Here is a 55,288-nt window from a genome sequence, read left to right as displayed (position 1 = left end):
CCGCCTTGAAGGCGTCCAGCAGGGAGATGCCGCGACCCAGCACCTTCAGCAACTTGTCGTTGGGGATGGTGATCAGGGAGTCGACGTTCTTGGACAGCTCTTCGATACCGTGAGCGGCAAAGCCCATCCGTTTTTTCCCTTCGAAGGAGAACGGCTTGGTTACGACAGCAACTGTCAGGATACCCATCTCGCGGGCCACTTCGGCCACGATCGGGGCTGCACCGGTACCGGTACCACCGCCCATGCCGGCAGCGATGAACACCATGTCGGAGCCGGTCAGCAGCTCGCGCAGCGCTTCCCGATCTTCCATGGCCGCGTCACGACCCACTTCCGGGTTGGCCCCGGCCCCCAGACCCTTGGTGATGCCACCACCGATCTGCAGGGTTGTGTTGGCACTGGAGTTGCGCAGCGCCTGGGCGTCGGTGTTGACGGTAATGAACTCGACACCTTCGATGTTTTGACGAACCATGTGTTCGACCGCGTTGCCGCCGCCGCCACCCACACCAATCACTTTGATGACGGCTTCGTCAGTGTGGCTATCCATAAATTCAAACATGTTGTCTCTCCGCTTTATTTGCCTGACTCAGCAAAATCTTTTAGAACTCGCCACGCAACCAGTTGCTGACCCGTTTGACCAGCCCACCTACGCTTGCCTTGGCGGCATATTCCTTGCTACTGCCGGTGGATTGATGGGTGCGGCCATACTGCAGCAACCCGACCGCAGTCGAGTACACAGGCGCCTGCACGTAATCACTCAATCCCCGGATATTCATGGGCTCCCCTACCCGGACCTGGCTCTGGAAGATCTGCTCTGCGCACTCCACAATGCCTTCGATCTGGGCAGCGCCGCCGGTCAAGACCACACCGGCTGCAAGCTGATGCTTGACCCCCTGCGCTTTCAATTCGCTTTGTACCCGCACCAGCTCATCATTCACCATGGAGAGCAACTCGGTGTAACGGGGCTCGATCACTTCGGCCAGTGTCTGCCGCTGCAGGCTGCGCGCCGGACGACCGCCGACACTGGGTACTTCAATATTGTCTTCCTTGCTGACCAGCCGGCCCAGGGCGCAGCCGTAGCGCACCTTGATCGCCTCCGCATCCAGCGGCGGAGTGCCGAAGGCGTAGGCGATGTCGCTGGTCACCGTGCTGCCGGCGTACGGGATCACCTTGGTGTGACGCAGGGCGCCGCCGGTAAACAGCGACATGTCCATGGTGCCACCACCGATGTCCACCACGCAGACCCCCAGCTCTTTCTCGTCTTCGGTCAGCACGGCGTAGCTGGACGCCAGCGCGGAGAAGATCAGCTGATCCACCCGCAGACCCACCTTCTCAACGCACTTCTCGATGTTGCGAGCCATGTCGTTGTGGCAGGTGATCAGGTGCACCTTGGCGGCCATCCGCACGCCGGACAGACCGACCGGGTTCTTGATCCCTTCCTGGTAGTCGATAGCGAACTCCTGGGGCAGCACGTGCAGCACCCGCAGCTCATCGGACAACCGAACCGACTTGGCGGTGTGGATGACGTTGTCCACGTCTTCCTGGGTCACCTCTTCATCGGAGATGGGCACCATGCCGGTTTCGTTGCGGCAGTCGATGTGCTTGCCGGAAAGCCCCAGATAGACGGAGCTGATCTGGCAGTCGGCCATCATCTCGGCCTCTTCCACCGCACGGCGCAGGGACTTGACCACGGAATCGAGATCGTTGACCCCGCCCTTGTCCATGCCACGAGAGGCGTGACTGCCCATGCCGATGACATTGAGCTCACCGTCTGGCAGCACTTCGCCAACCAGAACCGCCACCTTGGTTGTGCCGATATCCAGTCCGACAATCAGATTTCTATCTGCGGTTTTGGTCATTCACTTTCTCTTCGTTCTTCTTCCAGCCAACTGCCATCCCGGTGTCGTATCGAAGATCCACGTAAGCAACCCGCTCACGGGGCTCGATGACCGGAAAGGCATCGATAAACCGCTGCAGTCGAAGCGCGATATCCGAGCGCCCCAAAAACAGCTGAATGTTGCCATCCAGGGTCAGTTCCCAGGCATGGCGAGGGGTCAGATTCACCCCCAGCAGCTTGTATCCTCTGGCCGCCAGTTGCGCCTCGTACTGACGGCTGGCCTCCAGCACCTTGACGGCCTGATCCTCAGGCCCGGACAGCTGCATCAGGGGGGTCTTCACCCTGTCCGGCGCACTGAACACCTCACCCTTGGTGTTGACGAAGCGGTTGCCGTTCCAGCGTGCCGCCACCGCCTGTTCGGTGAGGTAGACCTTGATCTTGTTGGGCCACTTCTTGCGTACCGAGACCTGGGCCACCCAAGGCAAGGCGTTCAACCGCGCCTGCAATTCGTTCACGTCCAACTCGAAGAAGTTGCGCAGTTCGGCGCCATCCAGCACGGCGCTGCGCAGTTCATCGGTTTGCAAATACTGGTGTTGCCCCTGCAGCAGCAGCTCGCTCATGGGCAACCGATTGGCATCCGTCAGCCAATCTTTAACATCCAGCGCGGTCTGGTAGAGGCCCCACATGACCAGGAGGAAAAATCCCACCCCGGCGATGAAGCCTCCCTTGGTGCGCCCTTGTGCCCTTGCCTCCACCCGATCGATCCCCGTTTAACGCGCCATGCCGGCCCTTTGCAGGCCGGTTCGCCATTATATAGGCCCCGGCTTGGCGGTCAAAATACTCATTGGGCCCTCAGGCGCCGGATTTCATGCTCTCGATGCTCAATTTCATCTCGCCGAGACGCCGTGCCAGCGCCCCGACGTTCCCTGCCCCCTGAGTCAGCACCAGATCGCCCTCGCCGACCAGCCCGGCCAGTACCGCCGGCACATCGTCCGGCGTCGCGACAAAGATGGGTTCCAGACTGCCGCGGGAGCGGATGGAGCGGCACAGGGCGCGGCCATCGGCGCCCGGAATAGGCTCTTCACCGGCGGCATAGACCTCCAGCATCACCAGCACGTCCACCTTGGAGAGCACGTCAGCGAAATCTTCATAGAGATCGCGGGTGCGGGTGTAGCGGTGCGGCTGGAACACCATCACCAGTCGCTTCTCGGGCCAGCCGGCGCGGGCGGCGTTGATGGTGACCTTGACCTCGCTCGGGTGGTGACCGTAGTCGTCCACCAGCATGGCCTTGCCGCGGCCGGTCTCGAACTCGCCATATTGCTGGAAGCGGCGACCCACCCCTTCAAACTTGGCCAGCGCCCGGATGATGGCATCATCGCCGATCCCGTCCTCGGTGGCGACCGCAATCGCCGCGGCGGCATTGAGGGCATTGTGGATGCCGGGCAGATTGAGGGTCACCTCCAGCTCGCCGGCATCCTTGCGACGGACCCGGAAACGGCTGCGGTTGCTGGTCTGCACGAAGTCCAGCACCTGTACGTCGGCATCATCACTCAGGCCATAGGTGATGGTGGGACGGGCGATCTCCGGCAGCATGCCGCGGATCACAGGGTCATCCACACACACCACGGCCAGCCCGTAGAACGGCAGATTGTGCAGGAAATCGATGAAGGTGGCCTTCAGCTTGGAGAAGTCGCCACCATAGGTATCCATGTGATCCGCTTCGATGTTGGTCACGATGGAGACCATCGGCTGCAGATGCAGGAAGGAGGCGTCGCTCTCGTCCGCTTCGGCGATCAGATAGCGGCTGCTGCCCAGACGGGCATTGGTGCCGGCGCTGTTGAGCAGGCCCCCGATGACGAAGGTCGGATCCCGGTCCGCTTCGGCATAGATGCTCGCCACCAGACTGGTGGTGGTGGTCTTGCCGTGGGTGCCGGCGATGGCGATGCCATGGCGGAAACGCATCAGCTCGGCCAGCATCTCGGCGCGGCGCACCACAGGAATGCGCAGCTCGCGGGCAGCCAGCAGCTCGGGGTTGTCCTGCTTGATGGCGGTAGAGACCACCACCACGCTCGCCTCGTTCACGTGCTCGGCACTGTGGCCCACGAAGATGTGGGCACCGAGGGACTCGAGCCGTTCGGTCACCGCATTGCGGGCCAGATCGGAGCCAGTCACCTGATAGCCTTCGTTGGCAAGGACTTCAGCGATACCGCCCATCCCGGCCCCACCGATGCCGATGAAGTGAATGCGACGCACGCGGCGCATTTCAGGGATAACGGTACGCAGTTTTGCCAGTTCAACCTTGGTCATAATCATCTCTCGCTCTGCCCGGTCGCCAGGCGTTTGCACTCATCGGCGACCCGCTCGGCGGCATCGATGATGGCGACGCGACGGGCGGCCTGGGCCATGTTCAATAGGGTTTCCCTGCGCCCGGCAAGCCAGGAGAGACGCGCGGCCAGCGAGGCCGTGGTCAGCTCGGATTGGGGCAGGAATTCAGCCGCACCGCCGTCGACCAGAGTCAGGGCATTGCGGGTCTGGTGATCATCCACCGCGTGGGGCAGCGGCACAAAGATGGCGGCAACCCCGGCGGCGGCGACTTCGGAGACGGTCAGCGCCCCGGCCCGGCACACCACCAGGTCTGCCCAGGCATAGGCACCGGCCATGTCCTTGATAAATTCACTCACCTCGGCCACCACGCCCTGCTTGGCGTAGGCCTCGGCCACTGCATCACGATTGCCCTTGCCGCACTGGTGACGCACCTCGATGGGTACCCCGGCCGCCGCCACTGCCGGCGGCACCTGCTCGTTGAGCACCCGGGCCCCCAGGCTGCCACCGACGATCAGCAGCCGCAGCGGCTCTGCACTGCTGCGCAGTTGCGGATCCGGCAGAGCCACCACCTCGGGACGCACCGGGTTGCCCACCACGGCGGTGCGACGACTCGGCGCAAAGGCGCCCGGGAAGGCCATCAGCACCCGCTTGGCGAGGCGAGCAAGCAGCTTGTTGGTCATGCCGGCCGCAGCATTCTGCTCATGGAGCAGCAACGGGATGCCGGACAGCCAGGCGGCCACGCCACCCGGACCGGAGGCAAAGCCGCCCATGCCGAGCACCACGTCGGGGCGAATGGTCTTGAGCACCCGGCGCGCCTGCAGCACGGATTTGACGATGCGATAGGGGGCCGCCAGCAGCCGCTTGATGCCATTGCCACGCACCCCCTGGATATCAATGAAGGAGATGGGATAACCATGGGCAGGCACCAGCTCCGCCTCCATCCGGTCGGCGGTGCCGAGCCAGTGAATGGTCCAGCCCTGGGCCTTGAGGCGATCGGCCACGGCCAGACCGGGGAACACGTGGCCTCCGGTACCGCCTGCCATCACCAACAGCGTCTTGCTCACTAAACCTCCCGCACGCGCGCCTGGGCACTGGCCTGACGCAACTCGAAATCGATACGAATCAACATGCTCACCGCCACCATCATGATGATGAGGCTCGAACCACCATAACTGACCAGCGGCAGGGTCAGACCCTTGGTCGGCATCATGCCACTGGCGGCGCCGACGTTGACGAAGGTCTGGAAGCTGAACCAGATGCCGATGCCGATGGCCAGATAGCCTTCATACAGCCGCTCCGCCACCAGTGCCTGGTGGCCCAGCTTGAGCGCCTTGACCGAGAGCGCGAAGATGAGGAAGAGCGCGCCCAGCACGCCCACATACCCCAGCTCTTCACCCAGGATCGCAAACACGAAGTCGGTGTGGGCTTCCGGCAGGTACTCCATCTTCTGGATGGAGTTGCCGAGCCCCTCGCCAAACCAGCTGCCACGACCGAACGCCATGAGCGACTGGGTCAGCTGGTAGCCGCTGCCGAACGGATCGGCCCAGGGGTCGAGGAAGGAGGTGACCCGCCGCATCCGGTAGGGCTCGGCGATGATCAGGGTCACTACCGCGCTCACCCCCACCAGGATGAGGCCGATGAACTGCACCAGGCGGGCGCCGGCCAGGAACAGCATGCCCAGCGACGTCACGAACATCACCACCACAGAACCCAGGTCAGGCTGTGCCAGCAGCAGGATGGCCACCACAAACAGCACCGCCATCGGCTTCATGAAGCCGATGAAGCGCTCGCGCACCTCGCTCTGGCGGCGTACCAGGTAGCCGGCCAGATAGACAAACAGTGCCAGCTTGCCAAACTCGGCAGGCTGCAGGTTGAAGGGGCCGAGCGGCAACCAGCGCACCGAGCCGTTGACGCTGCGCCCCACCAGCAGCACCAGCACCAGCATGACGATGGCCAGCAGCAGCATGGGGCCGTTGTAGTGCTGCCAGCGGGCCATGGGCACCTGCAGTACGAACCAGGAGACCCCGAGCGCCATCAGCAAGAACAGGCCATGGCGCTTCACGAACATGAAGGGATCGTTGTTGATGGCGATCCCCTCCGGGATGGAGGCGGACGCAACTATCACCAGACCCACCGCCATCAGCGCCAGCGCCAGCACCACCAGCTGCCGGTCATAGAGACCGGCAGGGCGCGCCGGCAACAGCCAGCGCTGCAGGAAACCCGCTACCGCACGAAGGGCGTTCATAACTTTTGTACCAGCTCGGTGAAACGATCACCGCGCGCTTCGAAAGACTTGAACTGGTCCAGGCTGGCGCAGGCGGGCGCCAGCAGCACCCAGTCGCCGGGCATGGCATCGGCAGCCGCCTTGACGACCGCGGCGTCGAGATCGGCAACCCGCTCGGTCTGCTCACCCAGTGCCAGCAGCACCTCGGCATCCTGGCCGAAGCAGTACATGTGATCGATCTGGCTGCCGAGCAGGGCTTGCACCGGGCCGAAATCCTGACCCTTGCCCTGGCCGCCGGCCAGCAGCAGCAGACGGCCTTTCACCGATTCACGCACCCCGGCCACGGCGGCCAGGGTCGCTCCCACGTTGGTGGCCTTGGAGTCGTTGATCCAGCGCACCCCGTTCACCTCGCGCACGAAGCGGGCGCGGTGCGGCAACCCCTCGAAGCGGCGCAGCACGGCGAGCTGGGGCTCACGCGGAATGCCCACCGCATCGCACAGAGCCATGGCGGCCAGGGCGTTGGCCTGGTTGTGGGCACCGACGATCTTCATCTCGTCCACCGCCAGCAACGGCTCGCCGTGCAGGGTCAGCCACTGACCCCCCTCCAGCTCGCAGCGGCCATAACCGTTGCAGTCGAGGCCGAAGCTCTGCCACACCTGACCCACATCGGGCAGGGTCTGGGCATCGTCACGATTGACCAGAATGTGCTGGGAGTGCTGATGGATCTCCATCTTGGCGGCGCGGTAGTCGGCCATGCCCTGATAGCGATCCATATGATCTTCACTGAGGTTCAATACCACGGAAGCGGCGGCGCGCAGGCTGTGGGTGGTCTCCAGCTGGAAGCTGGAGAGCTCCAGCACGCAGAGATCCATCGGCTGCTTGAGCAGCTCAAGCGCCGGCGTGCCTATGTTGCCACCCACCCCGACCTTGAGGCCGGCTTCGGCGATCATCTCGCCCACCAGGGTAGTGACAGTGCTCTTGCCGTTGGAGCCGGTGATGGCGATGACCGGCACTTCGGTGTCGCGCACGAACAGTTCGATGTCACCGACGATCTGCACCCCGCACTCGGCGGCGGCTTTCAGTTCGGGGGTGGCCAGCGCTATGCCCGGGCTCGCCACTATCATGTGTGCCTGCTTGAGCAGCTCGCCATCCAGCCCGTGAATGAGCTCCACCTCGGGTGGCAGCTGATCCTTGCCGGGCGGGTTGGCGCGGGTGTCCATCACCAGCGGCGTGACGCCACGGCCGAGGAAGTAGTCGACGCAGGAGAGTCCGGTTTTGCCGAGTCCGATGATGATGACCATGGCTTACCTCACCTTCAGGGTGGCAAGGCCGAGCAGCACCAGCATGAGGGTGATGATCCAGAAGCGCACGATGACGCGCGGCTCCGGCCAGCCCTTCTTCTCATAGTGGTGATGGATCGGCGCCATGCGGAAGATGCGCACGCCGCGCAGCTTGTAGGACCCCACCTGCAGGATCACCGAGACGGTCTCCATCACGAAGACCCCGCCCATGATCACCAGCAGGAACTCCTGACGTACCAGCACGGCGATGGTGCCGAGCGCGCCGCCCAGCGCCAGGGAGCCCACGTCCCCCATGAAGACCTGGGCCGGATAGGTGTTGAACCAGAGGAACCCCAGACCGGCGCCGACGATGGCGGTACAGACAATAACCAGCTCGGAGGTATAGGGCACGTAGGGAATGTGCAGGTAGCTGGCAAAATTGACGTTGCCGGTCGCCCAGGCGATGAAGGCGAAGCCCCCCGCCACCATCACGGTCGGCATGATGGCCAGACCGTCGAGGCCGTCGGTCAGGTTGACCGCGTTGGAGGTGCCGACGATGACGAAATAGGTCAGTACGATGAACATCAGGCCGAGCTGCGGCATCACGTCCTTGAGGAAGGGCACTACCAGCTGGGTCTGACCGTCGTGAGTGGCGGTGGCGTAGAGGAACACAGCCACCCCCAGCGCAACGGCGGATTGCCAGAAGTACTTCCAGCGGGCGATCAGGCCGTCGGTGTTCTTGCGCACCACCTTGAGGTAGTCATCGGCGAAGCCGATGGCACCGTAGGCACCCAGCACGAACAGCACCAGCCACACATACGGGTTGTCGAGACGGCACCAGAGCAGCACAGAGATGAAGATGGCGGCGATGATCATCAGGCCGCCCATGGTCGGGGTGCCTTTCTTGCTCAGGTGTGACTCGGGGCCGTCATTGCGGATCACCTGGCCGAATTTGAGGATCTGCAAGCGGCGGATGAGGCGCGGCCCCATCCAGAGCGCCACCACCAGGCCAGTGATGATCGACAGGATGGCGCGAAACGTCAGGTAGGAGAAGACGTTGAAGAAGGTGAAGTGCGGGGTGAGCAGTTCCGCCAGCCAGACTAGCATGTGGCCGACTCCTGACGGTCTTTGACCATCTCGACGATATCTTCCATGCGGGAGCCGCGGGCACCTTTGACCAGAATCGAAATTTCTTGATGTGTTTTTATCATTTGCGCAAGCACTTCAAACAACGACGCCTTGTTATCGAAATGTCGGCCAGCCGCGGCATCTGCGGTGTGGCGACTCTGTTCCCCTACCGTCAGCACGGCATCGAGGCCGCGCTCGCTGGCATGGCGTCCGACCCGGGCGTGCTGCTCGGCGGACTCCTCACCCAGCTCCTTCATGTCACCGAACACCAGCACCTTGTAGCCGCTCATGGCGGTCAGGGCATCGATGCCCGCCAGCACGGACTCCACGCTGGCGTTGTAGGTGTCGTCCACCAGGGTGAGGCCACCCCAGCGCTGGACGCAGAAGCGGCCCTTGACCGGCGCCATCTGCTCGAGCCCGGCCTTGACCGAGGCGAGCGAGGCGCCGAGCGCCAGCGTGCCGGCGGCGGCGGCCAGGGCGTTCGCCACATTGTGGCGGCCCGGAATGGCCAGGGTCAGGCTCACCTCACCCTGCGGGGTCACCATGACGAACTCAGCACAACCCTGCTGATTGATCACAACGTTTCTGGCGTGGAACGGCTGACGCTGATCCTCGATGGAGAAGGCGCAGTGGATCCCGCGCGCCTGCCACTTCGGCCAGAACTCGTTGTCGGCGTTGACGATGGCTGTGCCACCTTCACCCAGGCCCTCAAAAATCTCGCTCTTGGCGTGGAACACCCCTTCCAGCGAGCCGAAGCCCTCCAGATGGGCGGCCGCCACGTTGTTGATGATGGCGGCATCGGGTTTGGCCAGCGAGGTGGTCCAGGCGATCTCGCCCGGGTGGTTGGCCCCCAGCTCCATCACCGCGAACCGGTGTTGCGGCTCGAGGCGCAGCAGGGTGAGCGGTACCCCCACCTCGTTGTTGAAGTTGCCGGCTGTGGCCAGCACTTCCCCTTCCTGGCGCAGAATGGCAGTCGCCATCTCCTTCACCGTGGTCTTGCCGCAGCTGCCGGTGATGGCCAGTACTTTCGGGTTGATGCGCTCGCGCACCAGCCGACCGAGGCGACCCAGCCCCTTGAGGGTATCGGCCACCACCAGCTGGGGGATCGCCAGCGGCAGTTCACGCTCCACCAGCAGGGCGGAGGCGCCGGCGGCCACGGCCTGGTCGCAGAAATCGTGGGCATCGAAGCGCTCGCCGCGCAGCGCCACGAACAGCGCGCCGGTACCCAGGGTACGGGTGTCGGTGCTGACAGCCGTGATCGCTTCGTCTTCACCAATCAGACGGGCATCGAGTACCTGCGCCAGCTCGGCAAGCCTGAGGGTCATCATGCGAATGACTCCAATAATGTGTGCAAGGCGGCCGCGACGGTTTCCCGGTCGCTGTAGTGCCGCTTGTCGGTTCCAATGATCTGATAATCCTCGTGGCCTTTACCGGCCACCAGGATGATGTCCTGTTTGCTCGCCTGACTCAGTGCCAGATGGATCGCCTTGACCCTGTCGTGCTCGATCTGCACGGCGCCAGGATCGCGAAGACCCGCCACCATGTCGGCCATGATCCGGGCCGGCTCCTCGGTACGGGGGTTGTCGTCGGTCAGGATCACACGATCCGCATGCAGCTCGGCCATGGCGGCCATCATGGGGCGCTTGCCGCGATCCCTGTCGCCGCCACATCCCACCAGGCACCAGAGCCGTCCTTCACAGTGCACCCGCAGGGCCTGCAGCGCCTTCTCCAGCGCATCCGGCGTGTGGGCATAGTCGACCACGGCGAGCGGCGCCTTGCCGCCACCGAAACACTCCATGCGACCGGTCACCGGCTGCAGTTGCGGTGCGCTGGCCAGCAACTCGTCGAAGTCATAGCCGAGCACCAGCATGGCGCCCATCGCGGCCAGCACATTGCTGACGTTGAAGCGCCCGAGCAAGGGGGCGGATAATACACCATTCCCCCAACTGGAGTTAATCTGCGTGCGAAAACCTTGCTGGTGGAAATGGGGGTCTTGCGCCGTCAGCTGTCGCCCCGGGTGATTGGCCACCGGGCCGTGCACGCTGAATGCCACCGCGGCCGGATAAGCGGCCAGCCACTGGCGACCCAGGCGGTCATCGGCATTGAGCACGGCGCAAGGTTCTGCCACCAGTTTCAGCAGCTCTTCCTTGGCGGCGCCATAAGCCTCCATGGTGCCGTGATAGTCCAGGTGATCCCGGCTCAGGTTGGTGAACACGGCAGCGGCAAACGGCAGGGCAGCCACGCGATGCTGCACCAGACCGTGGCTGGAAACCTCCATCGCCACCAGATCCGCCCCCTGCGCCTGCAGGGCGGCCAGATTGGCTTGTACCTGCAGCGCGCTGCCGGTGGTGTTTTCAGCTTCGATGAGATCGCCGAACAGGCCGTTGCCGATCGTGCCCATCACCCCGGCCTTGCCCCCCAGCAGGGTGCGCCAGTTGGCGACCAGCAGTGCCGTGGTGCTCTTGCCATTGGTGCCAGTGATGCCCACCAGCGCCAGCTTGCTGGCCGGCTGGTCGTAGAAATAGCTGGCCAGCTCGGAGAGGCGGGCCGGCAGGTTGGGCACGCCGATGCAGGGCACGGCCAGCGTTGGTGCCACGAATTCCCCGTCCTCTTCAAACAGTACGGCGGTCGCTCCCTGAGCCACCGCCTGTTCGATAAACCGTCTGCCATCCACCTGATGCCCGCGAATCGCCACGAAGAGACAACCGGGCCCGACGCGCCGACTGTCCAGCTGGATGTCGGTGAGTGCGAGCGCCGGGGCAGTAATGCCAAAGGGGCGCATCAGCTGATCAAGTGCGCGGGACAACATTGGAAGCCTCCGTACGGGCAAGTTTGGTGGGTACCGCTGGCGGCACCGCGTCGGGACGAATATTGAAGAGTTGCAGCACCCCGCCCATGGCTTCGGCAAACGGCGGGGTCGCCACGGCGCCACCGTAGTAGGCATCGCCCTTGGGCTCGTTGATCACCACCACCATGACGAAGCGCGGGTTGCTGGCCGGGGCGAAGCCGGCGAACCAGGCCATGTAATCCTTGCCGTAGCCGCCGGCCACGGCGACCTTGGCGGTACCACTCTTGCCACCGACCCGGTAGCCCGGGATCTTGGCTTTCGGAATGGCATTGTCGACCACATACTCCAGCGCCTGCAGCATGGCGGTGGCGTTGTTGTGGTCGATGACCTGCTCACCCTTGGGCGGCTCGCTCACCTTGACGATGGAGATGGGCACCCGCTTGCCCTTGTTGGCCAGGGTGGCATAGGCGGAGGCCAGCTGCAGCGGGGTCACCCGCAGGCCATAGCCGAACGACAGAGTGGCCCGTTCGATATCGGACCAGCGCCGGCGCTGGGGCAGCATGCCGCTGCTCTCGCCCATCAGGCCGCTGCCGGTATCCATCCCGAAGCCCACCATGCTGAGGGTGTTGATCATCTCCTGGGCCGGCATCCGCAGTGCAATACGCGACATGCCGATGTTGGAGGAGTAGCGCAGGATGTCGTACAGGTTGGTCGCCTTGTGAATACTCACGTCGCGGATCTGCTTGGCCCCGATGAACAGGGGGCCGCCCTGGATGGTGTCCTTCCAGCTGGTGACGCCGGCCTGCAGGGCACTCAGCAGGATCAGGGGTTTGACGGTCGAACCCGGTTCATAGGTGTCGGTCACCACCCGGTTGCGCACCCGGAAACTCTGGTACTGACCGCGATTGTTGGGGTTGTAGGAGGGGGTGTTGACCATGGCGAGCACCTCGCCGGTCTTCACGTCCAGCATCACCATGGAGCCGGAGGTCGCCTTGTTCTCGTCGGTGGCCCGCTTGAGTGCCCGGTAGGCCAGCGCCTGTACCCGCTGATCGATGCTCAGCTGCAGATCGTTGGCGTTCTTGCCCTCTTTCACCAGCCCGAGCCGCTCGATGACCCGACCCTGCCGGTCCTTGCGCACCCGCATCTCGCCCGGGGTCGCGGTCAGCCATTCGTCATAGCTGCGCTCGATCCCCTCGATGCCATGCCCATCGATGTTGGTCACCCCTACCAGATGGGCGCTGATCTCGCCGGTCGGATAGAAACGGCGCGACTCCGGACGCAGGTAGATGCCGCCCAGCTTGAGCCCCTTGATGTACTCGGACACCGCCGGCGTCACCTGCCGCTGCAGGTAGACGAAGCGCTTGCTCGGGTTGGAGATACGGTGCTTGAGGGTGTTGATGTCGAGCTTGAGCACGGCGGAGAGCGCCATCCAGGCGCGTTCGTTGTGGATGGCACCGGATTCATGCACCGTCTTGGGATCGGCCCACACCGCCTCGACCGGTACCGACACCGCCAGCTGTTCGCCGTTGCGATCGGTGATCATGCCACGCACCGCCTGGGTGGAAGTAGTACGCAGCGAGCGCATGTCCCCCTCCTGGCGCAGCCTGTCCGGGTCGATCACCTGGATCCAGGCCAGCCGCAGGATCAAGCCGGCAAACGCAATGCCGATGAAAAACACCAGCGTGCGAAAGCGCCACGGATAGAGTGACGGGGCTTTGACCTTGGGTTGGGCCTTGGCTGATGCCTTGCGTTTCATGGTTGTGTAATTACCTTCTCGGTGGTCACCAGTGGGCGAGCCATCTGCAACTTGTCCATGGCCAGACTCGCGACCCGGGAATGCTCTGCCAGCGTGCCCTGCTCCAGCAGCAGGTGGCGCCACTCGATGTTGAGCCTGTCCTCCTCCGCCATCAGGTCATTCTGCTTGGCGGTGAGGCCGCGAGTCATGTTGGTCACCAGGATCACCGCAAAGGCGGTGATCAGCACGGCGATGGCCAGCACCACCTGCAGCTTGTGCCGCCAAAGATCGCCGAGGATCTCCCTGGCCAGATGAACACGCACCTCGCTCATGGCTTACTCCGCCAGCCGCTGGGCCACCCGCAGCACCGAGCTGCGTGACCGGCTGTTTTCGTTGACTTCATGCTCGGAAGGCTTGAGCGCCTTGCCGACCGATTTCAGTTTGCGACCGCCGGCCAGCTGGGCCTCGGTCAGCGGAATGCCGTGCGGCACTTCCGGGCCTTTCTCGTGCTTGCGGATGAAGTGCTTCACCAGCCGATCTTCCAGCGAGTGGAAGCTGATGACGGAGAGGCGGCCGTGGGGGGCCAGCACTTCCAGGGCCCCGTTGAGTGCGGTCTCGATCTCGTCCAGTTCGCTGTTGATATAGATGCGGATGGCCTGGAAGCTGCGGGTGGCAGCGTGCTTGCCCTTCTCCTTGCTCGGATTGACCCGGGCGATCATCTCCGCCAGCTGGCGGGTGCGGACATAGGGCTCGGTGACCCGGTCATGCACGATGGCGCGGGCAATCTTCTTGGCAAAGCGCTCCTCGCCAAAGGTCTTCAGTACCCAGGCGATGTCGTCCACGTCAGCCCTGGCCAGCCATTCGGCGGCGCTCTGACCGGAAGTGGGATCCATCCGCATGTCGAGCGGGCCGTCCTTCATGAAGCTGAAACCGCGCTCGGCATCGTCCAGCTGGGGGGAAGAAACCCCCAGATCCAGCAGGAAGCCGTCGACCTTGCCCAGCAGGCCGCGCTCACTCAGGTAGGTGGTGATGCCGGAGAAGGGGCCGTGCACGATCTCGAAACGCGGATCCTGGAGCTTGGCCGCTTCGGCGATGGCCTGGGGATCCCGATCGATGGCGATCAGACGGCCATTGGGGCCCAGCTGCTGCAGGATAAGGCGCGAGTGACCGCCCCGGCCAAACGTACCGTCGACGTAGATGCCGTCCGGCTTGATGGCCAGCCCTTCGACGGCTTCGTGCAGCAGCACTGTGATGTGTTCAGCGGCTTGGGTCATTTATAAAGAGAAATCCTGTAGTCGTGGCGAGCTTGCCCAGTCATCCTCGGGCAGGCCCTGAATGTCGTCATTGACCTGTTGTTGCCAGCGGGCTTCATCCCACAGCTCAAATTTGTTGAGCTGGCCCACCAGCATGATTTTCTTGTCCAGCCCCGCGTGGCTACGCAGTGGCTGGCTGAGCAGCAGACGGCCATTGCCGTCCAGCTCGCATTCGGTCGCATGCCCGAGCAACAGCCGCTGCAGGCGGCGCTCAAGGGGATTCATGCTGGAGAGGGTCTTGAGCTTGCGCTCGATCTCTTCCCATTCGTTCAGGGGGTAAAGCAGCAGACAGGGGTGGGCAATATCGATGGTGCAGACCAGCTGGCCCTCGCTCTCGTCGCGCAGCCAATCACGGTACTTGGTCGGAATCGCCAATCGCCCCTTGCTGTCCAGGCTGATGGCATGCGCACCACGCAACAAATTGCAGTCCCTGAAAATGAGTTAAAGGGGGCAAACCGCCCGATAAAAACCACTTTGATCCACTTTTCCCCACCTTGAAGTTTAAGGACGTGCTGAGGGCTTTTCAAGCGAGGATCTCGGGCATGGGGAACATATTGACGCAGCATTTTCGCAGCGAGGATTAAATGAGTTGATTTTCCACAAGTTATTTGTGTTGGCCGCAATTCGATTAATTTTCAGCAATTAAAAAACTGACGAGTTGCGCGAATAAACATCAGCCATGAAGGTCACGTTTCTCCAGCACCATCACAATACTGACATCATGGACAAAAACTACATAACAGATTGATATAAATCACATTTGTTAAAAATGGCCAGCCCGATAGTAAATATTCCGAGTCAACCGAGACAGTATTTTACGGTTAATAAAAAGAGCCTTGCGATAAATCGCAAGGCTCTTCAGGAAAGAGGTCGGAGTCGGCCTGTAAGCCGGGTTCTGTACCGGGTTGCCCCGGGTAGCAATCATTCCTCTAGGCCAGCAATCGCTCGCTGGCTCAAGCAACCTACCCGCCCCCAACGCGGGCCGCGCCAATAGGGGCCTATTTGGTCTTGCTTCGGGTGGAGTTTACCGTGCCACGAACTGTTGCCAGTCGCGCGGTGCGCTCTTACCGCACCCTTTCACCCTTACCTGATCCCTTGCGGGCCATCGGCGGTCTGCTCTCTGTTGCACTGGTCGTAGGCTCGCGCCCCCCAGGCGTTACCTGGCACCCTGCCCTGTGAAGCCCGGACTTTCCTCCCCTCCGCCCGTCTGTCCCGAGGGACACAACGACGAAGCAGCGATTGCCCAGCCAACTCCGAGGCGCGGATTATAGCCTCGTGATGCCGGCGGGGTAAACCGGCAATTCTCGTTTACGGCAATTAATAGTGCTCGAGGCCGTACTTGTAGAGGGCATTCTTCTTCACGCCATGGATCTCGGCGGTCAGCGCCGCCGCTTTTTTCAGCGGCAGCTCGGCCACCAGCAGCCCCAGGGTGCGGATCGCCTCAGCCGGCAAGGCCTCTTCGTCCTTGCTCGCCCCCGCCACCACCAGCACGATCTCGCCGCGGCAGCGGTTTTCATCTTCGCCAAGCCAGGTCAGCATCTCGGAGGCAGGCAGACCATGGATCGACTCGAAGGTCTTGGTCAGCTCGCGGCAGACCACCACCTGGCGTTCACCCAGAATGTGGGCGATCGCCTCCACCGTCTCCTGCACCCGGCGCGGGGATTCGTAGAACACCAGCGAGCGGGTGTCCTCAATCACGGCCTGCAGGCGATCATCGCGTCCCTTGGCTTTGGCCGGCAGAAAACCCTCGAAGGCGAAACGGTCGGTGGGCAACCCGGCGGCGGAGAGCGCCGTGATGGCGGCGCAGGGGCCGGGCAGCGGTACTACCTTGACCCCGGCTTCGCGACAACGAGTGACCAGGTGATAACCGGGGTCGCTGATGAGCGGCGTGCCCGCGTCGGAGACCAGAGCCACGCTCTTGCCCTCCTTGATACGGCCGATCAGCACGTCGGCTTTCTGCTGTTCGTTGTGATCATGCAGCGCAAAGGTCGGTACCGAGATCTGGTAGTGGCTGAGCAGGATGCCGGTATGGCGGGTATCCTCGGCGGCCACCAGATCGACGCTGCGCAGCACATCCAGTGCTCGCTGGGTGATATCGGCCAGATTGCCGATCGGAGTGGGGACTATATACAGGGTTGGGATGTCACTCATGGGAGCTCCGAGTGTCCCGACAATTGTGTCGCCATATTGGCCCGTTTACACTATGGAGAATTTCAACACTGGTCGGGGAATGAACTTGAACCGGGTTATAAAGCAGCTAAGTGTATCACGACTCTTCGGCATCCTACTCGCGGCAGTCCTGCTCGCCGCCTGTGCGTCGGAGCCCAATCAACCCGCCGGCCAGTCCGGCATGCCGTCGGCCTTCTCGGATCTTACCAAGAATGCCCAGTGGTATCTGGCCCAAGTGGACCCGGCCAAACCGGCCGAAGCCTTCACCTGGCAGGTGATGGCGGCGCGCAGCTATCTGGCGCTCGGTCAGGCCAAGCCGGCCGCGGCCCTGTTCCAGCAATTGCAGAAGCAGGCCCAGAGCACCGAGCAGAAGGCCCAGCTGCAGCTGCTGCAGGCTCACCTGCTGCTCGCTCAGGGCAACGCCAACCAGGCGCTGATCCTGCTGGAAGGCAAGCCCGATGTGGCGCTGGATGCTGATACCCAGAAGGACTGGTACCGCCAGCGCGTGGTGCTGCAGCTCGACATCAACAACAAGTTTGGTGCCGCCAAGTCGCTGATCCTGCTGGAGCCCTACTTGGCCCAGAATGAGCTGGCCACCAATCATCAGCAGATCTGGTCCCTGCTCAAGAGCATGACTCCTTCTACCCTGCAGGCTCTGGAAGAGGCACCGGCTCCCGATGTCACCACCGGCTGGCTGCGGCTGGCGGCGCTGGTAAATGAATTCGGTGCCCAGCCCAATCAGCTGGCTCGCCAGCTGGCCGGCTGGAAACAAGCCTTCCCGAACCACCCGGCCCAGAAAGACATGCCGGCCGGACTCGGTGATCTTGCCACCAGCAACATCAATGCACTGCAGCAGATCGCCGTCTTCCTGCCGCTGTCCGGCAACCTGGAACCGCAGGGTGCGGCAATTCGCAACGGCATGCTGATGTCTTACAAGGAAAATCAGAGCCAGTTTACCCTGAACTTCTACGATACCCAGACCAAGTCGACGGCGGATCTCTACAAGCAGGCCATTCAGGAAGGGGCCAACATGATCATCGGCCCGCTGCTCAAAGACCGGGTCGAGGAGCTGCTCAAGGCCAATCCGACCGTGCCGGTACTGGCGCTCAACGAGCTGGACAAGCCGATCGTCAACGACACCACCTATTACTTCTCCCTCTCAGCCGCCGCCGATGCAACGCAGGCCGCCCAATACCTCTATGGCCAGGGTTATCGCAAACCCCTGCTCATCGCCGCCCAGGGGCGGATCGGCTACAGCAGCATCAAGGCGTTTGAACAGGCCTGGGCGACCGTAAGCCAGGACAAACCGGTCGTCGCCACCTTCGGTGCCCGCAACGAAGTCCAGGGTATGGTCAAGAATGCGTTGAGCGGCCGCTCCACCGCCCGGGCTGGCGAAGTGGTTCAGCTCTCCGCTGCCGCCCCGCGCAGCATCGACGTAGTCTATGTGGTCGCCAACAGCCTGGAGACCCGGATGATCAAGCCCTACGTCGACATCTCGGTCAATCCGATGGGCAGCCTGCCGATCTACAGCAGCTCGCGCAGCTACGACAGCGCCACCACCGAGGTGGCTTCCGAGCTCAACGGCATGCACATCTCCGACATGCCGCTGCTGCTTGGCGGTTACGAGAAGCAGCGCGAGCAGATCGCCCTGCTCTGGCCGCAGACCCAGGGCGACCTGCTGCGTCTGTTTGCACTGGGTTATGACGCCGTCAGCCTGGCGGAGAACCTGCAGCAGATGCGCAAGGTCAACGCCATGCAGCAACCCGGCATGAGCGGTCAACTGAGTGTGGATGCCGGCGGCAACATAGTGCGGGTACTGGACTGGGCCACCTACCAGAACGGCAAGCTGGTCAGTGACAGCGCCATGCCCCAGCTCGAGGGAGTCCCCCATGAAGGTACTTCTGGCACGGATGCGCCGGCAGTTACAGAACCTGTTCCCGTCACCAACGAGCAAGGGACAACACTTTGAGCAGGTAGCGGAGCGCTGGTTGCAGGCCCGCGGCCTGCAACCCGTGACCCGCAACTATCGCTGTCGGGGCGGCGAGATCGATCTCGTCATGCGCCAGGGGGAGACCCTGGTGTTTGTTGAAGTCCGCTATCGCGCCCAGGCCAGCCACGGCGGTGCCGCCAGCTCCGTCACCCGACGCAAACAGCATAAGATCGTGCTGGCGGCACGCCACTATTTCAAGCAACATGCCATCAACGAGGCCAATCAGGCCTGCCGATTCGATGTGATCGCGTTCGAAGGCGACCAGCCGGACTGGATCCAGAACGCATTTTAAGAGGACCCCATGACTGACCGCATCAAAGAAAACTACACCGAGAGCATCCAGACCAAGATAGCCGCCGCCGAGGCGCTGCCGGATGCCATCCATACTGCAGCCCAGATGCTGACCATCTGTCTGCTCAATGGCCACAAGGTGATGGCATGCGGCAATGGTCCCTCCGCAGCACTGGCCCAGCTGTTCATCTCTGAGCTGGTCAACTGCTACGAAACCGAGCGCCCCTCCCTGCCCGGCATGGCGCTGACCCCGGACATGGCAACCATCAGTGCCATCGCCACCGACCACGGCTTTGAAGAGGTGTACGCCAAGCAGATCCGTGCGCTCGGTCAGCCCGGCGACATCCTGGTGGTCATCACCACTACGGGTAACAGCCGCAGCCTGATCAAGGCCGCCGAGGCCGCCCTCTCCCGCGACATGACCATAGTGGTGCTGGGGGGCGGTGATGGCGGTGAGATCGCCGGTCTGCTCGGTCCCAACGATGTGGAGATCCGGGTGCCGTCTGCCCGTCGCCCCCGCATTCTGGAAGTGAACCTGTTGACCCTGCACTGCCTGTGTGATCTCATCGACCAGACTCTTTTCCCGCAACAGGAAGATTGAAACCATGAAGAAGCAAACGCTCCTGCTCGGCCTGCTGGCCGGCACCCTGCTGCTGCAAGGTTGTGCGGCCGTGGTGGTCGGTGGTGCCGCCGGTACTGCCAAGGCTTCCGGCGATCGCCGCACCCTGGGCGCCCAATGGGACGATCAGGCCATCGAACTGAAAGCGGCCAATCTGCTGGCCGACAACAAGCCGCTGAGCGCGGCCAGCAAGATCAGCGTCTACAGCAACAACGGCCGGGTACTGCTGGTCGGTCAGACACCTTCTGACGCTTACAAGCTCGAGGCTGGCAAGATAGTGGCCCGTATCGAGGGGGTGCGCCACGTCTACAACGAGCTGCGCCTCGGCCAGCCGGTCAGTATAGGGGTACGCAGCAACGACACCTGGATCACCTCCAAGGTGCGGGCTGACATGCTGGGCGCCAAGAACTTCGACAGCGCCAAGGTCAAGGTGGTCACCGAGAATGGCGAGGTATTCCTGATTGGGCTGGTCACCCGCCAAGAGGGGGATCAGGCCGTCGAGATAGCCCGCCACGTCAGCGGTGTGAAGCGCGTGATCAAGGCCTTCGAGTTTGCCCAGAACTGACCTTGTTGATCGCCATAAAAAAACGCAGCCAATTGGCTGCGTTTTTTATTTGATGACCTTCAGGGTCGGACGACCGCTCGGGCGCGGCGGTTCCGGCTCGGGCTCTACCGGTGCTTCGACCTGCTCCAGCCAGAGATCATAGCCAGGCTCGGGTGGGAACATGGTGCCCACGCCGTTTTCCCGGGCATGAATGGCCAACACGGCCGCCATCGGGATGTAGACCTGCTGGGAAACTCCACCAAAACGGGCACTGAAGCTGATGGCATCATTGTCCATGTGGAACTGCCCAACCGCACGAGGTGCGATGTTCAGCACAATCTGCCCATCCTGAACAAACTGCATCGGCACCATCACATGGGGGATGTTGACGTTGACCACCAGGTGAGGGGTCAGGTCATTGTCCAGCAACCAGTCAAAGAACGCCCGCAACAGATACGGGCGACTGGGCGTCATCGTCGGTTCCATGCTCATACGCCGGCACGGATCTCGCGCTCGGCTTCGGTCAGGGAAGCCTGGAAGGATTCACGTTCGAACAGACGAACCATGTAGGCCTTCAGCTCTTTGGCACCACGACCGGTGAAGTCGATGCCCAGGCTTGGCAGACGCCACAGCAGCGGGGCCATGTAGCAGTCGACCAGACCGAACTCTTCGCTCATGAAATAGGGCATCTCACCGAAGATGGGAGCGATGGCCAGCAGGTTGTCCCGCAGCTCGGCACGCGCCGAATCCACGTCGGTACCCGCCATGATCTTGTCGGCCAGGGAGTACCAGTCCAGCTCGATGCGATGCATCATCAGACGGCTGTTGCCGCGCGCCACCGGGTATACCGGCATCAGGGGCGGGTGCGGGAAACGCTCGTCCAGATATTCCATGATGATGCGCGAGGTGTAGAGCGCCAGTTCCCGATCAACCAGGGTCGGTACAGTGTTGTACGGGTTCAGCTCGGCCAGCTCATCCGGCAGGTTGGCAGGGTCTACCTGGCAAATATCTACGCTAACACCCTTCTCCGCCAGGACAATGCGCACCTGATGGCTGAACATGTCGTTGGCACCGGAAAACAGCGTCATTACCGAACGCTTATTGGCAGCTACAGCCATTGAACCCTCCCGTCATTAAAAAGCAGAAACGGCAATGAAGCATCTTGGACTTCATTGCCGTGCATTATATTACCCGGATCTGGTCGCTTAGTGAACGTCGCGCCAGAATTCCTTCTTCAACAGCACAGTGAAGATGAAGAAGATCACGATGAAACCCAGCACCCAGAAGCCCATGCGTTCGCGCTCCTGTTGTACCGGTTCAGCCGAGTAGACCAAGAAGTTTACCAGATCCAGCACCGTCTGATCATACTCTTCGTTATTCATTTCACCGTTGCCGTCAGATTTGATGCTGACAACCTGCTGAACGTCGACGCCATCGACCTGGTGGGTCGCAAACTCGGCGCGGGGCGTCCCCTGCAGCGGCTCCAGCACGTGAGGCATGCCCACGGACGGGAACACGGCGTTGTTCACCCCGAATGGACGGGTCTCGTCCACGTAAAAGGAACGCAGGTAGGTGTAGATCCAGTCCGCACCACGCACCCGGGCGACCAGCGTCAGATCGGGGGGAGGTGCACCAAACCACTTGGCGGCATCCTTGTCCGGCACCGAGTTTTCCATCAGATCACCGATCTTGGCGCCATTGACGATCAGGTTGGCCGCCATCAGGTCTTCCGGGATGCCGATATCTGCCGCTACCCGGTTGTAACGCTGGTATTGGGTGCTGTGACAGCCAAAGCAGTAGTTCATGAAGGTGGCAGCACCACGCTGCAGGGACGCCTTGTCGTTCAGATCATAGTGAGCCTTGTCCAGATGCACGGCCCCGGTGTTGGCAAACACCAGTGACGGCAGCAGGGTCAGCACTGCAAATATTATTTTTTTCATTTGAATGTCACCCTTTCCGGCAGCGGCTTGGTGCTTTCATTCTTGCTGTAGAAGAACAACAGGACGAAGAACCCGAAATAACCCAGGGTACAGATCTGGGCGATCAGCGTCAGAGTCGGAGTCGATGGCAGTACGCCGAGCACCCCGAGAATGATGAAGCAAACCACGAACTGGGCGATGTTCAGCTTGTGCAGGGTGCTGCGATAACGCACCGAACGCACCTTGCAGCGATCCAGCCAGGGCAGCAGGAACAGCACCACGATGGAGAGGCCCATCATGATGACGCCCAGCAGCTTGTCCGGTACCGCCCGCAGAATGGCGTAGAAGGGGGTGAAGTACCATACGGGGGCGATGTGAGCCGGGGTCTTCAGGCCGTTGGCCACTTCAAAGTTCGGCTTCTCGAGGAAGTAACCCCACATGTCCGGCTTGAAGAAGATGATGGCGCAGAAGAAGAACAGGAAACCGGCTACGCCAATCATGTCCTTGACGGTGAAATAGGGGTGGAATGCCACCGCATCCAGCGGCCAGCCGTTCTCATCCTTGTGCTTCTTGATGTCGATGCCGTCCGGGTTGTTCGAACCCACTTCGTGCAGCGCCAGGATGTGCATGGCAACCAGCATCACCAGCACCAGCGGCAGGGCGATGACGTGCAGCGCGAAGAAGCGGTTGAGGGTAGCGCCGGAGATGACGTAGTCACCGCGGATCCACAGGGTCAGATCATCGCCGATGACCGGAATGGCACCGAACAGCGAGATGATGACCTGTGCGCCCCAGAAGGACATCTGGCCCCACGGCAGCAGGTAGCCCATGAAGGCTTCCGCCATCAGGCAGAGGAAGATCAGCATGCCGAAGATCCACAGCAGCTCGCGCGGCTTCTGGTAGGAACCGTAGATCATGCCGCGGAACATGTGCAGGTAGACCACGATGAAGAAGGCGGACGCGCCGGTGGAGTGCATGTAGCGCAGCAGCCAGCCGTAATCCACATCCCGCATGATGTACTCGACGGAGGCGAAGGCACCTTCGGCGGAGGGGTTGTAGTTCATGGTCAGCCAGATGCCCGTGATGATCTGGTTGACCAGCACCAGCATGGCGAGCGAGCCGAAGAAGTACCAGAAGTTCAGGTTCTTGGGCGCCGGATACTTGGCCATGTGGTCGTTGTACATGGCGGTGAGCGGAAAGCGATAGTCAATCCAGCCCATCAGTTTGGCAAACATGGTCAGGCCTCCTTGCCATCGGCACCGACCAGGATGGTGGTGTCGCTAAGATATTGGTACGGCGGAATGACCAGGTTCAAGGGCGCAGGCACCCCCTGGAACACTCGACCAGCCATGTCGAACTTGGAGCCATGGCACGGGCAGAAGAAACCGGAAGTCACCCCCTGCACCTGTTCGCCGAAGTTGTCCGGCAAGTAGGAGGGAGAGCAACCCAGGTGAGTACAGATACCGACGGCCACGAAGATCTCCGGCTTGATGGATCTGTAGCCATTGTGGGCATAGTCGGGTTGTTGGGGCTCGTCAGAAGCCGGGTCGCGCAGCTTGTCGTCATGCGCGGCCAGGGCATCCAGCGTCTGTTTGGTGCGCTTCACCACCCAGACCGGCTTGCCTCGCCACTCAACACGGATGAGCTGGCCTGGTTCCAACTTACTGATATCCACTTCGACCGGAGCACCCGCCGCTTTGGCTTTGGCACTCGGGTTCCATGACTTAATAAACGGCACTGCGGTAAAAGCAGCTCCTACCCCACCAACGGCGACCGTTGACCAGGTAAGAAATCTGCGGCGACCGGTATCAACTGGCGCATTGCTCATCCAAAAACTCTCCCATGTGGACTCCGCACATTCTTATTGTGTCCCTGTTCCCCTTTCTTCCGTGACAACAGCGGCGGAAGCGGAGTTACAATTGTCACAGAAAAACCGAGGGAATTTTAAAGAAAAGATAACAACTTGACAAGAAAGAGAAGCGAAGGTCAAAAACAATAAATACACAATTTTTTGTCTTTTGTGACGTGGTGTTAGCAATGCGGTTCGTTATATTACCAATAAAAAAAAGCCTGGCACGTGGCCAGGCTTTTTTGACACTCGCGAGAGTGCGTACAAAAAGCGAATTAACGCTTGGAGTACTGCGGACGCTTACGAGCTTTGTGCAGACCGACTTTCTTACGCTCAACCTTACGGGCATCACGAGTAACAAAGCCAGCTTTACGCAGTTCGGAACGCAGGGTTTCATCGTACTGCATCAGAGCACGAGTGATACCGTGACGGATCGCACCAGCTTGACCGGAGATGCCGCCACCGTTAACGGTGATGAACAGATCCAGTTTCTCGGTCATCTCAACCAGTTCCAGCGGCTGACGAACTACCATGCGGGCAGTCGGACGGCCGAAGTACTGCTCCAGGGAGCGCTGGTTGATTACGATTTTACCGCTACCCGCTTTGATGAATACGCGAGCAGTGGAGCTTTTGCGACGGCCAGTACCGTAGTATTGATTTTCTGCCATGTTGCCAGTTCCCGATTAGATATCCAGTACTTGAGGTTGCTGAGCAGCATGAGCGTGCTCGGCGCCTGCGTAAACTTTCAGTTTACGGAACATGGCACGGCCCAGCGGACCCTTCGGCAGCATGCCTTTGACGGCAGCTTCGATTACCATTTCCGGTTTACGCTGAATCAGCTTGTCGAAGCTGATGGACTTGATACCACCCGGGAAACCGGAGTGAGCGTGGTACATTTTGTCGGTAGATTTCTTACCGGTTACGTGTACCTTCTCGGCGTTTACAACGATGATGTAATCACCGGTGTCAACGTGCGGAGTGTACTCAGCTTTGTGCTTACCACGCAGACGAGCAGCGATCTCGGTTGCGATACGACCCAGAGTTTTACCTTCTGCGTCCACAATGTACCAGTCACGTTTTACGGTTTCTGGCTTGGCAACGAAAGTTTTCATTAAGTTAAACCCAATTACCTGTTACAGACCCAATTGCTTATGGGGGCTCTCCCACAAACAACAAACGATGGCCTACCTGTACCCCTTCGAATACAAGTAAAGCTTAAAGTGTTGCTGTCTTATCGACAGCTGTAACGTGGGCCGGGCGATTATAAGTGAAGTTGCCTTAAATATCACCTGCTAATTTCACTGCCATGAAGCTAGCAAATGTCGCCCGGCCCTACCTGCCGCAGATGCCCATCCGACTGGCAGGCGCGGTATTGTGACTAAGGAAGGTGCACTCTGGCAAGGTATTCGTGCGATTGCATTTCCTGAAGCCGTGAAAGACAACGTTGGAATTCGAAATCCAGCAGCCCGTGACCATAGAGTTCCTGCATGGGCACCGCCGCCGACATGATGAGCTTGACGTGCCGCTCATAGAACTCGTCCACCATGGCGATGAAGCGGCGCGCCGCGTCATCCGTGCCAGCCCCCATGGGCTGCACATTGGCCAGCAGGACGGTGTGAAACAGCCGCGCCAGCTCGATATAGTCGCTCTGAGAACGGGGTGTGCAGCAAAGTTGCTCGAACTCCATATAGAGCACACCTTCCCCCATCCCCAGCGACGCCAGCTGACGGTGATTGATCTCGACCTGGCCCGCCAGGGCCTGTTGCAGCCCGGTTAATTGTTGAAAATAGAGCTCGAGATTGGATTTTGCCTGCCGATCTAGCGGGAAGTGATATATCTCCGCCTGCTCCAGCGTGCGCAGGCGATAATCGGTACCGCCATCCACGTTAAGTATCTCGCAATGACGCTCTATGAGGGCAATGGCCGGTAGAAAACGGGCACGTTGCAAGCCGTTTCTATACAAATCCTGCGGCGGTATGTTCGAGGTCGCCACCAGCACGACCCCATGGCCGAACAGCTCCTGGAACAGAGTCCCCAGCAGCATGGCATCGGTAATGTCGGAGACGAAAAATTCGTCGAAGCAGATGACGTCGGTCTCGTCGGCCAGCTTGCGGGCGATCAGTTTGAGCGGATCGGCCTGACCGGTCAGTCCCTTGAGCTCATCGTGCACCCGGTGCATGAAACGGTGGAAGTGGATACGCAGTTTGCGCTCCCCGGGCAGGCTGTCGAAAAAAGTATCCATCAGCCAGGTCTTGCCTCTGCCCACGCCACCCCACATATATAGCCCCAGGATGGGCGTACGGGGCTTCGGCTTTTGCAGCCAGCCCAGCAGACCGCGGGATCTGGTCGGAGTCGGGGTTTGGCACAAATCCTGATAGAGTCGCTCCAGACGGGCCACTGCCATCGCCTGAGCGGGGTCGGCCACGAAGCCGGGGCGCTGCAAATCCTGCTGGTATTTTTGCTGCGGGGTCATCCTGTCGATTGCCTTCAAGTCCCTGAATGAAGGACAAAATGGTATCACGCCCTCGGGGTGCACGGTATAGTGCCATCAAGGCGTAGCGGCCGTTCAGGCCGCATTAACATACATTGGTTTAGCTGTAACAAGGAGCATCTATGAGTCTGTTAAACGGGATCCTGCTGGCTGTCGCCGCCTTGATTATCGGTATCATCATCGGTCGCTTCACAGTGCGCAGCCGGGATGCCGGCCGTCTGGAACAAGAACTGAAGAAGGCTCACAAGGAACTGGAAAGCTACCAGGGTCAGATCAATACCCACTTCGCCGACAGTGCCGCCCTGATGGAGCAGTTGGCCGAGCAGTACCAGACCCTTTATCGCCATATGGCGGAGCAGAGCAAATTCCTGGCCAAAGCACAGGAGCCGCTGTTCCGTGAAACTCTGCTCGACGAGAGCAGCGATGTCCCGGCCAATGAAGAACCGGGTGTACCGCCCCGTGACTATGCAGGGGCCTCCGGTCTGCTCAAGCAGTCCAGTTAGTTCCCCGCGGAACTAATTGCGCTGTATCGTGGTCAGACCTTCACGATTGCATTGCAACTTTTTCTGGGAGCTGTTTTTCATATGCGTAAACCTCTTTCTGTGCTCAGTGTGTTAGCCCTCAGTGTCGGTATCGCCATGTCTGCGGCCCCCGTGCAGGCTGCACTGCCCTCCCTTTTGGCGAACAATCAGGAGATGCCGAGCCTGGCGCCGGTACTCGAACAAGTCACCCCTGCCGTGGTCAACATTTCCGTCTCCGGCAAGAAGATCACCCGCCAGCGTCTGCCGGAACAGTTCCGTTTCTTCTTCGGCCCCAACATGCCCGACGAACAGGTGAGCGAGCAGCCCTTCCAGGCGCTCGGCTCCGGCGTCATCATCGACGCCAAGAAGGGCTACGTGATCACCAACGCCCACGTGGTGCACGAGGCGGACGAGATCAAGGTCAACCTGAAGGATGGCCGTGAATACGCCGCCAAGAAGATCGGCGAAGACAAGCAGTCCGACATCGCTCTGCTGCAAATCAAGGCCGAGGATCTGGTTCAAATCAAATTCGCCGACTCTGACGAGCTACGGGTCGGTGACTATGCGCTGGCCATCGGCAACCCGTTCGGTCTCGGCCAGACCGTCACCTCCGGCATCGTCAGTGCGCTCGGCCGCAGCGGCCTCAACATCGAGAACCTGGAAAACTTCATCCAGACCGATGCGGCCATCAACTCGGGCAACTCGGGTGGCGCCCTGCTCAACCTGCGCGGCGAGCTGATCGGCATCAACACCGCCATCCTGGGCCCCAACGGCGGCAACATCGGCATCGGCTTCGCCATTCCGTCCAACATGGTGCGCGACCTGTCCGAACAGATCGTGAAATACGGTGAAGTCCGTCGCGGCCAGCTGGGCATCATAGGGACCGAGCTCACCTCTGAAGTGGCCAAGACCTTCGGCTACAACAAGAAGGACGGTGCCTTCGTCAACCAGGTGATGCCTGACTCTGCCGCCGCCAAGGCCGGCATCAAGCCGGGCGACATCATCGTCAGCATCGACGGCAAGGCCATCCGCTCCTTCGGCGAGCTGCGGGCCAAGATTGCCACCATGGGTGCCGACAAGCAGGTGGCACTGGGCCTGATCCGCGATGGCAAGGAGCAGACTGTCAAGGTCACCCTGAAGAAGGCGGATGACAGCGAAATCCTGGCCAGCGCGCTGCACCCGGCACTGGAAGGGGCCAAGCTGAGCACCACCAGCGAGCCGGTGAGCGGCGTGGCCGTCTCCGAGATCGATCCGCGCTCCCCTGCCGCCGCCTCCGGTCTGCAGAAGGGCGACGTCATCATCGGCGTCAACCGCCTGCGCATCAACTCGCTGGAAGAGCTGAGCAAGGCACTGAAGAACAAGCCGGATGTGCTGGCCCTCAACATCCAGCGCGGCGACTCTTCGCTCTACCTGGTAATTCGTTAATCTCCTCTCACCCGCGGCGCCTGCCGCGGGTGATTTTTATCCACCGATAGTGTTATTCTCTGCCCGCTCTATGTACGGATGAGAATGACATGAAAATCCCCCCTATAGTCAGTTACTTGGGCAAGTCTGTCGGCTTCGGTCTCACCGTGGCGGCGCTACTGTTGCTGCTGTTTCCCAATTTTCGGGGCGGGGCCCAACTGCCCGGCCTCATCACCAATGCCCGTGAACTGAGCTTCTCCTACGCGGCGCACCGCGCCGGCCCTGCCGTCGTCAACATCTATACACGCAGCTTCGCCCGCAATCAGGGCAACCAGACCGAACTCCGGCCCCAGGGGCTGGGCTCTGGCGTCATCATGAACCAGCGCGGCCACGTGCTGACCAACTACCACGTCATCGCCGATGCGGACCAGATCATAGTCGCGCTGCAGGACGGACGGGTGTTCAGCGCCGAACTGGTCGGCACCGACCAGCTCACCGACCTGGCAGTGCTCTACATAGAATCGGACAACCTGCCGGTGATCCCGCAGGATCCGGAGCGGTTGCCCGACGTGGGTGACGTGGTGCTCGCCATCGGCAACCCCTACAACGTCGGCCAGACCATCACCCAGGGCATCATCAGCGCCACCGGCCGTATCGGCCTCTCCAGCATGGGGCCGGACAGCAACGGCCGGCAGGATCTGCTGCAGACCGACGCCGCCATCAACGAGGGCAACTCGGGGGGCGCCCTGGTCAATGCCCGCGGCGATCTGGTGGGCATCAACACCGCCGCCTACCACCTCAACGGCAATCAGGAGAGCTACGGCATCAGCTTCGCCATTCCCTACAAGCTGGCCAAGCGCATCATGGACGAGCTGATCGCCAACGGCCGGGTGATCCGCGGCTACCTCGGCATCTCCAGCGTCGAGATCAATCCCATCGTCGCCCGCATGATGAATCTGGGTGACCTGCGCGGTCTGGTGGTGGAGAGCCTGGATCCCAACGGGCCGGCCACCAAGGGCGGGCTGAAGCGGGGCGACGTGCTGCTCAAGATCAACGGCGAGGCCATCAGTGGCGTGCGGGCCGCCATGGACAAGATCGTCGAGAGCCGGCCCGGCACCAAACTCACCATCTCGGTGATCCGCGATGGCAAACCGCTCGAGGTGGAGGTCATCATCGAAGAGGATCTGCGCTACCAGAACCGGGCCAGCGCGAGTGCGGCCACCGCCAGCTGACATCCCCACGGTCGGGGCGACGAGTCGCCCCTTCTACCCCCCTTTTCCCCTCCCGGCCGTGAGGCGACTCACAGTTTCAGCCAAGGGCCAGCAGCCCCTCATCCAACGCCAAGTGCGCCCCTGATCACACAAAATAGGCGCCAATGAGCACTCTTTTCCGCTTGATGCCGCAAAAGCGGCTTCAATTGGCCAGCTGACGCGCGAATTTCCGCTTCGAATCGGAAAAACGGTGCCTCCTCTCCCGAACATGACCGGCTTAGGGTAACGCTATCCCTTCTGCCAGCCTTGGAGAGCAGACATTGCACACAGAGACCCATGACCAGCCCCTGACCCCGGACAGCCCGGCCCTGCTGCGCCAAACCGACCAGATCCTGGCGCGCATCCATATCCTGCTGGCCGAACAGGGCATTCGCCCCAACGAGGTACAGCAGCAGATGCTGGCCTCTCACGTCAAAGCCATGGTGTGGCGCTCCCACAGTGGCGAACCGCTGCCAGAGGTCGACCTCATCCTGTTCGAGGAGATCTCCCCGCTCTCCCTGCGTCTGGCCGAGCAAGTCGTCAGCTGGCTGGAGCGGCTCGCCTATGAAGAGGCGCATCTCTTGTCCGTCCATTTCGAAGTAGCCAAAGAAAACGAACTCAGTTCAGTCAAAGGAGAATGCTAAATGACAGCCATCAAACTCGTGATCGGTGATCGCCTCGGCAAGGGCCAGAAAGTCGGTGCAGGCGCGGAAGCCGCCGGTGCCAGCGTGACCGTCATCCCCGGCATGGCCGCCGACATGAAGCTCGGCGACGTGATGAACAAGGAGCAGGCGGATCTCGGCATCTCCTTCTGCGGCAGCGGCGGTGCCGGCGCCATCACGGCCCAGACCAAGTACGGCTACAAGTGCCGTTACGGCATGCGATCCATCGAGGAGGGCGTGACCGCCATCAACGAGGGGTGCGTGGTGCTCGGCTTCGGCTTCATGGACAAGGAAGAACTGGGCCAGAAGCTGGTCGAGGCGTTTGCCAAGAAACACGGACGCGCATGATGAAAGAGGACTTCACCACCCAGGTCACCGTCAACGGCAAGGGCGCGACTCGTCAGCAGGCGTTCGCCGCCGCCCTCAGCCAGGTGCAATCCACGCTGCTCAAGGACAACCCGCGGGTGCTGCTGCGCATCGAACCGGTCGAGGTCGAGGTGATCGAGGCCGAGGAGTCGGTCCGGGTGGAGAAGTTCCTGTTCTTCTTCCTGCCGCGCCAACGCCACGAATACCGGGTTCGGCTCGCCATCACGGTCAGGGTCACCAGCCTGGACACCGACAAGGTGACCTTTACCCGGGTGTGACGCCGCCCGCGGCAACACCGCCACAAGAAGGATACATGGGATGTTTCTAATCATATTTATCAAGTCACTCATCATTGGCGGCCTGGTTGGCGTCGGGGTGGGGGCCGGCGCGGCACGGATGTTCCACGCCCCGACCGTGCAGGGGATGGGCGCCTTCCGAACTCTGGGCGAGCTCAACTCCTGCGAAGGGGATCCCGCCTCCCACTTCTCGTTTGGTCTGGGCTTCTTCTTCAACGCCTGGGCCTCCACGGTCGCAGCCGGCGCCTTCACCCAGGACGTGGATCACCGCATCCTGCCGAACTGGGGCGCGGCAGCCCTGATGATCAAGAATCGGGATCTCGCCACCACCCTGCATGACCCGAAGAAGATGGCCATCGCCTGCGGCATCATAGGTGCCATCGTGGTCGCCTTCCTCAACAGCACCGCCGCCGCCGTGCCGGCCGCCCTGCAGGTCACCGCGGTCAAGGTGCTGGTACCGGCCGCCAACCTGCTGGTCAACACCGTCATGCCGGTGATCTTCTGGCTGGCCGCCATCGAGGCGGGCAAGAAGTCCGGCTTCTGGGCCACTATCTTCGGCGGTCTGGCCCAGCTCATCATGGGCAACGCGGTACCGGGCCTGGTGCTCGGCATCCTGATCGGCAAGGGGGTGGAAGAGAGCGGCTGGAACCATGTCACCAAGGTGATGATGGCCGCCATCGTCCTGCTGTTCGTGCTGAGCGGCTTCTTCCGCGGCTTCGACATGAAACTCATCGAGTCCTTCCATCTGGGCATTCCCCTGTGGCTGGAAAACGTCCATAACCTGCTGAGCGGCAAATAAGGGGTCACGCCATGGATGAGAAACTGAAAAACAACTTCTGGTACGCCGACTGGTCTTTCCCCATCTTTGTCGGTCTGCTCTCGGCCGGGGTCTTTGCCGGTACCCACATGTTCTACCTGTACGGGGTCGGCGCCTTCAACGAGGTGGCCTTCGTCGCCATGCTCAAGGCCGGCATGGACACGGGAGCCTACGGTGCGGTGGCGGCTTTCGGCGCCAGCTTCCTGTTCGCCCGCATCATCGAGGGCTCCCTGGTGGGGATCCTGGACATCGGCGGTGCCATCCAGACCGGGGTGGGCCTCGGCGTGCCCGCCCTGCTGCTGGGGGCCGGCATCATCTATCCGGTGGAGAACTTCCCCGCCTCGCTGGTGACCGGCATGGTGATTGGTCTGGCCATCGGCTATGTGATCATCCTGGCGCGCAAGTTCACCATCAACCAGAGCAACTCCACCTACGGCGCAGACGTCATGATGGGGGCTGGCAACAGCTCGGGCCGTTTCCTCGGCCCCCTCATCATCCTCTCCGCCATGGGCGCCTCGATTCCGATCGGTATCGGCTCCCTGCTGGGTGCGCTGCTGTTCTACGTGTGGGGCAAGCCCATCACCGGCGGTGCCATCCTGGGGGCCATGCTGCTGGGTACCTTCTTCCCGGTTGCGCTTGCATAACCATCCGCCGCCCTGCGGGGCGGCACGCTAGAGGCCATCAACATGTACGACATCATCATCAGAGCGGGGCGCCAGGGAGATGGCCAGCTCGTCGATATCGCCATCCAGCAGGGCAAAATCGCCGCCCTTGGCACCCTGCCGGAGACGGCCATGGCGCAGCAGACCCTGGATCTCGGCGGCCGGGTGCATGTGAGCGCCGGCTGGATCGACGGCCACACCCACTGCTACCCCGCCTCCCCCCTCTATCACGATGAGCCGGACAAGGTGGGAGTGGAGTCCGGCGTCACCACCGTCATCGACGCCGGCAGCACCGGGGCCGACGACGTAGACGACTTCCAGCGTCTCGCCGCCGGCTGCAAGACCCGAGTACACGCCCTGCTCAACATCTCCCGCATCGGCCTGTTGCGCCAGAATGAACTGGCCGACAGCCGGGACCTCGACATGGATCTCGCCTCGGCGGCCATTGCCCGCCACTCCGGCTTCATCGTCGGCATCAAGGCGCGGATGAGCGGCAGCGTGGTGGGTGAGAACGGCCTGCAGCCGCTGCGCATGGCCAAGGCTCTGCAACAGGCCCACGGCCGGCTGCCGCTGATGGTACACGTGGGCAACACGCCGCCGGATCTGGACGAGATCGTCGCCCTGCTGGGGGATGGCGATCTGCTGACCCACTGCTTCAACGGCAAGCCCAACCGCATCCTGACCCCGGCCGGCGAGCTGCGCCAGGCGGTGCGTGAGGCGATGCAGCGGGGCCTCTTGCTCGACATCGGCCACGGCGGCGCCAGCTTCAGCTTCGAGGTGGCGGAATTGACCATTGCTCAGGGGATCCTGCCCCGCACCATCAGCTCCGATATCTACTGCAAGAACCGCATCAAGGGGCCTGTCTACAGCCTGGCCCACGTGATGTCGAAGTTTCTCGCCATCGGCATGACCCTGGAGCAGGTGCTGGCCTGCGTCACCCACCATGCCGCCGATGCCCTGCGCCTGTCCGGCAAGGGGCGACTCGAGGTGGGCGCAGATGCCGATCTGACCCTGTTCGAGGTGATGAACGGCCCTACCCTCTTTACCGATACCGAAGCCGGCGCCCGCAATGGCGACCAGCAGTTGCTGCCCCTCGCCGCCCTGGTCGGTGGCGAACTGGTTCTGACTCACTATGGGAAATCACATCATGCCTTCTGTGTATGAGAAATATCAGCTCAAACCGGTGATCAACGCCTCCGGGCGCATGACCATTCTCGGCGTCTCCACCCCCGAGCAGGAGGTGGTCGATGCGGTCAACTTCGGCCTCGGCCACTACTTCGAGGTGAAGGATCTGGTCAACAAGACCGGCGCCTACCTGGCCGGCTTGCTGGATGTGGAAGATGCGGTGGTGGTCTCCTGCGCCAGCGCCGGCATCGCCCAGTCGGTGGCAGCGGTGATCGTACGTGGCGACCCTTACCGCCTCGAGCAGTTGCACGCCCATGCCCACCATGTGCCGAGCGAAATCGTGCTGCCCAAGGGACACAACGTCAACTTCGGCGCCCCGGTCGGCACCATGGTCAACCTGGGTGGCGGCAAGGTGGTGGAGGCCGGCTACGCCAACGAGTGCTCTGCCGCCCAGCTGGCCGCCGCCATCAATCCCAATACCGCCGCCATCCTCTACATCAAGTCCCACCACTGCGTGCAGAAGAGCATCCTGTCGGTGGCCGAGGCAGCCGAGGTGGCCAAGGCCCACGGGCTCCCGCTCATCGTCGATGCGGCGGCCGAGGAGGATCTGCGTCTCTACTACAACCAGGGGGCCGATCTGGTCATCTACAGCGGCGCCAAGGCCATCGAAGGGCCCACCAGCGGCCTGGTACTCGGCAAGCGTCAGTACGTGGAGTGGGTCAAGCAGCAGGCCAACGGCATCGGCCGCGCCATGAAGGTGGGCAAGGAGGGGATCCTCGGCCTCACCCACGCCATCGAGCGCTACCTGGCCAAAGAGAAGGAGAGCGGCGCTGCCATGGTCGCCAAGATGACCCCCTTCATCGAGCGCCTCAACCAACTGCCCGGCGTCAGCGCCAAGGTGGTGTGGGACAGCGCGGGGCGCGACATCGCCCGCACCGATATCGCCTTCGACCACCAGCAGATCGGCATGACCACAGTGCAGGTCATCGCCCGTCTGCAGCAGGGCACACCTGCCATCTACTGCCGTGGCTACAAGGCCAACGAGGGACACATCGAGATCGACGTGCGCAGCGTCACCCTGCCCCAGCTCGACCAGATCCATGCCGCCATTGCCCACCTCGTTCAGGAGAACAACTGATGTCTCTTACTCCCAATTACTACCGCGATCGGGTCTGCCTCAACGTGCTGGCCGGCTCCCGACAGAATGCCGTCGACATTTATGAGGCCGCCGAGGGCCACGTGCTGGTCGGTGTGCTCTCCAAGAACTACCCGGATGTACCCTCCGCCGTCGCTGACATGCAGGCCTACGCCAAGCTAATCGACAACGCCCTCTCCATCGGGCTGGGGGCCGGCGATCCGCGCCAGTCCGCCATGGTGGCCGAGCTGGCTCGCCATCTGCAGCCCCAGCACGTCAACCAGGTATTCACCGGGGTCGGCGCCAGCCGGGCGCTGCTTGGCCAGTCTGACACCCTCGTCAATGGCCTTGTCTCCCCCACCGGCACACCGGGGATGGTTAAGATCTCCACCGGCCCCCTGAGTAGCCAGCAGCCCGACGGCATCGTACCCATCGACACCGCCATCGCCCTGCTCAAGGACATGGGCGGCAGCTCGGTCAAGTTCTTCCCCATGGGCGGGCTGGCCTGCCGCGCCGAGTATCAGGCAGTGGCCGAGGCCTGTGCGCGGCACGGCTTCTGGCTGGAGCCCACCGGCGGCATCGATCTCGACAACTTTGAAGAAATTGTGCGAATCGCGCTGGATGCCGGGGTCGAGAAGGTGATCCCCCACGTCTACAGCTCCATCATCGACAGTACGAGCGGTCAGACCCGTCCCGAGGATGTGCGTACCCTGCTGGCCACGGTGAAGCGGCTGCTGGCCTGATCGCCCTCAGGCACCGGTCCGATCACTGGCCGGTGCCTGGCTTGTCATTGACTCGCTTGTTAACATCGGTTTTTTATTCTGCGACAGGAGTCCGATCCCCCCTCATGACCAAGCTGCCCCATCCCAGACTCCAGCAACTGCTCACCCTGCTCCACGCCGAGCCGCTGCCGCAGGAGGAGCTGGCCCGCCGCCTCAATGTCTCCACCCGCACAGTACGCACCGACGTGGCGACCCTCAACGAGATCATCGCCACCCGGGGCGCCCACCTGATCCACCAGCGCGGCAGCGGCTATCAGCTCAAGATCTACAATCAGGAGCTGTTCGCGGCGCTGCTGGCGGCCCAGGAGCAGGAGAGCGGCTTGCCTCGCACCAGCCGCGAGCGGGTGCTGCACCTGCAGATCCTGTTGTTGACGGCGGAGCAGGGCATCAAGCTCGACGAGCTGGCGGATACCTGGTATCTGAGCCGGGCGGCGCTGCAGGGGGACATGGCGGAGGTGCGGGAGCGGCTCGCTCACTTCGACCTCGCCATCGACAGCAAGCCCAGGCAGGGGATGCGGATCCAGGGGGGAGAGACGGCCATCCGCGCCTGTCTCACCCAGCTGCTCTATCAGGAACTGCTGCACAGCAACCCGCTGCAGAGCCTGCTGCCCAACCTCTGTCCCAGCAAGACGCTGGAGGTAGTGGGCAATCACATCCACGAGCAGCTCGGCCGCCACCAGCTGCGCCTGGCCGACGAGAGCCTGCAGCAGCTCGCCATCTACTGCGCCGTCGCCCTGCTGCGCCAGGCCGCGGGCCACGAGCTGCGCCAATTCACCAGCGAGGATCTCACGGCGCCGCTGCTGGCGGTCGCCCGCGACATCTATGGCGAGCTGCCGACCCTGACCCCGCCGGGGGAAGAGGAGATAGCCTGCCTCGCCATCCAGATCCAGGCCCGCCTCACCGCCGATTCCCCCCAGCTCAGCCCGGCCATGGCGGCCGAGAGCGAGCAGCTGGTGGAGCATCTGCTGACCTACATCCACCAGCACTACCCCTATGACCTGCGCGGCGACCTGCAACTGCGGGCCGACCTGCAGACCCATATCAGTGCCATGCTGCTGCGGGTCAAATACCTGGTCGGCAGCCACAATCCGCTGGCGGACCACATCAAGCAGTATTACCCCCTCGCCTACGACATCACACTGGCGGCCATCTCGGAGTGGATCAAGCAGACCCCTTACCGGCTGACCCACCACGAGATAGGCTATCTGGTGATCCATATCGGGGTTGGACTGGAGCGTCACTACGACATCGGTTACACCCGCCGTCCCCAGGCGCTGCTGTTGTGCGATGCGGGCAACGCCACCTTCCGGGTGCTGGAGGCTCGCATCAAGCGGGAATATCCCCAGCTGCAGTTGACCACGCTGGAGTCGGTGCGGGATTACGAAGGGCTGGCGCGAGTCGAGCAGGATTTCGTCATCAGCACCGTCAAGGTGAGCGACAAGAACGTGCCCGTGGTGCAGGTCGCCCCCTTCCCCACCCAGTACCAGCTGGAGCAGCTCGGCAAGCTGGTGCTGGTCGATCGCACCCGCCCCTACCTGCTCGACAAGTACTTCGATGCCGACCACTTCATGGTGGTCAGCGAACCGCTCAGCCAGGGGGCACTGTTTGATCGCATCTGCAGCCAGCTGGAGGCGGAGGATCTGGTGGAGAGCGGCTTTCGGGAATCCTTGCAGGAGCGGGAGCGGATCGTCTCCACCCTGCTGGGAGACGGCATCGCCCTACCCCACTCCCTCGGCCTGCTGGCGCGTCGCACCCTGGTCTATACCGTGCTGGCCCCCCAGGGGATCGACTGGGGCAACGGCGAGAGCGCTACCCTCATCTTCGTGCTGGCCATCGCCAAGGCCGACTATGAGGAGGCGATGGGGCTCTACGACCTGTTCCTGGCGTTGATGAACGAAAAAGCCAGCAGGAACCTGCTGGCTTGTCGGGGCTTTTCCGCCTTCAAGGCGCTGGCACGCAGCGCACCTTGAGCATGAAGGAGCCGATTACTCCTCGTTGAAGCCCGAGGTGAACAGCGCCACCACGGCGGCCAGGGCCTCCACTTCCTCGGGCCCCTCCACCTGAACTTCCACCTGCTTGCCCTGGGCGGAGTCCAGCATCAGCAGGCCGATCACGCTGTCCGCGTCGGCCTCGACCCCCTCTTCGTTGCGCAGCAACACGTGGGCATCGAACCCCTGCACCAGCTCGAACAGCATCATGGCCGGTCTGGCATGCATGCCCAGTTTGTTTTTCACTTCCACCGAGGCTGAGACGGTCATCTGATCTTCCTATTGGTCCATCAAAATTGCGGCGCACTCTTGTCGAGGGTGCGGTGGCGGATCTGGACGTTCTTGCCCAGCAGGCGGAAGGCGCCGGCCAGCTGCTCGGCAATGAATACCGATCTGTGCTGACCACCGGTACAGCCGATGCCGACCGTCACATAGCTGCGATTGTTGCGCTCCAGGTGAGGCAGCCAGGTCGCCAGCATGTTCTCGATCTGCAGGATGAACTGCATCACGTCAGGCTGGCTGGAGAGGTAGCGGGCCACAGGTTCATCTTTGCCGGTGAACGGCTTGAGCTCCGGGATCCAGTGCGGATTGGGCAGGAAGCGGGCGTCGAACACGAAGTCGGCATCCTTGGGGATACCGTACTTGAAGCCGAACGACTCGAACACCAGCACCAGCTCGTTCTCCTTCTTGCCGAGCACCCGGGTCTTGATGAGCTCGCTCAGGTCGTGGATGCTGAGGTTGGTAGTGTCGATGCGCAGGTCGGCCGTCGAGGAGAGCGGCGCCAGCAGGTGGGTCTCTTCACGGATCGCCTCGTCGAGCGACAGCTTGTTGCGCGACAGGGGGTGCAGCCGGCGGCTCTCGCCGTAGCGCTTGAGCAGGGTGGAGTTTTCCGCATCGAAAAAGAAGCTAGTGAACTCCACTCGACCCTCGTTGCGAACCTGGGCCAGCAGGGTTTCCAGCTTGTCGGAACTCGCCGGCAGGTTGCGCACGTCGATGCTGACCGCCAGCTTGTCATACTGGCTCTCGACCGACACGATCAACTGGGGCAGCAGGTTGACCGGCAGGTTATCCACGCAGTAATAACCGAGATCCTCCAGCACACGCAGGGCAACTGTCTTGCCCGAGCCGGAGCGCCCACTCACCACTATTAATTGCATCTTGTTCCCTCACCGCTTGGCGTCATTGCAAGGGCCTGCATCTCAGGCCGATGTCATGATCTGATAGAGTTCTTCATCGCTGGTTGCCTGGCGCAACTGGCGGCATACCGCCTTGTCGCCCAGTTTGGATGCCATCAGGGAAAGGGTCTTGAGGTGCTGCTTGCACTCGCTTTCCGGCACCAGCAGGGCAAACAGCAGGTCAACCGGTTGATTGTCGATGGAATCGAAGGGGATAGGCTCTGCGAAGGTCATCAGGATCGCGGTCGGCGGAAACTCGTCGCCGATCCGGCCGTGGGGAATGGCGATACCGGCACCGATCCCGGTACTGCCCATTTTTTCTCGCGCCAGCAGGCACTCGAAGAGCACCTGACGAGAGGTCCCCAGGCGCTCAGCGGCTAACTCGCTGATGATCTCCAGGGCGCGTTTCTTGCTGGTACAAGGGACCGCACTTTTGGTGCAGTCCCGACTCAGTATGTGTTCAAGTTGCATGGTTATTTTTGGTTTAACTTATCTTTGTGCTTGATGATCTGCCGATCCAGCTTGTCCAGCAGGGTATCAATCGCCGCATACATGTCAGCATGCTGCGAGTTGGCGAACACCTCACCCCCGCTGACATGCAGCTTGGCTTCGGCGATCTGGTTCAGTTTTTCTACGCTCAACACCACATGAACATTGTTGATGTGGTCAAAGTGACGCTCGAGTTTGGCAAATTTGTTGTTCACATAATCACGCAGAGCTTCGGTGATCTCGACATGGTGTCCGGTCAGGTTGATTTGCATAACGTCTTCCTTTTGTTTTGCCTAAACCAGGCGTTTGCGCTGATTGGATGGCGGGATCAACAAGGATTCACGGTACTTTGCGATCGTGCGTCTCGCCACCATAATACCCTGTTCGGCCAGCAAATCCGCGATCTTGCTATCACTTAGCGGCTTGGCGGGATTCTCCGCCGTGACCAGCTTCTTGATGAGCGCGCGAATTGCGGTCGATGAGCACTCTCCTCCTCCCTCGGTGTTCACATGGCTGGAGAAAAAAAACTTCAGTTCGAAGATGCCGCGCGGCGTGTGCATGTACTTCTGGGTAGTCACCCGCGAGATGGTCGACTCGTGCATCTCCACCGCTTCGGCGATGTCGTTGAGCACCATGGGTTTCATGGCCTCTTCACCGTATTCGAAGAAGCCCTGCTGCTGCTCGACGATGCAGCTGGCCACCTTGAGCAGGGTGTCGTTGCGACTCTCCAGACTCTTGATGAACCACTTGGCTTCCTGCAGGTGGGAGCGGATGAACTGGGTATCCTGACTGGTGCGGGCCTGTCTGGCCATGGCGGCATAGGTCTCGTTGACCCGGATGCGCGGGGCCGAGTCAGGGTTGAGCTCGACCACCCACTTGTTGCCCTTCTTGACCACGGAAACATCCGGGATCACGTACTGGGATTCGCTCTGGATGACGCCGTTACCGGGCCGCGGCTCCAGCTGCTGAATGAGATCCAGCACCTCCTTGAGGTCGTTCTCTCTCAGCTTGGTCTTGCGGGCCAGGGTGCGGTAATCGCGGTTGCCGAGCAGATCCATGTGCTCGAGGATCACCTCCCTGGCTTCGTTGAGCCAGGGCAAGTCAGGGGAGTACTGGCCCAGCTGGATCAGCAGGCACTCCTGCACCGAGCGGGCGGCGATGCCGACCGGATCGAAATGCTGCACCCGCTTGAGCACGGCCTCCACTTCATCGAGTTCCACCTCGACATCCTCGCTGCTCACCGCCGCCTGAATATCCTCAAGCGACACCGTCAGGTAACCGGATTCGTCGATGGCATCTATGATGGCGAGGGCGATGGCGGCATCCACGTCGCTGAACGGGGTCAAGCGCATCTGCCACAACAGGTAGTCCTGCAGGTTCTCGGTGGTTTCCCCCTGATAGACGCTGTCTTCCCCGTCATGGATGGGGCCTGCGCTCTGGGCGGTGCCGGCCGAGTAGACCTCTTCCCAGGTGGTATCCACCGGCAGTTCGTCCGGCATCTGGTCCTGGGCCATGGCATCGCTGGAATCGAGCTGGCTGACGTCCACCTGGTCGACCGGGCTGGTCTCCTGAACGTCGTTTTCCTCTTGCTCCAGCAAGGGGTTGTTGTCGAGCGCTTGCTGAATTTCCTGCTGGAGTTCCAGAGTGGAGAGCTGGAGCAGACGAATCGCTTGTTGTAATTGCGGCGTCATGGTCAGGGACTGACCGAGACGCAACTGTAATGTCGGCTTCATCTACGTCGGGATATCCTTATGGTCAGCGAGGCAGTCGTCACAGGAAATGAAGAGATGCCCCCTTACTATAGACTGAATTGATCGCCCAAATAGACGCGCTTGACCTGCTCATCGGCGAGTATTTCCGCCGGTGCCCCTTCGGCAATCATCTTGCCGTGGCTGACGATATAGGCCTTCTCACATACGTCCAGAGTCTCTCTGACGTTGTGGTCGGTGATCAAGACGCCCAGGCCTCTATCTTTGAGGTGCTGGATGATCTTCTTGATGTCTATCACAGAAATGGGGTCTACCCCGGCAAAAGGTTCATCCAGCAGGATAAAACGCGGCTCCGCCGCCAGCGCACGGGCGATCTCGACCCGGCGTCGCTCACCGCCCGACAGGCTCTGGCCCAGGCTGTCGCGGATATGGGTGATGTTGAACTCTTCCAGCAGTTGCTGAACCTTGTCCTCCCGCTCCTCGCGGCTCAATCCCTTGCGGGTCTGCATGACCCCCATCAGGTTGTCGAACACCGACAGGCGCCGGAAGATGGAAGCCTCCTGCGGCAGATAGCCGATGCCGTTGCGAGCACGGATATGCATGGGTTGCAGGCTGATGTCCTGATCATCGATGGTGATGAGACCGGCATCGCTCTGTACCAGTCCCACGATCATGTAGAAGGAGGTGGTCTTGCCGGCGCCGTTCGGGCCGAGCAGGCCGACGATCTGACCGGTGCCCACTTCCAGACTCACGTCGCTGACCACCATGCGGCGCTTGTAGCTCTTTTGCAGGCCGGCTGCTTTCAACACTGCCATGGTTTATTTTCCCTGCTTCTTCTGATCGGCCGGCTTGTCGAAACTCTCGACCTGATCCGGCAGGAACACCGTCTTGACCCGCTGGTTCGGGGTCTTGCTCTCGGCAACCATCTTCTGTTTGACGATGTCGTAGCGAATGAGATCGCCATTGACCTGGCTGTCTTCCTGCTTGAGCTGGCCATCGCCGGTGATGGTCACCAGCCGGTTCTTGAGCTCATAGCGGATGCTGTTGCCGTGGGCATTGACCGGCTTGCCGTTGTCCAGGATCTGGAAGAAGGTGGCTGGCTTGCCATAGGCCGTCATCACCTCGGCCCCCTTCTCGCCGGAGCGGATCACCACCACCTTGTCGGCCTTGATCTTGATGGAACCCTGGGTGATGGTCACATCCTGCTCGAAGGTGATGCGGTTGTCCTGCAGCTCGGCCACCTGCTTGACCGCGTCCACATAGACCTTCTCAGCAAAGTCGGACTCTTTTGCGCTCACGGTGCCGCACAGCAGCAGGGCCGCGAGGGCCAGATTAGCGTTTTTCATTGAAATAGATGGCATGGCCCTGATCCAGTAATTCGAAATATTTGCGTTCCAGATGACCCTTCAGGCCAACGCCCTCGGTCTGGAAGTCCTTACCCACTATGCTGACCTGCTGATTGCTTCTCACGTTCTGGGTCACCAGATCCAGCTCCAGATAGGGGGTATCCAGCGTGGAGATGAAGGTGGTGGGCAGCAGACCGTCCAGATGCACCTTGTCCCGCAGGATCACGTTGTCATCGGTGTTGAGCACCCCGGTCTCGGCGTTGACCTTCCACTCGGCTTCGCCCTGCTTGTCGAACATGTAGACCACCGGCTTGTCGAAGGTCGCCTGTTCCAGGATCTGGTAATACTCCGCATAGCGGGACTCCAGTCGCTCGGTACGCAGCCCCTCGGCATTGAAGCGGGTCGTCACCAGATTCTTGGCGGTGAAGTCCGGCTGATAATTTTCCACCTTGGTGGTCGGCTCCGGCGCCAGCTCGATATCGCCGAGTTGCCAGGCCGCCAGCGCCACCAGGAACAGCAGGGCGAACAACAGGGTCTGTCTGCTCATACCGAGGCCTCAGGCTGATAATCACCCAGCCCCTGGGCCTGCAGGATGAGATCGCACACCTCGCGCACCGCCCCCACACCACCGGCCAGCCGGGTCACCATGTCGGCGCGCGCCAGCACCAGCGGATGGGCGTCGGCCACGGCAATGCCGAGGCCGCAGGCCTGCATCACCGGCAGATCGATGGTGTCATCTCCCATATAGGCTGCTTGCGATGCATCCAGCCCCAGCTTGGCCAGCAGCGCCTCGAAGTGGGGCAGCTTCTGATCCGCCCCCTGCACCAGGTGCTGCACCCCCAGGCTCTTCATCCGATCGCTGACGATGCGGGAGTTGCGTCCGGTGATGATGGCAATCTCGATGCCGGCATTGAGCAGCGCCCGCATGCCGGCGCCGTCGCGAGTGCAGAAGGTTTTCAGCTCTTCGCCGTCATTTCCCATGTAGATGAGGCCGTTGGAGAGCACCCCGTCCACATCGCACACCAGCAGGCGGATCTGCGCCGCCTGATCAAACTGGCTGCGCGTCACCGGACCATAGAGGGTCGGTACGTTTTGCATCAAATTACTCCGGCTTTCAGTAGGTCGTGCATGTTGAAGGCCCCCAGCGGGCGCTTGTCGCAATCCACGACCAGTAATCCGTTGATCTTTCTGGTTTCCATCAGCTTGACGGCCTCGGCCGCCATCATCTCTGGTCCCACGGTAACACAGTTCACCGTCATGACGCGGCTGATCGGGGTGTGATGGATATCCACCTGCAGATCCAGAATGCGGCGCAGGTCGCCATCGGTGAACAGGCCGGCCAGCACGCCGTTGCCATCAACCACCGCCGTCATGCCGAGTCCCTTGCGACTCACTTCCAGCAGTGCCTGGCTGATGGTGGCATCTATCCCCACCTGGGGCAACAGCTCGCCGCTATGCATCAGATCGCCGACTCGCAGCAGCAAGCGCTTGCCGAGCGACCCGCCCGGGTGAGAGAGAGCAAAATCGTCGGCGGTAAAACCGCGGGCTTCCAGCAGGGCCACCGCCAGCGCATCGCCCATCACCAGGGTCGCGGTGGTACTGGAGGTCGGCGCCAGCCCCAGCGGGCAGGCTTCCTTCTCCACCTTGATGCACAGGTGCACGTTGGCTTCTTTTGCCATGGTGGAGGCCGGGTTGCCGGTCATGCAGATGAGCGGAATGCCGCGGCGCTTGAGTACCGGCAGCAGGGCCAGGATCTCGTCGCTCTCACCGGAGTTGGAGATGGCGATGATGAGATCGCCGCCGGAGATCATCCCCAGATCGCCGTGGCTGGCTTCACCCGGATGGAGGAAGAAGGCGGGCGTGCCGGTGCTGGCCAGGGTCGCCGCTATCTTGCTTCCGACATGACCTGACTTGCCCATGCCGGTGACCACTATCTTGCCACTACAGCGCAGTATCATCTCGCACGCCTGATCGAAGGCATCGTTCAGGTACTGGTAGAGTCCATCAATCGCTTGTTTCTCGATGTCCAGCACGGTACGGGCGCTGCGACGAAAATCGAACAGTTCAGACACTTTTTCAGACTTTACAGACATAAAGGCACAGCTCCGGGCTGAAATTTGCTGCGGGATTATAAAAAAGTCTGTCGAGATAAGCGAATCGGATACTTATTGGGCGTAAAAGAGAGACAATTGGTTACAAAAAACTGTCGCGCGTCTGGATGGGCAGACTGTTCAATAGTTGTTCCTTGCTGTTGCTTAGACCTAGACTAGCCCATAAAATTCGCTCTTCATTTACACCGGATGGACAATTGTTTGAACGATGACCTGATCACCATCTCCGACCTGACCTTCAGTCACGGAGATCGGCTGTTATACGACGGGATAAACCTGACCATTCCCCGTGGCAAGGTCACTGCGGTCATGGGCCCCAGCGGCATCGGCAAGACTACCTTGCTGCGGTTGATCGGCGGCCAGCTCAAGCCCGAGTCCGGTCATATCCTGTTTGACGGGGAAGATATCCCCACCCTCTCCCGCTCGCGCCTGTACGAGGTGCGCAAGCGGATGAGCATGCTGTTCCAGAGCGGCGCCCTGTTTACCGGCATGACGGTTTACGACAACGTGGCCTTCCCGCTGCGCGAGCACTCCGGCCTGCCGGAGGAGCTGATCCACACCATCGTCATGATGAAGCTGCAGGCGGTGGGCCTGCGCGGCGCAGCAAAGCTGATGCCGTCCGAGCTCTCCGGCGGCATGGCCAGACGCGCGGCGCTGGCCCGCTCCATCGCGCTGGATCCGGACCTCATCATGTATGACGAGCCGTTCGTCGGCCAGGATCCCATCACCATGGCGGTGCTGGTGAAGCTCATCAAGGATATGAACGATGCCCTCGGCATCACCTCCGTCATCGTCACCCACGACGTGAAGGAGGTGCTGAGCATCGCCGACTACGCCTATATCATCGCCAACCGCAAGGTGGTGGCGCACGGCACGCCGGCCCAGCTGCGCGAGGAGCACAATCCCGAGGTCGAGCAGTTCCTGAAGGGACTGCCCGACGGTCCTGTTCCGTTTCATTTTCCGGCAGGCGAGCTGCTACAGGATCTCTGATGTTGACAAGCCAGGTAAGCAAACTCGGGCGAAGCGGGGTGCGGTTCATCAGCGCCATCGGCCGCGCCACCATCATGTTGTTTCACGCGTTGGCGGGCAAACCCGCGCCGCGCAAGCACTTTCCGCTGCTGGTACAGCAGCTCTATGTGGTCGGGGTGCAGTCGGTCGCCATCATTCTGGTGTCGGGCCTGTTCATTGGCATGGTGCTCTCGCTGCAAGGCTACAACGTCCTGAAGGACTTTGGCGCCGAGCAGAGCCTGGGCCCGCTGGTCTCCCTCTCCCTGCTGCGGGAACTGGGCCCGGTGGTGACCGCCCTGCTGTTTGCCGGTCGTGCGGGCTCCGCCCTCACCGCCGAAATCGGCCTGATGAAGGCCACCGAGCAGCTCTCGAGCCTCGAGATGATGGCGGTGGATCCGCTGCGTCGGGTGGTGGCGCCGCGCTTCTGGGCCGGGGTCATCAGCATGCCGCTGCTGGCCTTCATGTTCAGCCTAATCGGCATCTTCGGCGGCAAGCTGGTCGGGGTGGACTGGCTGGGGGTCGATGAGGGGGGCTTCTGGTCCGCCATGCAGGCCTCCGTCGACTGGCAGGATGACATCATGCAGGGCGCCATCAAGAGCCTGATCTTCGCCCTGGTGGTCACCTGGATTGCGCTCTTTAACGGTTATGATGCCAAGCCGACCTCGGCCGGGATCAGTCAGGCCACGACCCGTACCGTGGTCCACTCCTCCCTGGCCGTGCTCGGCCTGGATTTTATACTCACCGCAGTCATGTTTGGATAAGGTAAAGATGAAGTTCAGCAAAGTAGAATTCCTGGTTGGCACCTTCATGCTGGCCGGCATCGGTGCCATTCTGGCATTGGCACTGCAAGTGGCAGGTTTGAGTTTCAAACCGGAAGGAGAAACCTATACCCTGCGCGCCCATTTCGATAATATCGGCGGCCTGAAAGTACGCTCACCGGTCAAGGTGGGCGGCGTGGTCGTCGGTCGGGTCAGCGACATCAGCCTGGACGCCAAGAGCCAGGTTCCGGTCGTCTCCCTGCAGATGCAGAAGAGCGCCGGCGAGTTCTCTGAGACCAGCACCCTCTCCATCCTGACCTCAGGCCTGCTGGGTGAGCAGTACATCGGCCTGGTACCCGGTTTTACCGATGAGGAGATGGGCACCAGCATGCTCAAGGATGGCGACATGATTGAAGACACCAAATCCGCCATTGTGCTGGAAGACCTGATTGGCAAGTTCCTCTACAGCCAGTCTTCCGACACCAAGTCAGACAGCAAGTAAGGAGTAACCATGTTCAAGAAGATCGCCCTGTTGCTGGGCCTGATGACCAGCATGCTGTTTTCCCTGACCGCACAAGCCACCGATGCCACCGACCCCTATGCTCTGGTGGATCAGGCGGCCAAGCAGACCTTCGCCCGCCTGAAGGCCGATCAGGCCCAGGTGAAGAGCAATCCGGATCACCTGCGGGTGATCATCCGCGAAGAGCTGCTGCCCTACGTGGACAACCGCTTCGCCGCCTACAAGGTGCTCGGCAACCAGATCAAGCAGACCACCCCGGCCCAGCGTGACGCCTTCGTCGAGGTGTTCACCGAGTACATGGTGAGCTCCTACGCCGACGCCCTGGCTCATTTCGACAAGCAGACCGTCAAGGTCGAGCCGGGCAAGGCCGCTGGTGACAGCAACATCACCGCCGTCAACGTCAGCGTGAAAGAGGCCGGCAAGCCGGATATCTTCCTCGAGTTCAAGCTGCGCAAGAACAACAAGACCGGCGAATGGAAAGCCTTCGACATGGTCGCCGAGGGGATCAGCCTGCTCTCTGCCAAACAGAACGAGCTGGGTGGCCTCATTCGCCAGAACGGCATCGATGCGGTGATCGCCCAGCTGCGCGCCCACAATGCCAAGCCGCTGGTGCTCAAGTCATGAGACTGAGCGGCGAGCTGCAGGCGGCTCAGGTGATTGAGCTGTGGCAACGGCGGGCTGACTGGTGGCAGGAAGATCTGCTCGAGCTCGGCGACGTGACCACGCTGGATTCCGCCGGGCTGGCCCTGCTGGTCAAATGGGCCAAAGCCGCTCTGGCACGAGGCGCCACACCGCAACTGGTGGGTGCCTCCGCTGATTTCTATACCCTGGCCAACCTCTACGGAGTGGCCGGATTGTTTCAATCAACCCCGCTCACAACTGAGGACGCATAATGCAAGTCTCTGAAATTGAAGCGATACTCCTCGAGGCTCTGCCATTGTCCGAAGTCCATGTCAAAGGGGATGGCAGTCACTACCAAGTGATCGCCATCGGTGACATGTTTGACGGCATGAGCCGGGTCAAGAAGCAGCAGGCCATCTATGCCCCGCTGATGGACAAGATCGCCAGCAACGCCATTCACGCACTCTCCATCAAGGCCTTTACCGATGCCGAGTGGAAACGCGAACGTAAATTTCTACTGCCCTCCTGATTTGGTATCAAACGTAAATGGACAAATTCAAGATCGATGGTCGTTGTACTCTCAACGGCGAAGTGACCATCTCTGGCGCCAAGAACGCCGCTCTGCCGATCCTGTTCGCCACCCTGCTGTGTGACGAGGAGATCCACCTCTCCAACGTGCCGCGTCTGAAAGACGTGGGGACCACCATCAAGCTGCTGGAGATGCTGGGCGCCACCACCAAGGTGAACGGCAACGTGACCGTGCTGACCGGCGCCGTGAACAACCACGTCGCCCCCTACGAGCTGGTGAAGACCATGCGCGCCTCCATCCTGGCGCTGGGCCCGCTGGCCGCCCGTTTTGGCGCGGCTGACGTCTCCCTGCCCGGCGGCTGCGCCATCGGTGCCCGTCCGGTCAACCTGCACGTGCACGGTCTGGAGCTGATGGGTGCCAAGATCGTCATCGAGGAGGGTTACATCAAGGCCCGCGTCGACGGTCGCCTGAAGGGTGCCCACATCCTGATGGACATGGTCTCCGTCACCGGTACCGAAAACCTGATGATGGCCGCCACCCTGGCTGATGGCCGCACCGTGATCGAAAACGCCGCGCGCGAGCCGGAAGTGGTCGATCTGGCCCACTTCCTCAACGCGCTGGGCGCCAAGATCCAGGGCGCGGGCACCGACACCCTGATCATCGACGGTGTCGAGCGTCTGCACGGCGGCAGTTACAGCGTGCAACCGGATCGTATCGAAACCGGTACCTTCCTGGTGGGCGCCGCGGTCACCGGCGGCAAGATCACCTGCCGCAAGACCGACCCGACCCTGCTGGAAGCGGTTCTGGTCAAGCTGGAAGAGGCCGGCGCCCTGATTGAGAAGGGTGAAGACTGGATCACCCTCGACATGACTGGTCGCACCCTCAAGCCGGTCACCATCAAGACCGCCCCCTACCCGGCCTTCCCGACCGACATGCAGGCCCAGTTCACCGTGCTGAACGCGGTAGCCAAGGGCACCGGCATGGTCACAGAGACCATCTTCGAGAACCGTTTCATGCACGTGCCTGAACTGGTACGGATGGGCGCCGACATCGAACTGCAGGGCAACGTGGCCATCTGCCGCGACACCGAGCAGCTCAAGGGTGCCCAGGTGATGGCAACCGACCTGCGCGCCTCCGCTAGTCTGGTGCTGGCCGGCTTCGTCGCAGAAGGTTCCACCATAGTCGACCGCATTTACCACATCGACCGTGGCTACGAAGACATCGAGCAGAAGCTGCAAGGCCTCGGCGGCCGCATCGAGCGCATCAAGGGCTGATTGCCGCCCCTGCGCACGCCGATACAAAAAGGCCCCTCGCACAGCGAGGGGCCTTTTTCATGAGTGCTGATCGGTGGGATCGCGGGGTCAGTGTCCCGCCAGCTTCATGTTCTCGACCAGCACAGAGCCTGTCTTGAGGCTGGAGCGCTCATCTTCGTCGCTGCCCACCGCCACTATGTGGCTGAACATCTCTGCCAGGTTGCCGGCGATGGTGATCTCCTCGACCGGATAGGCTATCTCGCCATTCTCGACCCAGAAACCGGCGGCGCCGCGGGAGTAGTCACCATTGACGATGTTTACCCCCTGCCCCATCAACTCGGTCACCAGCAGGCCGGTGCCCATCTCCTTGAGCATGCCATTGAAATCCTGACCTGTGCTGGAGACCTGCCAGTTGTGGATGCCACCGGCGTGGCCTGTGCTGGTCAGCCCCAGTTTGCGGGCGGAGTAGGAGGTGAGCAGCCAGCTCATCAGCTCGCCATTGCGCACTATGTCCATGTCGCGGGTAAGCACCCCTTCCCCATCAAACGGGGTGCTGGCGAGCCCCCCCAGCAGGTGGGGGAATTCCTGGATGGTGAGCCATTCGGGCAGGATCTGCTTGCCCAGCTTGTCCAGCAGGAAGCTCGACTTGCGGTAGAGGTTGCCGCCGCTGATGGCCATCACCAGATGACCCCAGAGACCAGCCGCCGTATCGGGATGGAACAGCACGGGTGCATGGCGGGTGGCGATCTTGCGGGCACCGAGGCGGGAGACGGTGCGCTCCACCGCCTCATCGGCAATGCGCTGCGGGCTCCAGAGGCCCTCCAGGGTACGGCTGGAGGAGTAGCCGTAATCGCGCTGCATGTCGCCATCCTGCTCGCCGATCAGCACGCAGCTCAGGGAGTTACGCGAGGCGGCATAGCCTTTGACGAAGCCGTGACTGTTGCCATAGACCTTGATGCCAAGGTGGCTGGAGAAACCGGCACCGTCGGAGTGCTTGATGCGGGCATCGCGCCCCAGCGCCAACCGTTCACACTCGGTGGCCAGCTCGATGCCATATTGGGGATCCAGCGCGACCGGGTGGCACAGCTGCAGATCCGGGGCGTTCCAGGCCAGCAGATCTGCATCCGCCAGACCGGCACACTCGTCAGGGGAGGTATGGCGCGCAATCTCCATGGCCGCTTCCACGGCGGCGCGAATGGCTGACGGGCTCAGATCCGTGGTGGACGAGGAGCCCTTGCAGCCATCGCGATAGACGGCGATGCCGAGCGCGCCATCCTTGTTGAATTCGATGCTTTCCAGTTCACAACCGCGGGTGTTGACCGACAGCCCGGTCTGTTTGCTGATGGAGACTTCGGCCAGCGAGGCGCCCAGTCCCTTGGCGATATCCAGGGCCTCGGCAACCACGGCCTCGAGATGGGCTTGATCCTGGCGGATTTGGTCTTGCTGATCCATAACTCACATCTGTATGAAGGAAGGAAAGGGGCTAAGCATATCAGACCCCTGCGCCCAGCGGGAGAAGCTGGTAACATATCCGCCAAACGTGAATGACAGGAATCAAGAGACCGATGAGTCAATATCAAGACGACAACGAGTGGGAAGACTGGGGCCCCAGCAAGAGCCAGCTCAAGCGTGATGCCGAGGCGCTGCAGAAGATGGGGGAAGAGATCGTCTCCCTCAGCCACAGCGAACTGGAGAAGATCCCGCTGGATGAAGAGCTGGCCGAAGCGGTCGAGCTGGGCCGCAAGCTCAAGCCAAAGAAGGATGAGTCTTTCCGCCGCCACCTGCAGTTCATCGGCCGGTTGATGCGCAGCCGCGATGTGGAGCCCATCGTCGAGGCGCTCTCCATCATCAAGAATCGCCACTCCACCGTCAACGCCCGCCTGCACCGGCTGGAACAGTGGCGCGAGCGGCTGATCAACGAAGGCGACAGCGCCCTCAACGAGCTGATGTCCCAGTTCCACGAGCTGGACCGCCAGAAGCTGCGCCAGCTGATCCGCACCGCCAACAAGGAGCGGGAGCTGAACAAGCCGCCGGTGGCCTATCGCGAGATGTACCAGTATCTGCGCGGCGAGATCGAAGATCTGCTGTAAGTGATGACTCACGTTCGCCGACAGGCGGCGGTCAACACAAAATGAAACGGGGCCTATACGGCCCCGTTTTTCATGGCGTGAAGGGTCAGTTACCCGCTACGCACTGGGTGTGGGTTTCCGGTTGCAGATAGGGCATCAGCAGCGGCGCCATCCCCTTGAGCACCTGTACCGGCAGGGCCGAGGTGAAGCGGAACTTGTCGGACTGGCTGCCGGGCACATAGGCCGTCAGGGTGCCGAAGTGATCATCCCCGATGTAGAAGACGAAGGTGGCGGTCCGGTTGCGGGCCAGCGAGCTGGTCACGTTGCCGTAGCGGCCCACCGTCTCGATCCGGTTGTCACCGGTCCCCGTCTTGCCCCCCATCTGCAGCACTGTGCCGTCCGGCAGGGCGAAGGCACCGGCGATGCGCCTGGCGGTTCCCCCTTCCACCACCTTCGACAACGCGTTGCGCAGGGCGGTGGCCACTTCGACCGGCAATACCCGGGTTCCCTCGGTCTGCGCTGGCGTGAACTCTGTCTCGAACGGCGTACCCTTGGCAAACGAGAGGTGCTCGATGCGCAGGGTCGGCGCGCGGATGCCGCCATTCTGGATGATCCCCATCAGCTCGGCCAACGCAGCAGGGCGATCGCCCGAACTGCCCAGCGCGGTTGCCAGCGACGGCACCAGGTGATCGAACGGATAGCCCAGTCTGGCCCAGCGCTGATGGATATCGAGGAAGGCCTCGACCTCCAGCATGGTGCGGATCCGGCTGTCCCGGGCGCTGCGGTGCCGGGTCTTGAACAGCCAGCTGTAGACCTCTTGGCGCTCGTCCCGGCTCGCCTCGACGGCATCGGCGAAGGTCGCCTTGTCAAACTCCTTGAGATAGGAGAGCAGCCACAGCTCCAGCGGGTGTACCCGGGCGATATAGCCCTGATCCGGCAGCGAATACTTGCCGGGGCCATAGCTGGTGTAGAGCTGTTCGATGCGCCGCTCGCTCAGCTTCTCCCGCGGCAGACGCTTGGCCAGGAAGGCCGCGAAGGTCTCCTGCGAGGCATCCGGCATCAGGTAGCGGTGCACGGCGGCAAGGCGCACGGCGCTGGGTTTGAGGCCATCCAGGAAGGTGTCGAGCTGCTCCTCTGGAGTCTTGCCACGGTATTTGCGCCAGAAGCGCAGCAGATAGGTCTGTCCCTCCTTGTCTGCAAACTTGGCCAGATATTCGGTGCGGCGCGGATCCTTGTCATCCTTGAGCAACTGGGCGCGGTTGCCCTCCCGATAGAGGCTGTAGCGAACGATATCGCGCATCAAGCGCACGAACGGCAGGTTGATGGACTCACGCAGGGCATCGCGAATGGCCGGAATGCGGCCGTTGTCTTCGCGCCGGAAGTTGTTGAAGGTGTGCATGCCGCCACCGGTGAAGAACCCTTCGTTCGGGCTGGCGGAATACTTGCGATCCAGCGCAGCCTCCAGCATCAGGGGCAGGCTCTTGTCCTTGGCAGTCATCAGGTAAGAGACGGCCCAGCGGCTGATGTTGTCCTGATCCGACACCTCTATCTTGCGCAGGCTCTCGGCCGACATACCGGCATAACTGTCGTGCAGCTCGGAGACGAGCTCCAGATAGGTGGTCAGCACCCGCAACTTGGCGGTAGAGCCCAGCTCCAGCTTGCTGCCCTCGTTGATGTCAAACGGCTGATCCGTGTTGTCGGTCTGCACCCGCACCTTGAAGCCCTGCGGCGATTTTTCGAACAGGGTGAAGCTGTACTTCACATCCCCCGTCTTCTCCGGCGAGAGCAAGCGCTCACCAAACAGGCCGACCTGAGCGGCAAACGTCGGATCAGCCAACTGTTGCAGGTAATGGGAAACCTCGTTTTGCAGCGGCATGTTGAGGCTGGTATCGGCCGTCAGATCGAGCCGGTCCAGATCGTAGAGCTGCACCCCGAGCTGACGGCTGAGACGGGTACGGGCAACCTGCAACCCCTTGTTGTTGTTGACCTTGGTCACCGCGGGGGACTGCAGGAAGTCACGGAAGGTGATCTTGGCCTTCAACGCAGCCTCCATCAGCGGCGGCGTGATCATCCCTTCCTGCACGAACAGGCGCAGATAGCTGTCGGTCAGTGTGGCCAGTGCCTCACGTCCCTGAGCCAAGTAATAGGAGGGGCGGCGATGAGCAATCATCAATGAAACCACCTGACGCAGTGCCAGCCCCTGCTCCGCCAGCGAGGCATCCTGGTTGCGAGCGGGATCCAGCAGCCGGTTCACCTCGTCAACATTGGCACCGAACCAGACCCAGAGGCCATCACCCAGACCGTGCACCTCGCCATAACCGGGGGCCGCCGAGAGTGGCACCGAGTTGAGGTAGGCCCAGGCAACCAGCTTGCGCGCCTCCAGGGTCTCCGGCCCAAGCCGGTAAGCCCGCACGCTGGCGGACGCCATCTGGCGGATCTTCTCGGTGGGGGAGAGCGTCAGTCCATCCGGCGAGTGGCGGTACTTCTCGACCTGGGTCGCCAGGGTACTGCCGCCAGCCGACTGATCCTGCATATCGAGCGCCTTGCCCACCTGGGACATGGCCGCCTTGGCAAAACGGGGCCAGTCCACGGCCGGGTTGGCCAGCGGATGTTCGTTGCTGAGCAGATCGCGGTTCTCGATGAACAGCAGCGACTGGATCACCAGCGGCGGGATGGAGGCAAAGTCCGGATAATAGTGGGTCGGATACTTGAACTGATAGAAGGGTTCCGCCCGGCAATCATGCAGGGTCAGACCGGCCTGGACCTTCTCGGTATAGGGGACGAAGAAGCCGCGGCTGGCGTAGTCATACAAGGCATCGGAGAAATGCACCTGCTCGCTGACCTGATAGCCGCGCTGCAGCAGACGCTCCTGCATCATGGGCAACAGCACATAACCCAGCCGCTTGTCGAAGGGACCATCCTCGGGGAAGGCAATCTGCTTGCTGAGACCGGGCTCGACCTGATAGGTCAGCTTGGCGGCATAGCGGGAGATCTCCTGCGACTGCAGGCGCGATGTCTGCATCTCATAGCCCACCAGAGCAATCACGGCGGCCAGGCACAGCAAAAAGAGAAAGCAGAACAACCAGCGCCACCAGGGACGACGCTTGCGCTTGTACTTCCCGTCCGCGCTTGGGACAGATGAATCCTGATATGCCACTTTGTTCAAATCCGTCTGTTCTGATGCGCCCATATCAGCCCCACCATGGTTGCGCAATTTATTGTGTTTCACTCAAGCTTAGTCGTTTCAAGTCAATGGCTTGAAATCTATTGACCGCTTTGTAGTGATGGTAACAGGGCGATCATGAAAAGGGGAGCCGATTGTTGCAGAGCGGCGAGAGATCCGAGCTGATGACAGAAAGCAAAACACCGGCCATGGGCCGGTGTTTTGGGAGAATAATGAGCGAGCTTACTTGCTGGAGCTCATCGCCTTGAGCTTGGAGCCCAGGTCTTTACGCTCCTTGGAGAGCTCGGCGTTTTTGATGATGTGATCATCAACGCGCTCTTCATAGTCGGCGCGCATGTTGGCGATGATGGCCTGAACCTCATCGATGCTCATGCCAGGCTTGATGTAATCACTCAGGTTGTCGAGCAGCAGCACCCGCTTCTGGTTGTCACGGATCTTCTTCTCATTGTCTGCGATTTCACGCTTGAGCTTGTTCTGACGACGGGACATACGCACATATTCCAGTACATCGCTGAAGGTGGACTTGTTTACTTGTTCCATATCGATACCACTGACGTAAGGTTGATAAAAGCAGGCCAAGTTGCATCCGTACCAGAGAAACGAGCATGAGAGAGTACGGGCCAACCCAAGATGCCCTTTACTCTACCGAGTTATGAAGCAGATACAACCCTAATTGCAGCTCTGGCGCCGGGTTTCGGCAGAGAAGAGTCGAGTGGAGAATAGGGAGTGAGGCAGGCACTGATCATGCGTCGAAGAACAGCGGCCAGATACGAATCAAGCTGAATTTCAGGCAATAAAAAAGCCCGCTCAAATGAGCAGGCTTTTTCAATTGGGTGCCTGGCAGTGTCCTACTCTCGCATGGCGAATGCCACACTACCATCGGCGCTACAGCGTTTCACTTCTGAGTTCGGCATGGGGTCAGGTGGTTCCACTGCGCTATTGCCGCCAGGCAAAAATCTTCAATCTGAAAAAGCTGATTTTGTTATTCGTTCTCGGTATCTGCTACAAG

General features: G+C 61.4%; 60 protein-coding genes, 1 rRNA gene and 1 other RNA gene (1 of these 62 cut by a window edge). 24 read left to right on the top strand and 38 right to left on the bottom strand.

All coding sequences use genetic code 11. From position 1 onward, the window contains the following. The 16 genes from ftsZ to rsmI all read right to left on the bottom strand — a co-directional run. Positions 1-556, bottom strand: the 5' portion of a protein-coding gene (gene ftsZ / locus AB5Y81_RS15615) for a cell division protein FtsZ (RefSeq protein ID WP_005305686.1). It extends 596 nt beyond the left edge of the window; only the first 556 of its 1,152 coding nucleotides appear in the window; it begins with the start codon at positions 554-556; the stop codon falls past the left edge of the window. Positions 557-596: 40 nt separating this feature from the next. Further along, the gene (gene ftsA / locus AB5Y81_RS15610) at positions 597-1,856 is read right to left on the bottom strand and encodes a cell division protein FtsA (RefSeq protein WP_005305690.1); all 1,260 of its coding nucleotides are present in this window, start codon (positions 1,854-1,856) and stop codon (positions 597-599) included. Next, positions 1,837-2,589, bottom strand: a complete 753-nt coding sequence (locus AB5Y81_RS15605; RefSeq protein ID WP_005305694.1) for a cell division protein FtsQ/DivIB — start codon at positions 2,587-2,589, stop codon at positions 1,837-1,839. The genes ftsA and AB5Y81_RS15605 overlap by 20 nt, the downstream gene beginning before the upstream one ends. A 97-nt stretch (positions 2,590-2,686) precedes the next feature. Further along, the gene (gene murC, locus AB5Y81_RS15600) at positions 2,687-4,141 is read right to left on the bottom strand and encodes a UDP-N-acetylmuramate--L-alanine ligase (protein WP_010635950.1); all 1,455 of its coding nucleotides are present in this window, start codon (positions 4,139-4,141) and stop codon (positions 2,687-2,689) included. A 2-nt stretch (positions 4,142-4,143) separates the two neighbouring features. Beyond that, the gene (gene murG, locus AB5Y81_RS15595; RefSeq protein WP_279485216.1) at positions 4,144-5,223 is read right to left on the bottom strand and encodes an undecaprenyldiphospho-muramoylpentapeptide beta-N-acetylglucosaminyltransferase; all 1,080 of its coding nucleotides are present in this window, start codon (positions 5,221-5,223) and stop codon (positions 4,144-4,146) included. Beyond that, the gene (ftsW, locus tag AB5Y81_RS15590) at positions 5,223-6,404 is read right to left on the bottom strand and encodes a cell division protein FtsW (protein WP_005305703.1); all 1,182 of its coding nucleotides are present in this window, start codon (positions 6,402-6,404) and stop codon (positions 5,223-5,225) included. Before ftsW ends, murG begins: the two co-directional genes overlap by 1 nt. Further along, positions 6,401-7,684 (bottom strand): UDP-N-acetylmuramoyl-L-alanine--D-glutamate ligase, encoded by a 1,284-nt coding sequence (gene murD, locus AB5Y81_RS15585; protein ID WP_368146727.1) that lies wholly within the window; start codon positions 7,682-7,684, stop codon positions 6,401-6,403. The genes ftsW and murD overlap by 4 nt, the downstream gene beginning before the upstream one ends. 3 nt (positions 7,685-7,687) lie before the next feature. Then, positions 7,688-8,770 carry a phospho-N-acetylmuramoyl-pentapeptide-transferase gene (gene mraY / locus AB5Y81_RS15580; protein ID WP_005305710.1) on the bottom strand — a complete coding sequence of 361 codons (1,083 nt, stop codon included), beginning with the start codon at positions 8,768-8,770 and terminating at the stop codon, positions 7,688-7,690. Beyond that, positions 8,764-10,119 (bottom strand): UDP-N-acetylmuramoyl-tripeptide--D-alanyl-D-alanine ligase, encoded by a 1,356-nt coding sequence (gene murF / locus AB5Y81_RS15575; protein WP_279485215.1) that lies wholly within the window; start codon positions 10,117-10,119, stop codon positions 8,764-8,766. Before murF ends, mraY begins: the two co-directional genes overlap by 7 nt. Further along, positions 10,116-11,600, bottom strand: coding sequence for a UDP-N-acetylmuramoyl-L-alanyl-D-glutamate--2,6-diaminopimelate ligase (gene murE, locus AB5Y81_RS15570; protein WP_279485214.1), 1,485 nt, complete (start codon positions 11,598-11,600; stop codon positions 10,116-10,118). The genes murF and murE overlap by 4 nt, the downstream gene beginning before the upstream one ends. After that, entirely contained in the window at positions 11,581-13,335 is a 1,755-nt protein-coding gene (locus AB5Y81_RS15565) for a peptidoglycan glycosyltransferase FtsI (RefSeq protein ID WP_005305719.1), read from the bottom strand. The genes murE and AB5Y81_RS15565 overlap by 20 nt, the downstream gene beginning before the upstream one ends. After that, entirely contained in the window at positions 13,332-13,646 is a 315-nt protein-coding gene (gene ftsL, locus AB5Y81_RS15560; RefSeq protein WP_005305726.1) for a cell division protein FtsL, read from the bottom strand. The genes AB5Y81_RS15565 and ftsL overlap by 4 nt, the downstream gene beginning before the upstream one ends. Positions 13,647-13,649: 3 nt before the next feature. Beyond that, positions 13,650-14,588 carry a 16S rRNA (cytosine(1402)-N(4))-methyltransferase RsmH gene (gene rsmH / locus AB5Y81_RS15555; protein ID WP_279485213.1) on the bottom strand — a complete coding sequence of 313 codons (939 nt, stop codon included), beginning with the start codon at positions 14,586-14,588 and terminating at the stop codon, positions 13,650-13,652. Continuing rightward, on the bottom strand, positions 14,589-15,047 hold the full coding sequence (gene mraZ, locus AB5Y81_RS15550; RefSeq protein WP_005305730.1) for a division/cell wall cluster transcriptional repressor MraZ: 459 nt from the start codon (positions 15,045-15,047) through the stop codon (positions 14,589-14,591). It abuts the gene before it with no gap. Positions 15,048-15,495: 448 nt separating this feature from the next. After that, positions 15,496-15,882, bottom strand: an RNA gene (gene rnpB / locus AB5Y81_RS15545) — RNase P RNA component class A. A gap of 62 nt (positions 15,883-15,944) precedes the next feature. After that, positions 15,945-16,778, bottom strand: a complete 834-nt coding sequence (gene rsmI, locus AB5Y81_RS15540) for a 16S rRNA (cytidine(1402)-2'-O)-methyltransferase (RefSeq protein WP_244364932.1) — start codon at positions 16,776-16,778, stop codon at positions 15,945-15,947. A gap of 79 nt (positions 16,779-16,857) precedes the next feature. Between rsmI and AB5Y81_RS15535 the strand changes: the two genes are divergently transcribed. From AB5Y81_RS15535 to dolP, 4 genes are read left to right on the top strand one after another with little or no spacing between them, the layout of a single operon-like run. Beyond that, the gene (locus AB5Y81_RS15535; RefSeq protein WP_279485212.1) at positions 16,858-18,765 is read left to right on the top strand and encodes a penicillin-binding protein activator; all 1,908 of its coding nucleotides are present in this window, start codon (positions 16,858-16,860) and stop codon (positions 18,763-18,765) included. Then, positions 18,707-19,078, top strand: coding sequence for a YraN family protein (locus AB5Y81_RS15530; RefSeq protein WP_026140996.1), 372 nt, complete (start codon positions 18,707-18,709; stop codon positions 19,076-19,078). The genes AB5Y81_RS15535 and AB5Y81_RS15530 overlap by 59 nt, the downstream gene beginning before the upstream one ends. Before the next feature lie 9 nt (positions 19,079-19,087). Beyond that, positions 19,088-19,678: an SIS domain-containing protein gene (locus AB5Y81_RS15525; protein WP_005305871.1), complete on the top strand. Its 591-nt coding sequence runs from the start codon at positions 19,088-19,090 to the stop codon at positions 19,676-19,678. A 4-nt stretch (positions 19,679-19,682) separates the two neighbouring features. Continuing rightward, complete coding sequence (gene dolP / locus AB5Y81_RS15520; protein ID WP_005305875.1) at positions 19,683-20,261, top strand: division/outer membrane stress-associated lipid-binding lipoprotein; 579 nt, start codon at positions 19,683-19,685, stop codon at positions 20,259-20,261. Between the two features lie 45 nt (positions 20,262-20,306). Here the strand turns inward: dolP and AB5Y81_RS15515 are convergent, their stop codons facing one another. The 8 genes from AB5Y81_RS15515 to zapE form a co-directional block, all read right to left on the bottom strand. Then, complete coding sequence (locus AB5Y81_RS15515) at positions 20,307-20,732, bottom strand: ClpXP protease specificity-enhancing factor (protein ID WP_279485211.1); 426 nt, start codon at positions 20,730-20,732, stop codon at positions 20,307-20,309. Further along, positions 20,729-21,358, bottom strand: coding sequence for a stringent starvation protein SspA (sspA, locus tag AB5Y81_RS15510; RefSeq protein WP_279485210.1), 630 nt, complete (start codon positions 21,356-21,358; stop codon positions 20,729-20,731). The genes AB5Y81_RS15515 and sspA overlap by 4 nt, the downstream gene beginning before the upstream one ends. Before the next feature lie 87 nt (positions 21,359-21,445). Beyond that, positions 21,446-22,180 (bottom strand): cytochrome c1, encoded by a 735-nt coding sequence (locus AB5Y81_RS15505; protein ID WP_010635938.1) that lies wholly within the window; start codon positions 22,178-22,180, stop codon positions 21,446-21,448. Next, positions 22,177-23,394: a cytochrome bc complex cytochrome b subunit gene (locus tag AB5Y81_RS15500; protein WP_005305888.1), complete on the bottom strand. Its 1,218-nt coding sequence runs from the start codon at positions 23,392-23,394 to the stop codon at positions 22,177-22,179. Before AB5Y81_RS15500 ends, AB5Y81_RS15505 begins: the two co-directional genes overlap by 4 nt. A 2-nt stretch (positions 23,395-23,396) precedes the next feature. After that, entirely contained in the window at positions 23,397-23,987 is a 591-nt protein-coding gene (gene petA, locus AB5Y81_RS15495; protein ID WP_005305890.1) for a ubiquinol-cytochrome c reductase iron-sulfur subunit, read from the bottom strand. Positions 23,988-24,283: 296 nt separating this feature from the next. Continuing rightward, positions 24,284-24,676, bottom strand: a complete 393-nt coding sequence (gene rpsI, locus AB5Y81_RS15490) for a 30S ribosomal protein S9 (RefSeq protein WP_005305893.1) — start codon at positions 24,674-24,676, stop codon at positions 24,284-24,286. Positions 24,677-24,691: 15 nt separating this feature from the next. Then, positions 24,692-25,120, bottom strand: a complete 429-nt coding sequence (gene rplM, locus AB5Y81_RS15485) for a 50S ribosomal protein L13 (protein ID WP_005305895.1) — start codon at positions 25,118-25,120, stop codon at positions 24,692-24,694. Positions 25,121-25,386: 266 nt separating this feature from the next. Then, on the bottom strand, positions 25,387-26,481 hold the full coding sequence (zapE, locus tag AB5Y81_RS15480; RefSeq protein ID WP_017766407.1) for a cell division protein ZapE: 1,095 nt from the start codon (positions 26,479-26,481) through the stop codon (positions 25,387-25,389). Positions 26,482-26,621: 140 nt separating this feature from the next. On the opposite strand from zapE, the gene AB5Y81_RS15475 reads away from it, so the two are divergent. From AB5Y81_RS15475 to AB5Y81_RS15420, 12 genes are all read left to right on the top strand, one after another. Continuing rightward, positions 26,622-27,002, top strand: coding sequence for a YhcB family protein (locus tag AB5Y81_RS15475; RefSeq protein ID WP_005305902.1), 381 nt, complete (start codon positions 26,622-26,624; stop codon positions 27,000-27,002). 81 nt (positions 27,003-27,083) lie between these two features. Then, entirely contained in the window at positions 27,084-28,445 is a 1,362-nt protein-coding gene (locus AB5Y81_RS15470) for a Do family serine endopeptidase (protein ID WP_005305907.1), read from the top strand. An 89-nt stretch (positions 28,446-28,534) separates the two neighbouring features. Continuing rightward, positions 28,535-29,656 carry an outer membrane-stress sensor serine endopeptidase DegS gene (gene degS / locus AB5Y81_RS15465; RefSeq protein WP_017788267.1) on the top strand — a complete coding sequence of 374 codons (1,122 nt, stop codon included), beginning with the start codon at positions 28,535-28,537 and terminating at the stop codon, positions 29,654-29,656. Between the two features lie 299 nt (positions 29,657-29,955). After that, entirely contained in the window at positions 29,956-30,318 is a 363-nt protein-coding gene (locus tag AB5Y81_RS15460; RefSeq protein WP_279485208.1) for a transcriptional regulator, read from the top strand. After that, positions 30,319-30,684: an SFCGS family glycine-rich protein gene (locus tag AB5Y81_RS15455; protein WP_005305917.1), complete on the top strand. Its 366-nt coding sequence runs from the start codon at positions 30,319-30,321 to the stop codon at positions 30,682-30,684. Beyond that, positions 30,684-30,980, top strand: a complete 297-nt coding sequence (locus tag AB5Y81_RS15450; protein ID WP_017784946.1) for a DUF4312 family protein — start codon at positions 30,684-30,686, stop codon at positions 30,978-30,980. The genes AB5Y81_RS15455 and AB5Y81_RS15450 overlap by 1 nt, the downstream gene beginning before the upstream one ends. 40 nt (positions 30,981-31,020) lie before the next feature. Then, the gene (locus tag AB5Y81_RS15445; RefSeq protein WP_005305923.1) at positions 31,021-31,797 is read left to right on the top strand and encodes a DUF4311 domain-containing protein; all 777 of its coding nucleotides are present in this window, start codon (positions 31,021-31,023) and stop codon (positions 31,795-31,797) included. An 11-nt stretch (positions 31,798-31,808) separates the two neighbouring features. Further along, entirely contained in the window at positions 31,809-32,459 is a 651-nt protein-coding gene (locus tag AB5Y81_RS15440; protein ID WP_017766404.1) for a DUF4310 family protein, read from the top strand. Positions 32,460-32,501: 42 nt separating this feature from the next. Then, on the top strand, positions 32,502-33,641 hold the full coding sequence (locus AB5Y81_RS15435) for an amidohydrolase/deacetylase family metallohydrolase (RefSeq protein WP_279485207.1): 1,140 nt from the start codon (positions 32,502-32,504) through the stop codon (positions 33,639-33,641). Further along, positions 33,625-34,740 carry a DgaE family pyridoxal phosphate-dependent ammonia lyase gene (locus AB5Y81_RS15430; protein WP_244364929.1) on the top strand — a complete coding sequence of 372 codons (1,116 nt, stop codon included), beginning with the start codon at positions 33,625-33,627 and terminating at the stop codon, positions 34,738-34,740. The genes AB5Y81_RS15435 and AB5Y81_RS15430 overlap by 17 nt, the downstream gene beginning before the upstream one ends. Continuing rightward, positions 34,740-35,480, top strand: a complete 741-nt coding sequence (locus tag AB5Y81_RS15425; protein WP_279485206.1) for a KDGP aldolase family protein — start codon at positions 34,740-34,742, stop codon at positions 35,478-35,480. The genes AB5Y81_RS15430 and AB5Y81_RS15425 overlap by 1 nt, the downstream gene beginning before the upstream one ends. 104 nt (positions 35,481-35,584) lie before the next feature. Beyond that, a complete protein-coding gene (locus AB5Y81_RS15420; protein ID WP_279485205.1) occupies positions 35,585-37,489 on the top strand; it encodes a transcription antiterminator in 1,905 nt (634 codons plus the stop codon). Between the two features lie 15 nt (positions 37,490-37,504). Here AB5Y81_RS15420 and npr read toward each other — a convergent pair whose 3' ends face one another. The 10 genes from npr to AB5Y81_RS15370 form a co-directional block, all read right to left on the bottom strand. Beyond that, positions 37,505-37,777, bottom strand: a complete 273-nt coding sequence (gene npr, locus AB5Y81_RS15415) for a PTS phosphocarrier protein NPr (RefSeq protein ID WP_005305943.1) — start codon at positions 37,775-37,777, stop codon at positions 37,505-37,507. A 20-nt stretch (positions 37,778-37,797) separates the two neighbouring features. Continuing rightward, on the bottom strand, positions 37,798-38,664 hold the full coding sequence (gene rapZ / locus AB5Y81_RS15410) for an RNase adapter RapZ (RefSeq protein WP_005305946.1): 867 nt from the start codon (positions 38,662-38,664) through the stop codon (positions 37,798-37,800). 42 nt (positions 38,665-38,706) lie between these two features. After that, a complete protein-coding gene (gene ptsN, locus AB5Y81_RS15405) occupies positions 38,707-39,153 on the bottom strand; it encodes a PTS IIA-like nitrogen regulatory protein PtsN (protein ID WP_005305951.1) in 447 nt (148 codons plus the stop codon). Between the two features lie 2 nt (positions 39,154-39,155). Beyond that, complete coding sequence (gene hpf, locus AB5Y81_RS15400; protein WP_005305957.1) at positions 39,156-39,443, bottom strand: ribosome hibernation promoting factor; 288 nt, start codon at positions 39,441-39,443, stop codon at positions 39,156-39,158. A 21-nt stretch (positions 39,444-39,464) separates the two neighbouring features. Beyond that, the gene (locus AB5Y81_RS15395) at positions 39,465-40,904 is read right to left on the bottom strand and encodes an RNA polymerase factor sigma-54 (RefSeq protein WP_126880648.1); all 1,440 of its coding nucleotides are present in this window, start codon (positions 40,902-40,904) and stop codon (positions 39,465-39,467) included. Between the two features lie 65 nt (positions 40,905-40,969). Further along, entirely contained in the window at positions 40,970-41,695 is a 726-nt protein-coding gene (lptB, locus tag AB5Y81_RS15390) for an LPS export ABC transporter ATP-binding protein (RefSeq protein WP_005305964.1), read from the bottom strand. A 3-nt stretch (positions 41,696-41,698) separates the two neighbouring features. Continuing rightward, on the bottom strand, positions 41,699-42,226 hold the full coding sequence (gene lptA, locus AB5Y81_RS15385) for a lipopolysaccharide transport periplasmic protein LptA (protein ID WP_010635928.1): 528 nt from the start codon (positions 42,224-42,226) through the stop codon (positions 41,699-41,701). After that, positions 42,213-42,773 (bottom strand): LPS export ABC transporter periplasmic protein LptC, encoded by a 561-nt coding sequence (gene lptC / locus AB5Y81_RS15380; protein WP_005305970.1) that lies wholly within the window; start codon positions 42,771-42,773, stop codon positions 42,213-42,215. Before lptC ends, lptA begins: the two co-directional genes overlap by 14 nt. Next, positions 42,770-43,324, bottom strand: coding sequence for a 3-deoxy-manno-octulosonate-8-phosphatase KdsC (gene kdsC, locus AB5Y81_RS15375; protein ID WP_017766397.1), 555 nt, complete (start codon positions 43,322-43,324; stop codon positions 42,770-42,772). Before kdsC ends, lptC begins: the two co-directional genes overlap by 4 nt. Next, positions 43,324-44,319, bottom strand: a complete 996-nt coding sequence (locus tag AB5Y81_RS15370; protein WP_279485204.1) for a KpsF/GutQ family sugar-phosphate isomerase — start codon at positions 44,317-44,319, stop codon at positions 43,324-43,326. The genes kdsC and AB5Y81_RS15370 overlap by 1 nt, the downstream gene beginning before the upstream one ends. A 207-nt stretch (positions 44,320-44,526) precedes the next feature. Here AB5Y81_RS15370 and mlaF point away from each other — a divergent pair, with 207 nt between their 5' ends. The 7 genes from mlaF to murA are packed head-to-tail and all read left to right on the top strand — an operon-like array spanning position 44,527 to position 49,047. Then, positions 44,527-45,327, top strand: coding sequence for a phospholipid ABC transporter ATP-binding protein MlaF (mlaF, locus tag AB5Y81_RS15365; RefSeq protein WP_005305979.1), 801 nt, complete (start codon positions 44,527-44,529; stop codon positions 45,325-45,327). Next, positions 45,327-46,106 carry a lipid asymmetry maintenance ABC transporter permease subunit MlaE gene (mlaE, locus tag AB5Y81_RS15360; protein WP_005305981.1) on the top strand — a complete coding sequence of 260 codons (780 nt, stop codon included), beginning with the start codon at positions 45,327-45,329 and terminating at the stop codon, positions 46,104-46,106. The genes mlaF and mlaE overlap by 1 nt, the downstream gene beginning before the upstream one ends. Positions 46,107-46,113: 7 nt before the next feature. Next, positions 46,114-46,605, top strand: a complete 492-nt coding sequence (gene mlaD / locus AB5Y81_RS15355; RefSeq protein WP_005305985.1) for an outer membrane lipid asymmetry maintenance protein MlaD — start codon at positions 46,114-46,116, stop codon at positions 46,603-46,605. A gap of 9 nt (positions 46,606-46,614) precedes the next feature. Next, the gene (gene mlaC / locus AB5Y81_RS15350; RefSeq protein WP_017409367.1) at positions 46,615-47,247 is read left to right on the top strand and encodes a phospholipid-binding protein MlaC; all 633 of its coding nucleotides are present in this window, start codon (positions 46,615-46,617) and stop codon (positions 47,245-47,247) included. After that, on the top strand, positions 47,244-47,516 hold the full coding sequence (locus AB5Y81_RS15345; RefSeq protein ID WP_005305991.1) for a lipid asymmetry maintenance protein MlaB: 273 nt from the start codon (positions 47,244-47,246) through the stop codon (positions 47,514-47,516). Before mlaC ends, AB5Y81_RS15345 begins: the two co-directional genes overlap by 4 nt. Next, positions 47,516-47,773 (top strand): BolA family iron metabolism protein IbaG, encoded by a 258-nt coding sequence (ibaG, locus tag AB5Y81_RS15340; RefSeq protein WP_139742554.1) that lies wholly within the window; start codon positions 47,516-47,518, stop codon positions 47,771-47,773. The genes AB5Y81_RS15345 and ibaG overlap by 1 nt, the downstream gene beginning before the upstream one ends. A 17-nt stretch (positions 47,774-47,790) precedes the next feature. Beyond that, positions 47,791-49,047 (top strand): UDP-N-acetylglucosamine 1-carboxyvinyltransferase, encoded by a 1,257-nt coding sequence (murA, locus tag AB5Y81_RS15335; protein WP_025202558.1) that lies wholly within the window; start codon positions 47,791-47,793, stop codon positions 49,045-49,047. 87 nt (positions 49,048-49,134) lie between these two features. On the opposite strand, the gene pmbA is transcribed toward murA, so the two are convergent. Then, positions 49,135-50,478 carry a metalloprotease PmbA gene (gene pmbA / locus AB5Y81_RS15330; RefSeq protein WP_017779766.1) on the bottom strand — a complete coding sequence of 448 codons (1,344 nt, stop codon included), beginning with the start codon at positions 50,476-50,478 and terminating at the stop codon, positions 49,135-49,137. Positions 50,479-50,591: 113 nt separating this feature from the next. Here pmbA and yjgA point away from each other — a divergent pair, with 113 nt between their 5' ends. Beyond that, on the top strand, positions 50,592-51,116 hold the full coding sequence (yjgA, locus tag AB5Y81_RS15325; RefSeq protein WP_010635921.1) for a ribosome biogenesis factor YjgA: 525 nt from the start codon (positions 50,592-50,594) through the stop codon (positions 51,114-51,116). 85 nt (positions 51,117-51,201) lie between these two features. Here the strand turns inward: yjgA and AB5Y81_RS15320 are convergent, their stop codons facing one another. From AB5Y81_RS15320 to rrf, 3 genes are all read right to left on the bottom strand, one after another. Then, positions 51,202-54,285 carry a transglycosylase domain-containing protein gene (locus tag AB5Y81_RS15320; protein ID WP_279485203.1) on the bottom strand — a complete coding sequence of 1,028 codons (3,084 nt, stop codon included), beginning with the start codon at positions 54,283-54,285 and terminating at the stop codon, positions 51,202-51,204. Positions 54,286-54,501: 216 nt separating this feature from the next. Continuing rightward, positions 54,502-54,819: a PTS system regulator TmaR gene (gene tmaR, locus AB5Y81_RS15315; RefSeq protein WP_279485202.1), complete on the bottom strand. Its 318-nt coding sequence runs from the start codon at positions 54,817-54,819 to the stop codon at positions 54,502-54,504. Between the two features lie 295 nt (positions 54,820-55,114). Continuing rightward, positions 55,115-55,229, bottom strand: a 5S ribosomal RNA gene (gene rrf, locus AB5Y81_RS15310). Positions 55,230-55,288: the final 59 nt, after the last annotated feature.

The organism is Aeromonas sp. s2, from assembly GCF_040907935.1.
Classification (GTDB): Bacteria; Pseudomonadota; Gammaproteobacteria; order Enterobacterales; family Aeromonadaceae; genus Aeromonas; species Aeromonas dhakensis.
The sequence above is the reverse complement of the archived record's forward strand: the minus strand, read 5'-3'. Positions and strand labels throughout refer to the sequence as shown.

Coding starts and splice junctions, on each gene's coding strand:
- murA (WP_025202558.1), top strand. CDS start 47,791: ATGGACAAATTCAAGATCGATGGTCGTTGTACTCTCAACGGCGAAGTG.
- petA (WP_005305890.1), bottom strand. CDS start 23,987: ATGAGCAATGCGCCAGTTGATACCGGTCGCCGCAGATTTCTTACCTGG.
- mlaE (WP_005305981.1), top strand. CDS start 45,327: ATGTTGACAAGCCAGGTAAGCAAACTCGGGCGAAGCGGGGTGCGGTTC.
- npr (WP_005305943.1), bottom strand. CDS start 37,777: ATGACCGTCTCAGCCTCGGTGGAAGTGAAAAACAAACTGGGCATGCAT.
- AB5Y81_RS15525 (WP_005305871.1), top strand. CDS start 19,088: ATGACTGACCGCATCAAAGAAAACTACACCGAGAGCATCCAGACCAAG.
- AB5Y81_RS15500 (WP_005305888.1), bottom strand. CDS start 23,394: ATGTTTGCCAAACTGATGGGCTGGATTGACTATCGCTTTCCGCTCACC.
- lptB (WP_005305964.1), bottom strand. CDS start 41,695: ATGGCAGTGTTGAAAGCAGCCGGCCTGCAAAAGAGCTACAAGCGCCGC.
- rsmI (WP_244364932.1), bottom strand. CDS start 16,778: ATGAGTGACATCCCAACCCTGTATATAGTCCCCACTCCGATCGGCAAT.
- mraY (WP_005305710.1), bottom strand. CDS start 8,770: ATGCTAGTCTGGCTGGCGGAACTGCTCACCCCGCACTTCACCTTCTTC.
- rplM (WP_005305895.1), bottom strand. CDS start 25,120: ATGAAAACTTTCGTTGCCAAGCCAGAAACCGTAAAACGTGACTGGTAC.
- AB5Y81_RS15470 (WP_005305907.1), top strand. CDS start 27,084: ATGCGTAAACCTCTTTCTGTGCTCAGTGTGTTAGCCCTCAGTGTCGGT.
- AB5Y81_RS15475 (WP_005305902.1), top strand. CDS start 26,622: ATGAGTCTGTTAAACGGGATCCTGCTGGCTGTCGCCGCCTTGATTATC.
- ptsN (WP_005305951.1), bottom strand. CDS start 39,153: ATGCAACTTGAACACATACTGAGTCGGGACTGCACCAAAAGTGCGGTC.
- AB5Y81_RS15435 (WP_279485207.1), top strand. CDS start 32,502: ATGTACGACATCATCATCAGAGCGGGGCGCCAGGGAGATGGCCAGCTC.
- murD (WP_368146727.1), bottom strand. CDS start 7,684: ATGGTCATCATCATCGGACTCGGCAAAACCGGACTCTCCTGCGTCGAC.
- rapZ (WP_005305946.1), bottom strand. CDS start 38,664: ATGCAATTAATAGTGGTGAGTGGGCGCTCCGGCTCGGGCAAGACAGTT.
- degS (WP_017788267.1), top strand. CDS start 28,535: ATGAAAATCCCCCCTATAGTCAGTTACTTGGGCAAGTCTGTCGGCTTC.
- AB5Y81_RS15530 (WP_026140996.1), top strand. CDS start 18,707: ATGCGCCGGCAGTTACAGAACCTGTTCCCGTCACCAACGAGCAAGGGA.
- lptC (WP_005305970.1), bottom strand. CDS start 42,773: ATGAGCAGACAGACCCTGTTGTTCGCCCTGCTGTTCCTGGTGGCGCTG.
- rsmH (WP_279485213.1), bottom strand. CDS start 14,588: ATGACCCAAGCCGCTGAACACATCACAGTGCTGCTGCACGAAGCCGTC.
- AB5Y81_RS15425 (WP_279485206.1), top strand. CDS start 34,740: ATGTCTCTTACTCCCAATTACTACCGCGATCGGGTCTGCCTCAACGTG.
- mlaC (WP_017409367.1), top strand. CDS start 46,615: ATGTTCAAGAAGATCGCCCTGTTGCTGGGCCTGATGACCAGCATGCTG.
- AB5Y81_RS15420 (WP_279485205.1), top strand. CDS start 35,585: ATGACCAAGCTGCCCCATCCCAGACTCCAGCAACTGCTCACCCTGCTC.
- AB5Y81_RS15450 (WP_017784946.1), top strand. CDS start 30,684: ATGAAAGAGGACTTCACCACCCAGGTCACCGTCAACGGCAAGGGCGCG.
- sspA (WP_279485210.1), bottom strand. CDS start 21,358: ATGGCTGTAGCTGCCAATAAGCGTTCGGTAATGACGCTGTTTTCCGGT.
- murF (WP_279485215.1), bottom strand. CDS start 10,119: ATGATGACCCTCAGGCTTGCCGAGCTGGCGCAGGTACTCGATGCCCGT.
- AB5Y81_RS15395 (WP_126880648.1), bottom strand. CDS start 40,904: ATGAAGCCGACATTACAGTTGCGTCTCGGTCAGTCCCTGACCATGACG.
- yjgA (WP_010635921.1), top strand. CDS start 50,592: ATGAGTCAATATCAAGACGACAACGAGTGGGAAGACTGGGGCCCCAGC.
- ibaG (WP_139742554.1), top strand. CDS start 47,516: ATGCAAGTCTCTGAAATTGAAGCGATACTCCTCGAGGCTCTGCCATTG.
- ftsL (WP_005305726.1), bottom strand. CDS start 13,646: ATGAGCGAGGTGCGTGTTCATCTGGCCAGGGAGATCCTCGGCGATCTT.
- zapE (WP_017766407.1), bottom strand. CDS start 26,481: ATGACCCCGCAGCAAAAATACCAGCAGGATTTGCAGCGCCCCGGCTTC.
- dolP (WP_005305875.1), top strand. CDS start 19,683: ATGAAGAAGCAAACGCTCCTGCTCGGCCTGCTGGCCGGCACCCTGCTG.
- AB5Y81_RS15445 (WP_005305923.1), top strand. CDS start 31,021: ATGTTTCTAATCATATTTATCAAGTCACTCATCATTGGCGGCCTGGTT.
- ftsA (WP_005305690.1), bottom strand. CDS start 1,856: ATGACCAAAACCGCAGATAGAAATCTGATTGTCGGACTGGATATCGGC.
- tmaR (WP_279485202.1), bottom strand. CDS start 54,819: ATGGAACAAGTAAACAAGTCCACCTTCAGCGATGTACTGGAATATGTG.
- hpf (WP_005305957.1), bottom strand. CDS start 39,443: ATGCAAATCAACCTGACCGGACACCATGTCGAGATCACCGAAGCTCTG.
- mlaF (WP_005305979.1), top strand. CDS start 44,527: ATGGACAATTGTTTGAACGATGACCTGATCACCATCTCCGACCTGACC.
- pmbA (WP_017779766.1), bottom strand. CDS start 50,478: ATGGATCAGCAAGACCAAATCCGCCAGGATCAAGCCCATCTCGAGGCC.
- kdsC (WP_017766397.1), bottom strand. CDS start 43,324: ATGCAAAACGTACCGACCCTCTATGGTCCGGTGACGCGCAGCCAGTTT.
- lptA (WP_010635928.1), bottom strand. CDS start 42,226: ATGAAAAACGCTAATCTGGCCCTCGCGGCCCTGCTGCTGTGCGGCACC.
- mlaD (WP_005305985.1), top strand. CDS start 46,114: ATGAAGTTCAGCAAAGTAGAATTCCTGGTTGGCACCTTCATGCTGGCC.
- ftsW (WP_005305703.1), bottom strand. CDS start 6,404: ATGAACGCCCTTCGTGCGGTAGCGGGTTTCCTGCAGCGCTGGCTGTTG.
- AB5Y81_RS15505 (WP_010635938.1), bottom strand. CDS start 22,180: ATGAAAAAAATAATATTTGCAGTGCTGACCCTGCTGCCGTCACTGGTG.
- AB5Y81_RS15515 (WP_279485211.1), bottom strand. CDS start 20,732: ATGAGCATGGAACCGACGATGACGCCCAGTCGCCCGTATCTGTTGCGG.
- AB5Y81_RS15430 (WP_244364929.1), top strand. CDS start 33,625: ATGCCTTCTGTGTATGAGAAATATCAGCTCAAACCGGTGATCAACGCC.
- AB5Y81_RS15455 (WP_005305917.1), top strand. CDS start 30,319: ATGACAGCCATCAAACTCGTGATCGGTGATCGCCTCGGCAAGGGCCAG.
- murE (WP_279485214.1), bottom strand. CDS start 11,600: ATGTTGTCCCGCGCACTTGATCAGCTGATGCGCCCCTTTGGCATTACT.
- AB5Y81_RS15565 (WP_005305719.1), bottom strand. CDS start 13,335: ATGAAACGCAAGGCATCAGCCAAGGCCCAACCCAAGGTCAAAGCCCCG.
- murC (WP_010635950.1), bottom strand. CDS start 4,141: ATGACCAAGGTTGAACTGGCAAAACTGCGTACCGTTATCCCTGAAATG.
- AB5Y81_RS15440 (WP_017766404.1), top strand. CDS start 31,809: ATGGATGAGAAACTGAAAAACAACTTCTGGTACGCCGACTGGTCTTTC.
- AB5Y81_RS15345 (WP_005305991.1), top strand. CDS start 47,244: ATGAGACTGAGCGGCGAGCTGCAGGCGGCTCAGGTGATTGAGCTGTGG.
- AB5Y81_RS15370 (WP_279485204.1), bottom strand. CDS start 44,319: ATGTCTGTAAAGTCTGAAAAAGTGTCTGAACTGTTCGATTTTCGTCGC.
- rpsI (WP_005305893.1), bottom strand. CDS start 24,676: ATGGCAGAAAATCAATACTACGGTACTGGCCGTCGCAAAAGCTCCACT.
- AB5Y81_RS15320 (WP_279485203.1), bottom strand. CDS start 54,285: ATGGGCGCATCAGAACAGACGGATTTGAACAAAGTGGCATATCAGGAT.
- AB5Y81_RS15535 (WP_279485212.1), top strand. CDS start 16,858: ATGAACTTGAACCGGGTTATAAAGCAGCTAAGTGTATCACGACTCTTC.